At 61.1% G+C, this 55,648-nt stretch carries 57 protein-coding genes and 2 pseudogenes (2 of these 59 cut by a window edge); 28 read left to right on the forward strand and 31 right to left on the reverse strand.

What is annotated here, in order from left to right:
- The 4 genes and pseudogenes from HDC32_RS32105 to HDC32_RS32495 all read right to left on the reverse strand — a co-directional run.
- A protein-coding gene (locus HDC32_RS32105) for a uroporphyrinogen-III synthase (RefSeq protein ID WP_311771977.1) crosses the window boundary here: on the reverse strand, positions 1-354 show its 5' end (the start). The gene continues 405 nt to the left of window position 1, outside the view; only the first 354 of its 759 coding nucleotides appear in the window; the start codon lies at positions 352-354; the stop codon falls past the left edge of the window.
- Positions 351-1,292, reverse strand: coding sequence for a hydroxymethylbilane synthase (gene hemC, locus HDC32_RS19495; RefSeq protein WP_131697614.1), 942 nt, complete (start codon positions 1,290-1,292; stop codon positions 351-353). Before hemC ends, HDC32_RS32105 begins: the two co-directional genes overlap by 4 nt.
- Positions 1,293-1,429: 137 nt before the next feature.
- Positions 1,430-2,176 (reverse strand): LytTR family DNA-binding domain-containing protein, encoded by a 747-nt coding sequence (locus tag HDC32_RS19500; RefSeq protein WP_131697615.1) that lies wholly within the window; start codon positions 2,174-2,176, stop codon positions 1,430-1,432.
- Positions 2,173-2,289, reverse strand: a pseudogene (locus HDC32_RS32495) (sensor histidine kinase); the annotation flags it as partial. The gene HDC32_RS19500 and the pseudogene HDC32_RS32495, both read right to left, overlap by 4 nt.
- Positions 2,290-2,678: 389 nt before the next feature.
- Between HDC32_RS32495 and argH the strand changes: the two are divergent.
- Positions 2,679-4,073 carry an argininosuccinate lyase gene (gene argH, locus HDC32_RS19505; protein WP_131697616.1) on the forward strand — a complete coding sequence of 465 codons (1,395 nt, stop codon included), beginning with the start codon at positions 2,679-2,681 and terminating at the stop codon, positions 4,071-4,073.
- A 40-nt stretch (positions 4,074-4,113) separates the two neighbouring features.
- On the opposite strand, the gene HDC32_RS19510 is transcribed toward argH, so the two are convergent.
- Positions 4,114-4,257: a hypothetical protein gene (locus HDC32_RS19510; protein ID WP_405046452.1), complete on the reverse strand. Its 144-nt coding sequence runs from the start codon at positions 4,255-4,257 to the stop codon at positions 4,114-4,116.
- Positions 4,258-4,348: 91 nt separating this feature from the next.
- On the opposite strand from HDC32_RS19510, the gene HDC32_RS19515 reads away from it, so the two are divergent.
- The 3 genes from HDC32_RS19515 (at position 4,349) to HDC32_RS19525 (ending at position 7,992) form a co-directional block, all read left to right on the forward strand.
- Positions 4,349-4,633 (forward strand): hypothetical protein, encoded by a 285-nt coding sequence (locus HDC32_RS19515; protein ID WP_065926681.1) that lies wholly within the window; start codon positions 4,349-4,351, stop codon positions 4,631-4,633.
- Positions 4,634-4,728: 95 nt separating this feature from the next.
- Positions 4,729-4,983, forward strand: coding sequence for a TIGR02647 family protein (locus tag HDC32_RS19520; protein ID WP_145337429.1), 255 nt, complete (start codon positions 4,729-4,731; stop codon positions 4,981-4,983).
- A gap of 168 nt (positions 4,984-5,151) precedes the next feature.
- The gene (locus HDC32_RS19525; protein ID WP_184745187.1) at positions 5,152-7,992 is read left to right on the forward strand and encodes a class I adenylate cyclase; all 2,841 of its coding nucleotides are present in this window, start codon (positions 5,152-5,154) and stop codon (positions 7,990-7,992) included.
- On the opposite strand, the gene rnk is transcribed toward HDC32_RS19525, so the two are convergent.
- From rnk to cyaY, 3 genes are all read right to left on the reverse strand, one after another.
- Entirely contained in the window at positions 7,989-8,399 is a 411-nt protein-coding gene (gene rnk, locus HDC32_RS19530; RefSeq protein ID WP_131697619.1) for a nucleoside diphosphate kinase regulator, read from the reverse strand. The genes HDC32_RS19525 and rnk overlap by 4 nt on opposite strands.
- A 131-nt stretch (positions 8,400-8,530) precedes the next feature.
- On the reverse strand, positions 8,531-8,749 hold the full coding sequence (locus HDC32_RS19535; RefSeq protein ID WP_131697620.1) for a DUF1289 domain-containing protein: 219 nt from the start codon (positions 8,747-8,749) through the stop codon (positions 8,531-8,533).
- 2 nt (positions 8,750-8,751) lie between these two features.
- Entirely contained in the window at positions 8,752-9,084 is a 333-nt protein-coding gene (cyaY, locus tag HDC32_RS19540; protein ID WP_032884360.1) for an iron donor protein CyaY, read from the reverse strand.
- 238 nt (positions 9,085-9,322) lie between these two features.
- On the opposite strand from cyaY, the gene lptM reads away from it, so the two are divergent.
- Genes lptM through HDC32_RS19570 form a run of 6 tightly spaced genes read left to right on the forward strand, consistent with a single transcriptional unit; the run spans position 9,323 to position 13,908 of the window.
- On the forward strand, positions 9,323-9,493 hold the full coding sequence (lptM, locus tag HDC32_RS19545; protein ID WP_010207449.1) for an LPS translocon maturation chaperone LptM: 171 nt from the start codon (positions 9,323-9,325) through the stop codon (positions 9,491-9,493).
- A gap of 9 nt (positions 9,494-9,502) precedes the next feature.
- Positions 9,503-10,750: a diaminopimelate decarboxylase gene (lysA, locus tag HDC32_RS19550; RefSeq protein WP_145337427.1), complete on the forward strand. Its 1,248-nt coding sequence runs from the start codon at positions 9,503-9,505 to the stop codon at positions 10,748-10,750.
- 3 nt (positions 10,751-10,753) lie between these two features.
- Positions 10,754-11,584 (forward strand): diaminopimelate epimerase, encoded by an 831-nt coding sequence (gene dapF / locus HDC32_RS19555; RefSeq protein ID WP_131697622.1) that lies wholly within the window; start codon positions 10,754-10,756, stop codon positions 11,582-11,584.
- 13 nt (positions 11,585-11,597) lie between these two features.
- On the forward strand, positions 11,598-12,314 hold the full coding sequence (locus tag HDC32_RS19560; RefSeq protein WP_131697623.1) for a DUF484 family protein: 717 nt from the start codon (positions 11,598-11,600) through the stop codon (positions 12,312-12,314).
- A 2-nt stretch (positions 12,315-12,316) separates the two neighbouring features.
- Positions 12,317-13,216 carry a tyrosine recombinase XerC gene (xerC, locus tag HDC32_RS19565; protein WP_131697624.1) on the forward strand — a complete coding sequence of 300 codons (900 nt, stop codon included), beginning with the start codon at positions 12,317-12,319 and terminating at the stop codon, positions 13,214-13,216.
- Complete coding sequence (locus HDC32_RS19570) at positions 13,213-13,908, forward strand: HAD family hydrolase (protein WP_131697625.1); 696 nt, start codon at positions 13,213-13,215, stop codon at positions 13,906-13,908. The genes xerC and HDC32_RS19570 overlap by 4 nt, the downstream gene beginning before the upstream one ends.
- 196 nt (positions 13,909-14,104) lie before the next feature.
- On the opposite strand, the gene sutA is transcribed toward HDC32_RS19570, so the two are convergent.
- The 4 genes from sutA to glnK form a co-directional block, all read right to left on the reverse strand.
- Entirely contained in the window at positions 14,105-14,440 is a 336-nt protein-coding gene (gene sutA, locus HDC32_RS19575) for a transcriptional regulator SutA (protein WP_131697626.1), read from the reverse strand.
- A 102-nt stretch (positions 14,441-14,542) separates the two neighbouring features.
- Positions 14,543-14,968 (reverse strand): secondary thiamine-phosphate synthase enzyme YjbQ, encoded by a 426-nt coding sequence (locus tag HDC32_RS19580; protein ID WP_065938004.1) that lies wholly within the window; start codon positions 14,966-14,968, stop codon positions 14,543-14,545.
- Positions 14,969-15,167: 199 nt separating this feature from the next.
- The gene (locus HDC32_RS19585) at positions 15,168-16,505 is read right to left on the reverse strand and encodes an ammonium transporter (protein WP_131697627.1); all 1,338 of its coding nucleotides are present in this window, start codon (positions 16,503-16,505) and stop codon (positions 15,168-15,170) included.
- 34 nt (positions 16,506-16,539) lie between these two features.
- Entirely contained in the window at positions 16,540-16,878 is a 339-nt protein-coding gene (gene glnK, locus HDC32_RS19590) for a P-II family nitrogen regulator (RefSeq protein ID WP_002555808.1), read from the reverse strand.
- Positions 16,879-17,299: 421 nt separating this feature from the next.
- On the opposite strand from glnK, the gene HDC32_RS19595 reads away from it, so the two are divergent.
- Together HDC32_RS19595 and HDC32_RS19600 are read left to right on the forward strand one after the other, a co-directional pair.
- A complete protein-coding gene (locus tag HDC32_RS19595) occupies positions 17,300-17,560 on the forward strand; it encodes an accessory factor UbiK family protein (RefSeq protein WP_027608312.1) in 261 nt (86 codons plus the stop codon).
- A gap of 216 nt (positions 17,561-17,776) precedes the next feature.
- Entirely contained in the window at positions 17,777-19,273 is a 1,497-nt protein-coding gene (locus HDC32_RS19600) for a YifB family Mg chelatase-like AAA ATPase (protein WP_145337425.1), read from the forward strand.
- 60 nt (positions 19,274-19,333) lie between these two features.
- Here HDC32_RS19600 and HDC32_RS19605 read toward each other — a convergent pair whose 3' ends face one another.
- Both HDC32_RS19605 and HDC32_RS19610 read right to left on the reverse strand, forming a co-directional pair.
- On the reverse strand, positions 19,334-21,310 hold the full coding sequence (locus HDC32_RS19605; protein WP_167655938.1) for a methyl-accepting chemotaxis protein: 1,977 nt from the start codon (positions 21,308-21,310) through the stop codon (positions 19,334-19,336).
- Positions 21,311-21,488: 178 nt separating this feature from the next.
- Positions 21,489-22,409, reverse strand: a complete 921-nt coding sequence (locus HDC32_RS19610; protein WP_131697630.1) for a LysR substrate-binding domain-containing protein — start codon at positions 22,407-22,409, stop codon at positions 21,489-21,491.
- A 152-nt stretch (positions 22,410-22,561) separates the two neighbouring features.
- On the opposite strand from HDC32_RS19610, the gene HDC32_RS19615 reads away from it, so the two are divergent.
- Positions 22,562-23,974, forward strand: coding sequence for a NorM family multidrug efflux MATE transporter (locus HDC32_RS19615; protein ID WP_131697631.1), 1,413 nt, complete (start codon positions 22,562-22,564; stop codon positions 23,972-23,974).
- Here HDC32_RS19615 and HDC32_RS19620 read toward each other — a convergent pair.
- Positions 23,971-25,644: a bifunctional diguanylate cyclase/phosphodiesterase gene (locus HDC32_RS19620; protein ID WP_131697632.1), complete on the reverse strand. Its 1,674-nt coding sequence runs from the start codon at positions 25,642-25,644 to the stop codon at positions 23,971-23,973. The two genes, HDC32_RS19615 and HDC32_RS19620, sit on opposite strands and share 4 nt — an antisense overlap.
- Positions 25,645-25,899: 255 nt before the next feature.
- Here HDC32_RS19620 and rep point away from each other — a divergent pair, with 255 nt between their 5' ends.
- Positions 25,900-27,909: a DNA helicase Rep gene (rep, locus tag HDC32_RS19625; protein WP_027608306.1), complete on the forward strand. Its 2,010-nt coding sequence runs from the start codon at positions 25,900-25,902 to the stop codon at positions 27,907-27,909.
- A gap of 58 nt (positions 27,910-27,967) precedes the next feature.
- The gene (locus HDC32_RS19630) at positions 27,968-28,540 is read left to right on the forward strand and encodes a xanthine phosphoribosyltransferase (protein WP_145337423.1); all 573 of its coding nucleotides are present in this window, start codon (positions 27,968-27,970) and stop codon (positions 28,538-28,540) included.
- Positions 28,541-28,676: 136 nt separating this feature from the next.
- Here the strand turns inward: HDC32_RS19630 and HDC32_RS19635 are convergent, their stop codons facing one another.
- The 6 genes from HDC32_RS19635 to dadA form a co-directional block, all read right to left on the reverse strand.
- Entirely contained in the window at positions 28,677-30,599 is a 1,923-nt protein-coding gene (locus tag HDC32_RS19635; RefSeq protein WP_184745189.1) for an acetyl-CoA hydrolase/transferase family protein, read from the reverse strand.
- Between the two features lie 136 nt (positions 30,600-30,735).
- Entirely contained in the window at positions 30,736-31,149 is a 414-nt protein-coding gene (locus tag HDC32_RS19640) for a cytochrome c5 family protein (protein WP_090401453.1), read from the reverse strand.
- Between the two features lie 181 nt (positions 31,150-31,330).
- On the reverse strand, positions 31,331-31,879 hold the full coding sequence (locus tag HDC32_RS19645; RefSeq protein ID WP_003176893.1) for a cupin domain-containing protein: 549 nt from the start codon (positions 31,877-31,879) through the stop codon (positions 31,331-31,333).
- Positions 31,880-31,995: 116 nt separating this feature from the next.
- Entirely contained in the window at positions 31,996-33,069 is a 1,074-nt protein-coding gene (alr, locus tag HDC32_RS19650; protein ID WP_184745191.1) for an alanine racemase, read from the reverse strand.
- An 80-nt stretch (positions 33,070-33,149) separates the two neighbouring features.
- Positions 33,150-33,503, reverse strand: coding sequence for a RidA family protein (locus tag HDC32_RS19655; RefSeq protein WP_017135862.1), 354 nt, complete (start codon positions 33,501-33,503; stop codon positions 33,150-33,152).
- Positions 33,475-34,776 carry a D-amino acid dehydrogenase gene (gene dadA, locus HDC32_RS19660; protein WP_131697635.1) on the reverse strand — a complete coding sequence of 434 codons (1,302 nt, stop codon included), beginning with the start codon at positions 34,774-34,776 and terminating at the stop codon, positions 33,475-33,477. Before dadA ends, HDC32_RS19655 begins: the two co-directional genes overlap by 29 nt.
- A 156-nt stretch (positions 34,777-34,932) precedes the next feature.
- Here dadA and HDC32_RS19665 point away from each other — a divergent pair, with 156 nt between their 5' ends.
- Positions 34,933-35,421 carry an Lrp/AsnC ligand binding domain-containing protein gene (locus HDC32_RS19665; RefSeq protein ID WP_003206849.1) on the forward strand — a complete coding sequence of 163 codons (489 nt, stop codon included), beginning with the start codon at positions 34,933-34,935 and terminating at the stop codon, positions 35,419-35,421.
- Here the strand turns inward: HDC32_RS19665 and HDC32_RS19670 are convergent.
- Entirely contained in the window at positions 35,418-35,771 is a 354-nt protein-coding gene (locus HDC32_RS19670; protein WP_003176897.1) for a YkgJ family cysteine cluster protein, read from the reverse strand. The two genes, HDC32_RS19665 and HDC32_RS19670, sit on opposite strands and share 4 nt — an antisense overlap.
- 115 nt (positions 35,772-35,886) lie before the next feature.
- Here HDC32_RS19670 and HDC32_RS19675 point away from each other — a divergent pair, with 115 nt between their 5' ends.
- The gene (locus HDC32_RS19675; protein ID WP_184745193.1) at positions 35,887-37,179 is read left to right on the forward strand and encodes an FAD-binding oxidoreductase; all 1,293 of its coding nucleotides are present in this window, start codon (positions 35,887-35,889) and stop codon (positions 37,177-37,179) included.
- Here HDC32_RS19675 and HDC32_RS19680 read toward each other — a convergent pair whose 3' ends face one another.
- On the reverse strand, positions 37,180-37,404 hold the full coding sequence (locus HDC32_RS19680) for a DUF1127 domain-containing protein (RefSeq protein ID WP_184745329.1): 225 nt from the start codon (positions 37,402-37,404) through the stop codon (positions 37,180-37,182).
- Positions 37,405-37,570: 166 nt separating this feature from the next.
- Between HDC32_RS19680 and HDC32_RS19685 the strand changes: the two genes are divergently transcribed.
- Positions 37,571-38,995: a PLP-dependent aminotransferase family protein gene (locus HDC32_RS19685; RefSeq protein ID WP_184745194.1), complete on the forward strand. Its 1,425-nt coding sequence runs from the start codon at positions 37,571-37,573 to the stop codon at positions 38,993-38,995.
- Positions 38,996-39,057: 62 nt separating this feature from the next.
- Positions 39,058-40,626, forward strand: coding sequence for a phospholipase D family protein (locus HDC32_RS19690; RefSeq protein ID WP_184745196.1), 1,569 nt, complete (start codon positions 39,058-39,060; stop codon positions 40,624-40,626).
- A gap of 12 nt (positions 40,627-40,638) precedes the next feature.
- Here HDC32_RS19690 and HDC32_RS19695 read toward each other — a convergent pair whose 3' ends face one another.
- Together HDC32_RS19695 and HDC32_RS19700 are read right to left on the reverse strand one after the other, a co-directional pair.
- Positions 40,639-41,781: an MFS transporter gene (locus tag HDC32_RS19695; RefSeq protein WP_145337418.1), complete on the reverse strand. Its 1,143-nt coding sequence runs from the start codon at positions 41,779-41,781 to the stop codon at positions 40,639-40,641.
- A 148-nt stretch (positions 41,782-41,929) separates the two neighbouring features.
- Positions 41,930-43,423 carry an aldehyde dehydrogenase gene (locus tag HDC32_RS19700; RefSeq protein ID WP_167655932.1) on the reverse strand — a complete coding sequence of 498 codons (1,494 nt, stop codon included), beginning with the start codon at positions 43,421-43,423 and terminating at the stop codon, positions 41,930-41,932.
- Between the two features lie 230 nt (positions 43,424-43,653).
- On the opposite strand from HDC32_RS19700, the gene HDC32_RS19705 reads away from it, so the two are divergent.
- The gene (locus HDC32_RS19705; protein WP_184745198.1) at positions 43,654-44,016 is read left to right on the forward strand and encodes a cupin domain-containing protein; all 363 of its coding nucleotides are present in this window, start codon (positions 43,654-43,656) and stop codon (positions 44,014-44,016) included.
- 69 nt (positions 44,017-44,085) lie between these two features.
- Here HDC32_RS19705 and rpmG read toward each other — a convergent pair whose 3' ends face one another.
- Together rpmG and rpmB are read right to left on the reverse strand one after the other, a co-directional pair.
- A complete protein-coding gene (gene rpmG / locus HDC32_RS19710; protein WP_003176906.1) occupies positions 44,086-44,241 on the reverse strand; it encodes a 50S ribosomal protein L33 in 156 nt (51 codons plus the stop codon).
- A gap of 11 nt (positions 44,242-44,252) precedes the next feature.
- Positions 44,253-44,486 carry a 50S ribosomal protein L28 gene (gene rpmB, locus HDC32_RS19715; protein ID WP_003176907.1) on the reverse strand — a complete coding sequence of 78 codons (234 nt, stop codon included), beginning with the start codon at positions 44,484-44,486 and terminating at the stop codon, positions 44,253-44,255.
- 458 nt (positions 44,487-44,944) lie between these two features.
- Between rpmB and HDC32_RS19720 the strand changes: the two genes are divergently transcribed.
- Positions 44,945-46,537: an ABC transporter substrate-binding protein gene (locus tag HDC32_RS19720; protein WP_131697642.1), complete on the forward strand. Its 1,593-nt coding sequence runs from the start codon at positions 44,945-44,947 to the stop codon at positions 46,535-46,537.
- 29 nt (positions 46,538-46,566) lie between these two features.
- Here HDC32_RS19720 and radC read toward each other — a convergent pair whose 3' ends face one another.
- A complete protein-coding gene (gene radC / locus HDC32_RS19725; protein ID WP_131697643.1) occupies positions 46,567-47,241 on the reverse strand; it encodes a RadC family protein in 675 nt (224 codons plus the stop codon).
- A gap of 143 nt (positions 47,242-47,384) precedes the next feature.
- On the opposite strand from radC, the gene coaBC reads away from it, so the two are divergent.
- The 4 genes and pseudogenes from coaBC (at position 47,385) to argB (ending at position 51,643) form a co-directional block, all read left to right on the forward strand.
- A complete protein-coding gene (coaBC, locus tag HDC32_RS19730) occupies positions 47,385-48,593 on the forward strand; it encodes a bifunctional phosphopantothenoylcysteine decarboxylase/phosphopantothenate--cysteine ligase CoaBC (RefSeq protein WP_027608291.1) in 1,209 nt (402 codons plus the stop codon).
- Positions 48,594-48,598: 5 nt separating this feature from the next.
- On the forward strand, positions 48,599-49,054 hold the full coding sequence (gene dut, locus HDC32_RS19735; protein ID WP_053127661.1) for a dUTP diphosphatase: 456 nt from the start codon (positions 48,599-48,601) through the stop codon (positions 49,052-49,054).
- A 243-nt stretch (positions 49,055-49,297) separates the two neighbouring features.
- A pseudogene (locus HDC32_RS19740) lies at positions 49,298-50,719 on the forward strand (phosphomannomutase/phosphoglucomutase); the annotation flags it as partial.
- An 18-nt stretch (positions 50,720-50,737) separates the two neighbouring features.
- Positions 50,738-51,643: an acetylglutamate kinase gene (gene argB / locus HDC32_RS19745; protein ID WP_017846055.1), complete on the forward strand. Its 906-nt coding sequence runs from the start codon at positions 50,738-50,740 to the stop codon at positions 51,641-51,643.
- Between the two features lie 79 nt (positions 51,644-51,722).
- Here argB and pyrE read toward each other — a convergent pair whose 3' ends face one another.
- Entirely contained in the window at positions 51,723-52,370 is a 648-nt protein-coding gene (gene pyrE / locus HDC32_RS19750; protein WP_027608288.1) for an orotate phosphoribosyltransferase, read from the reverse strand.
- Positions 52,371-52,452: 82 nt separating this feature from the next.
- Here pyrE and HDC32_RS19755 point away from each other — a divergent pair, with 82 nt between their 5' ends.
- On the forward strand, positions 52,453-53,232 hold the full coding sequence (locus HDC32_RS19755; RefSeq protein ID WP_003195493.1) for an exodeoxyribonuclease III: 780 nt from the start codon (positions 52,453-52,455) through the stop codon (positions 53,230-53,232).
- A 58-nt stretch (positions 53,233-53,290) separates the two neighbouring features.
- Here the strand turns inward: HDC32_RS19755 and HDC32_RS19760 are convergent, their stop codons facing one another.
- A complete protein-coding gene (locus tag HDC32_RS19760) occupies positions 53,291-53,659 on the reverse strand; it encodes a DUF4870 domain-containing protein (RefSeq protein ID WP_184745200.1) in 369 nt (122 codons plus the stop codon).
- A gap of 22 nt (positions 53,660-53,681) precedes the next feature.
- Positions 53,682-54,404 carry a ribonuclease PH gene (gene rph / locus HDC32_RS19765; protein WP_124411079.1) on the reverse strand — a complete coding sequence of 241 codons (723 nt, stop codon included), beginning with the start codon at positions 54,402-54,404 and terminating at the stop codon, positions 53,682-53,684.
- A 216-nt stretch (positions 54,405-54,620) separates the two neighbouring features.
- On the opposite strand from rph, the gene HDC32_RS19770 reads away from it, so the two are divergent.
- A complete protein-coding gene (locus tag HDC32_RS19770; protein WP_131697648.1) occupies positions 54,621-55,484 on the forward strand; it encodes a YicC/YloC family endoribonuclease in 864 nt (287 codons plus the stop codon).
- Between the two features lie 10 nt (positions 55,485-55,494).
- Positions 55,495-55,648 carry the start of a guanylate kinase gene (gmk, locus tag HDC32_RS19775; protein ID WP_131697649.1) on the forward strand. Its footprint extends 467 nt past the window's final position, so only the first 154 of its 621 coding nucleotides appear in the window; its start codon is at positions 55,495-55,497; its stop codon lies off the right edge, out of view.

The following is a 55,648-nucleotide window of genomic DNA, read 5'->3' on the forward strand; positions in this document are numbered from 1 at the left end:
CGCAGGCAATTGAAGCAAGGCCTCGCTGTCGTCGCCGGTTTGGGGATAGTGAACGCAGAGGCCGTGATCAGCCAGGACCTGCGCGGTGGCCGCACCGACGCTGAACCACGACAGTTGCGGCCAGGCTTGATCCAACTGTTGTACGGCAAGCCGCGCCGCCGGTTTGCTCACCACGATCACCGCACAATAGCGGCCAAGATCGCCGAAGATGGCCTGTTGTTCGGGGGTAACGGGTAACGGCTCGATGTCCAGCAAAGGCAGGCTGCTGCTGAGGATACCGGCTTCGGACAACGCCGCCGCCAGGGCTGCCGATTCCTCGGCAGGCCGTGTCAGCAGCACTCGCCAGTCGGTCACTGCGGGCCGGCCTCGCCGTAGACCTTTTGCAGAATGGCGCCAGCCCCCTTGTCCAACAGCTCTTCAGCCACCTGGACACCCAAGGCGACGGCATCACGTTGCGGACCACGGACTTCGGCAGTCAGCAGAGTGCCCCCTTCCGGATCCCCAACCAGGCCACGCAGCCACAGGTTTTCACCTTCGAGCACGGCGTAACAGGCGATCGGCACCTGACAGCCACCGTTGAGGTGCTTGTTCAGGGCGCGTTCGGCCGTGACGCGCACTTCAGTATCGTGGTGATCCAGGGGTTTGAGCAGAGCGTGGATTTCACTGTCGGCGGTGCGGCATTCAATGCCCACGGCGCCTTGCCCACCAGCAGGCAGACTGTCTTCGACGCTGATGGCCGAGGTGATGCGGTCTTCGAAGCCCAAACGGATCAGGCCGGCGGCAGCGAGGATGATCGCGTCATACTCACCGGCATCGAGCTTGGCCAGGCGGGTGTTGACGTTGCCACGCAGGAAGCGAATCTGCAGGTCCGGACGACGGGTCAACAATTGTGCCTGGCGACGCAGGCTGGAGGTGCCGACAATGCTGCCCAGAGGCAAGTCATCCAAGGACGCGAAGGTGTTGGAAACGAAGGCATCACGCGGGTCTTCACGTTCACAGATGCAAAACAGGCCCAGGCCTTCGGGGAAGTCCATGGGCACGTCTTTCATTGAATGCACAGCGATGTCGGCTTCGTTTTCCAGCAGCGCTGTTTCCAGTTCCTTGACGAACAGGCCCTTGCCGCCGATCTTCGACAGCGGCGAGTCCAGCAGCTTGTCGCCGCGACTGACCATGGGCACCAGGGTCACCTTGAGGCCGGGATGGGCCTGCTCAAGACGTGCTTTGACGTATTCGGCCTGCCACAAGGCCAGGGCGCTTTTACGGGTGGCGATGCGGATTTCGCGAGAGGACATGGATCAATCCGTACTGAATAGATACGGCAGATAATAACAGCTCAGGCAAATACGCTTTGATTTGAATCAGCAAGTGCGGGGCCTCCCTGGCCACGTCGCACCGGGATAATGAATACAGTCTCGCCAAAACCCCCGGGCTAAAGCTGCTGCATCATCTTGCGCACGCCGGCGACATGGCGTCGGCTGACAATCAACGCATCCCCGTTAAGCCCTTTGAGGAACAACTGAAAGTGCCCGAGGGGCGTGCGCTGCAGGCGCTCGATCCGCTCGCGGGCCACTAGCGCGTTACGGTGAATACGCACGAAGCGGTCACCGAACTCATCCTCAAGGGCCTTGAGCGGCTCATCTAGCAACACTTCACCGGCCTCATGTCGCAAGGTCACGTACTTGTGATCGGCAATGAAGTAGACCACCTGGTTCAAAGGGATCAGCTCGATGCCTTTGCGTGTGCGGGCACTGATATGGCTGCGCGGCCCGTTACCACTTTGGGCGGCCGGCTGGGTCAGGGCAGCAAGCTGGGTGCGGTTGGGGCGTTCAGCTTTCTTCAGGGCCCTGAGCAAGGCTTCGGCAGTCACCGGCTTGACCACGAAGCTGACACCACTGGCCTCCAGTGTCTGCGCGGCAAACTCTTCCTGCGCCGCAAATAACACCACGGCGGGTGGCGATTCGCGCTCACTCAGTCGGGCGGCAACTTGCAGGCCATCAAGGCCCGGCATGCGGATATCGAGCAACACCACGTCCGGCTTGAGGCTGTCGATCAACGTCAACGCCTCCTCTCCGCTGGTGGCACTCGGTTCAAGGACTGTATAACCCTCGAGATCACTGACCAAACGGCTCAGTCGCTCGCGGGCTTGGGGTTCGTCATCAACGATCAGGACATTCATATAGCGCTGGATTCCTGCGTGAGTCTCGCACAAGGATAGCGTAGACAGGTGCGGTGACTTGCGTCACAGCGATCCACGCTAAGACTAGCGCGAGCGGCAAAAAGTGCCCTGACAGCGGCACCCATATTTACCCGGACCTGTTCAATAGCGCCCAAGACCTGCTGCCTTCGGGCATCGTCGTAGGGTTTGCTGATGCACAATCCGAATACCCCCCTTTTAAATGGATAGTCAGGCTCTGACCGCATTACCCGACTTTGGTGCATTCACACACTATCAGTCCAACTGTAGACGCTCGCCGAGACGATATTGCTCAATCGTCAAATATCGTATCAATAAGCAGCTGCCTCCAGTCTCGTCCTGGACGCGGTCGGCGGCAAGGCACTTAGCCATCCTTTGCACAAATAAAAATGCCGACGACCCGCAGCACCGCCTCCAAGGGCAACCCTGTTATTATCGCCGCCACACTTTCATGCCTCTTAATAAGCAGACCACGAGCGAATCCATGAGCACCGACAAGACCAACCAGTCCTGGGGCGGCCGCTTCAGTGAACCCGTCGACGCCTTCGTCGCCCGCTTCACCGCCTCCGTCACCTTTGACCAGCGCCTGTACCGCCACGACATCATGGGCTCCATCGCCCATGCGACGATGCTGGCCAAGGTCGGCGTGCTGACCGACGCCGAGCGCGACAGCATCATCGATGGCCTGACCACCATCCGCGGTGAGATCGAAGCCGGTACGTTCGACTGGCGTGTCGACCTGGAAGACGTGCACATGAACATCGAGGCCCGCCTCACCGACCGTATCGGTGTGACCGGCAAGAAACTGCACACCGGTCGTAGCCGTAACGATCAGGTGGCCACCGACATCCGCCTGTGGCTGCGCGACGAAATCGACCTGATCCTGGCCGAAATCACCCGCTTGCAGAAAGGTTTGCTGGAGCAGGCTGAGCGTGAGGCGGACACCATCATGCCCGGCTTCACCCACCTGCAAACCGCACAACCGGTGACCTTCGGTCACCACCTGCTGGCCTGGTTCGAAATGCTCAGCCGCGACTACGAGCGCCTGGTGGATTGCCGCAAGCGCGCCAATCGCATGCCGCTCGGCAGCGCCGCCCTGGCCGGCACCACGTACCCGATCGACCGTGAGTACACCGCACAACTGCTGGGCTTCGACGCCGTCGGCGGCAACTCTCTGGACGGCGTATCGGACCGCGATTTCGCCATCGAATTCTGCGCCGCCGCCAGCATTGCGATGATGCATCTGTCGCGTTTCTCCGAAGAGCTGGTGCTGTGGACCAGTGCGCAATTCCAGTTCATCGACCTGCCGGACCGCTTCTGCACCGGCAGCTCGATCATGCCGCAAAAGAAAAACCCCGACGTGCCCGAGCTGGTGCGTGGCAAGAGCGGCCGTGTATTCGGCGCACTGATGGGCCTGCTGACCCTGATGAAAGGCCAGCCTTTGGCCTACAACAAGGACAACCAGGAAGACAAGGAACCGCTGTTCGACGCCGCCGACACCCTGCGCGATTCGCTGCGCGCGTTTGCCGACATGATCCCGGCGATCAAGCCCAAGCACGCGATCATGCGTGAAGCGGCCCTGCGCGGTTTCTCCACGGCGACTGACCTGGCGGACTACCTGGTACGCCGTGGCCTGCCGTTCCGCGACTGCCACGAGATCGTTGGCCATGCGGTGAAGTACGGCGTGGACACCGGCAAGGACCTGGCGGAAATGAGCCTGGAAGAACTGCGCCAGTTCAGTGACCAGATCGAACAGGACGTGTTTGCCGTGTTGACCCTGGAAGGCTCGGTGAATGCCCGTAACCACGTGGGCGGTACCGCGCCGGCGCAGGTGAAGGCAGCCGTCTTGCGCGGCCAGGCCCTGCTCGCCAGTCGCTAAAAAAATGTGTGAGGGGGGCAAGCCCCCCTCACACACTTGATCACTTTTTGGCCGCATTCATCGCCATGAACGCCGGCATCGCTGCTTCCCTGTCCGCCGCCACCTTCTGCGCATTGGGCATGGCAGGCAGCCTCTCCAGAAACAGCTTCTCGCCCACCGCACAGGCGAGGTTCACGCTGTACATGAAGCCGCTGCAAGCGTTATAGCCCGCCTGGCCAGCAGCATCACCTGCCTGAATGGGGGTAGACTGGCGCCCTTTCCTTGAGGAGCCTGCCATGAGCGAGCCGACCGATATCGACAGCGACGAAGAAGAGTTCACCGAAAACACCTTGATCGAAGCGATCGAAAACCAGATCGAAAGCGACAACCCACCTGCCGCCAAGGCCACTTTCAACAAACTGACTCTGGTGGGTTATGAGCGTGAGGAGATCCTGAATCTCATGGCTCATGTGTTGGCTTTCGAGATCGACGCGATGCTGGATGATGACCGCGCATTCAATACCGAATGGTATGAAACAGCGCTGCGGGCACTGCCTGAGCTGCCTCCCGAAAAGGAATAATCCCGGCACACCGCAACACGCTGGACAGTTCGGCAAAGTGCGTTCACCTTATGGTCTGCTAGCCTCTAATAAATTTTAGAAAGTCTGGAGTCCTTATGTCGTATACCCCTGAGTTGGTTGCCGAACTGGAAATCCTTGCACTCTTCAACCTGGGTAGCTCCCAGGAAGGTCTGAAAGTCCACCAGACCGCCGCTCCCACTGCCATCGCTGCTGCCCGGCGCCTGTATGACAAAGACTTGATCGACCAGCCAGATGGCGGTTATCTGACCAGCCTTGGCCGGGATGCTGCCGAGCACGCACAAAGCCTGCTGACTATTCTGACGACCGCCGCGACCAAAGAAGCCGCCTGATACTTGATACCGCCCATGGAGTCCGCCCCGTGCGGATTCCGAGGGCGTTGCTGTGGGAACGAGAAAATTCTGACGTCAAAAACCATTTCCCTCTAAACCTCCTGCACTACTGAATGTAAACTCCTACATGGCCGCCCATGTCGGGCCCTGCGAGCCACCGAGTTCGACATGACCCGCACCCATGAAATCCGCCCTGACCTGGACGAAGGCATCGACCGCAAGGTGCTGGCCCAATTGCGCGCGCGCTTCATGGCCCTCAATGAAGGTCGCATGGCTCGTGCCGTCGAAGGGCTGACGCCGCGCCAGCAAAGCGTGCTGACCCTGCTGCCGCTGTTTTTTCACGTCAATCATCCGCTGTTGCCAGGTTACGTATCGGGCAGCACGCCAGCCGGGCTGTCGAACTTCGAGCCCGACGCCCAGGCCCTGACCGAAGCCCAGCGCTTGACCCGCTCGTTCTCTTACAAGCCGCGTACGGTTAATCAACCCAAACCGATCCATGGCCTGTTCCTGATGGGCAGCCTCGGCACCCTGGCCCAGGCCGATCAGAGTGACATGGATGTGTGGGTGTGCCACGCCCCCGACCTGGGTGAAAACGAGCTCGCGGAGCTGCGCAAAAAATGCCAACTGCTGGAAGCCTGGGCCCTCACGATGGGCGCCGAGGCACACTTCTTCCTGATCGAGCCGACGCGCTTCGTACTCGGCGAGCGCGATACGCAGCTGAGCTCCGACGACTGCGGCACGACCCAGCACTACCTGTTGTTGGACGAGTTCTACCGCACAGCCATCTGGCTGGCCGGGCGCACGCCGATCTGGTGGCTGGTGCCGGTGTATGAAGAAACCCGCTATGCGGAATTCACCCACACACTGATCTCAAAACGTTTTATCCGCGCCGATGAAACCCTCGACCTCGGCCACCTGGCGCGCATCCCTCCCGGTGAATTCATTGGTGCCGGGCTGTGGCAACTGTTCAAGGGCATCGAGTCGCCGTACAAATCGGTACTCAAGCTGCTGCTGACCGAGGTCTACGCCAGCGAGCACCCGAACGTGCATTGCCTGAGCCTGCGCTTCAAGCGCGCGGTGTTCGCCAACCAGATGGACCTGGATGAGCTGGACCCGTACATCGTGGTGTACCGCCGTATCGAGGAATACCTCCGGGCACGCAACGAGCCCGAGCGCCTGGAACTGGTGCGCCGCGCCTTGTACCTGAAGGTCAACCGCAAACTCAGCGCCGGTCAGCGCAATGCCAGCTGGCAACGGCTGTTGCTGGAACGCCTGGCCCATGAGTGGGGCTGGGACCAGCGCCAACTGGCGCTGCTGGACAGCCGCAGCCAGTGGAAAGTACGCCAGGTGGCCTCCGAGCGCCGGGCCCTGGTCAGCGAGCTGAACTACAGCTATCGCTTCCTGACCCAATTCGCCCGTACCGAACAGACCGTCAGCCTGATCAACAAGCGTGACCTCAATGTGCTCGGTCGGCGCCTGTACGCAGCCTTTGAACGCAAGGCGGGCAAAGTCGAATTCATCAACCCCGGCATCGCCCCGGACCTGGCCGAAGACACCCTGACCCTGGTGCAATCGCCCAACCGCAAGGAGCCCGGCCAGCACCACTGGGGCCTGTACAACGGCAACCTCACGGCCCTGGAGTGGGAGCACTTCGCGCCGATCAAGCGCAGCCGCGACCTGCTGGAAATGCTCACCTGGTGCCACCGCAACGGCGTCATCGACAGCAGCACCCGCCTGGCGCTGCACCCCGGCACCAGCGACATGACCGAATTCGAGCTGTTCAACCTGCTGGGCAGCCTGCAACAGACGATCGCCCTTCCCCTGGCCAGCGTTGATGAAGCGCGCCTGCTGCGCTCGGCGGTGCCCGAGGAAGTGTTGCTGCTGATCAACGTCGGCGTCGACCCACTCAAGCATCATCGCGACCTGAATATCCTGATGACGACGGAGCGCACCGATTCCCTGAGTTATGCCGGTGTGCGCGACAACCTCGTACTGACCCTGGACCAGGTCACCCTCAACAGTTGGAACGAGGTGATGGTCAGCCGCTACGACGGCCCGCACGCCCTGCTCGATTGCCTGCGCGACTACCTCAATCAACTGCCGTCAGATCACTTGCCACGCCTGCGGGTACGCTGTTTTTGCCATAACCGTGCGCAATTCATTGCCCAGCGCGTGGAAGAAGTCTTCGATACCGCGCAAAACCTGCTGCTGGGTCAAGGCAACCACCGCTACTTGCTCCAAGTGCAGCAGCACTATCACGTGATGGAGTTGATGCCGGGCCAGGCCACCCACGTATCGCTGGCGACCCAGGATGCACTGGTCGCCTATCTCAGCGAGGAGCTGGCCAGCTACAGCCCGCTGCATCTGGATGCCATGGCCCTGGAAGACCACGACCTGGCGCTGTTGCTGCCCATGGGCATGGCCGATTGCGTGCAGGTGTTCTACCGGGTCAACGAAGGCTTCGCCGAGCTGTATGTGCTGGATGAGTTCAACGCGCTCTGGCAGCAGAGCTTGCCGTTTCATGATGAGCAGAGCCTGTTGGCACCGCTGCAGCGCTTTTTGCAGTCGATCATCTATCGCCGGGAAGCGCTGTCGCCTTTGGATACGCAACAACCGTTGGGCGAGGTGCAAACCTTGTACTACCAACTGTTGCCGTCGGGAGGCACGCGCGCGCGCGGCGTCGAGCCGCGGCCGGCCCCGCAAAATCCCGCCAACAAACCGTTTTATGACGTGCAGGCGATTATCGGCAAGGCGGCGCAGGGCCAGGTGGGCATTACCCTGTACTGCAATCAGCGGGAATTTTCAGAACTGGAATTCGGCGACCAGCTCTTTGCCGTGGTCGCCCAGGAGATCGTCGGTCAACGCCGGGAAGCCGAGCGCTACCGCTGCTACATCACCGACCTCGACCTGTCGGGGCTGCTCGGTGATGTGCAAAGCCCAAGCAATTTGTATCTGCGCTACAAGGCCGAGCTGGAGCTCGCGCTGAATGAAGCGCTGAGCCAGATTTAGAGAGGGAAGGCACCGCCATCTTTCGGCTGGCCTTCAACGCTGAGCAGTTCAAGCTTGAGGGTCTTGCCACCCGGTGCCGGCCAATCGATGTGCTGCCCTACCTGCAAGCCAAGCAAGGCACTGCCCACCGGGGCCAGGACCGAAATCTTGCCTGCATCTGCGTTCGCATCTTTCGGGTAGACCAGGGTCAGGTGGTAGTCCTTGCCGCTGCCTTGCTCACGGCAATGCACGCTGGAGTTCATGGTCACGACCGTTGCAGGCACTTCATCGTGGCCAACCACTTCTTCGGCGCGGTCGAGTTCGGCTTGCAGCGCAATAACGCCCGGCTGCGTCTCGTCCATACGGTCGATCAATTGCTCAAGACGCTGCACATCAAGACGGGTGAGGATGATGGAAGGTGCGGTCATGATTCAGGCAGACTCCTTTTTTCTGCACAAAAAAGCAAAACCCCGCCAGGAAAAGGCGGGGTTCTCACGGGCCTCGATGAGTTGAGGCGTACCCGGACACTATCACAGCAGCGCAAATAAACAAGACAGGCTCAAGACGCCGCCTTGCGTTGCTCGGCCTGGGCCACGATCACTCGGCGCCGCTGATCATCGGCGGAGCGCCATTCACGGATGTCTTCCACATGGCGGAAGCAGCCGAGGCAGACTTTTTGCTCGTCCAGGCGACACAAACTGATACAAGGTGACGGCACCGCCGGGCTGACATTACTGAACAGCGGCTTGGGCGGGCGTACGAGTGCAGGCTGGCTCACGATCAGATCTCGTCAAAGTCCAGCTCGGCGCCGGTATATTCGTGGACCAGGCGCGTGAGCATCTCGCCCAACAACTCTTCACTCTTGTCGCACTGCCATTTGCCGCTTTCTTCGTCGTAGTCGAAGTGAACGCCACCGGAGCGCGCCGCCAGCCACAGCTGACGCAGCGGTTCCTGGCGACTGAAGATCAGTTGCTGGCCACTCTCGAACTTGACGGTCAGCACGCCGGCCGAGTTTTCCAGGTCCACATCCAGGCCGCTATCGTCAAAAATATCTTCCAGCGCCTGCTGGGTCGCATCCACCAGGTCGTGAAAACGGGCTTCGGTCAAACTCATTGTGGCAACCTCAAAAGTGTCTGGTTTTGCTCAAGCGCCGCACGATACGGGCGAGCCTCCCCGATTGCAAAGGATACCGATTTCAGCAAGATTGACGGCGTGAAATATCCTCAACCAGCGTAGTCCGCTTCCCGACCATCTCGGCAAACCCCCGCCGGACGGGTATTTCAGCGCATAGGCAAGCTGGCGGGTGGTCGGTATACTCGGGCGCAATTAATGCTTATTCAAGGATTTCGCCATGAAGCGCCTGATCTCTTCCCTTGCTGCGCTCGTCGCGGTCGCTTGCCTCGTTAGTGCCTGTGGTCAAAAAGGCCCGCTGTACCTGCCCGATGACAGCAAAGACCCGAATGAACAGGCGCAATCGTCGCAAAAGCCATCCAAAGCGCATAAGCACGACACCTACGAATAAGGGAACTCCATGGACGCTTTTAACTACCGGGACGGCGAGCTGTTCGCGGAAGGCGTGGCGTTGTCCGCGATTGCCCAGCGCTTTGGTACCCCGACCTACGTGTACTCCCGTGCGCATATCGAAGCCCAATACCGCTCGTTCGCCGACCCTCTCGAGGGCGTACCGCACCTGGTGTGCTACGCAGTCAAGGCCAACTCCAACCTGGGTGTACTGAATGTCCTGGCGCGTCTGGGCGCCGGTTTCGACATCGTCTCCCGTGGCGAGCTGGAACGGGTCCTGGCCGCCGGCGGCCAGCCCGACAAGATCGTGTTCTCCGGCGTCGGCAAGAGCCGCGAGGACATGCGCCGGGCCCTGGAAGTCGGCGTGCATTGCTTCAATGTCGAATCCACCGACGAACTGGAGCGCCTGCAAGTCGTCGCGGCCGAGATGGGCGTTCGTGCGCCGATCTCCCTGCGCGTCAACCCGGACGTCGATGCCGGCACCCACCCGTACATTTCCACCGGTCTCAAAGAGAACAAATTCGGCATCGCCATTGCCGACGCCGAAGACGTGTACATCCGCGCCGCCCAGCTGCCGAACCTGGAGGTGCTGGGTGTCGACTGCCATATCGGCTCGCAACTGACCACACTGCCACCGTTCCTGGATGCCCTCGACCGCCTGCTGGCATTGATCGACCGCCTGGGCGAATGCGGCATCTACCTGCACCACATCGACCTCGGCGGTGGCGTGGGCGTGCGTTATCGCGATGAAGAGCCCCCGGCGATCGCCGACTATATCCAGGCCGTGCGTGAGCGCATCGAAGGCCGCGACCTGACGCTGATGTTCGAGCCGGGCCGCTATATCGTCGCCAACGCCGGCGTGTTGCTGACCCAGGTCGAGTACCTCAAGCACACCGAGCACAAGGACTTTGCCATCGTCGACGCGGCGATGAACGACCTGATCCGCCCTGCGCTGTACCAGGCCTGGATGAATGTCACCGCGGTGACGCCTCGCAACAGCGAAGTGCGCGCCTATGACATCGTCGGCCCGATCTGCGAGACCGGTGACTTCCTGGCGAAGGATCGTCAACTGGCCCTGGAAGAAGGCGACCTGCTGGTCGTGCATTCGGCCGGTGCCTACGGGTTTGTCATGAGTTCCAACTACAACACCCGCGGGCGTACCGCCGAGGTGCTGGTGGACGGTGATCAAGCGTTTGAAGTGCGTCGCCGCGAGACGGTAGCCGAGTTGTATGCTGGCGAAAGCCTGCTGCCGGAGTAAGCCATGCTGCTGCGTTTTACCAAGATGCACGGGCTGGGCAACGATTTCATGGTCCTCGACCTGGTCAGCCAGCACGCGCACATCCTGCCCAAGCACGCTAAACAGTGGGGCGACCGGCATACCGGGATTGGTTTCGACCAATTGTTGATCGTCGAGGCGCCAAGCAACCCGGAGGTGGATTTCCGTTATCGGATCTTCAACTCCGACGGCTCCGAAGTGGAACAGTGCGGCAACGGTGCGCGCTGCTTTGCACGCTTTGTGCTGGACAAGCGCCTGACCGCCAAGCGGCAGATTCGCGTCGAGACCAAGAGCGGTGTGATCGAGCTGGATATCCGCAGCGACGGCCAGATCAGCGTCAACATGGGCGCGCCACGCCTGGTGCCGGCGGATATTCCGTTCCAGGCCAGCGAGCAGGCCACCAGCTATGCAGTGGATGTCGACGGCAAGATCGTCGACCTGGCGGCCGTCTCCATGGGCAACCCCCATGCCGTGCTGCGGGTCAACGACATCAACACTGCGCCCGTGCATGAACTGGGGCCGAAGATCGAACACCACCCGCGCTTTCCGGCGCGGGTCAATGTGGGCTTCCTGCAGGTGATCGACCGTTCCCGCGCGCAATTGCGTGTGTGGGAACGCGGCGCCGGCGAAACCCAGGCCTGCGGTACAGGTGCTTGCGCCGCTGCCGTGGCCGCGATCAGCCAGGGGTGGATGGATTCGCCGCTGTTGATCGACCTGCCCGGTGGACGCTTGTCCATCGAATGGGCAGGCCCTGGCCACCCGGTGATGATGACCGGGCCGGCCTCGCGCGTATACGAAGGACAGGTCCGTCTATGAGTGAGCCAAGCCAATGACCGATAAGCCTCAAGTGCCCGCACAAGCAACCCCGAGCGAAAGTCTGGAGGCCGCTGCCGTCGCGGCGTACCTTGAGGCTAATCCGGACTTCTTCGTCGAACACGAAGAACTGCTGCCGGCCCTGCGCATCCCCCACCAGCGTGGCGATACCGTATCGCTGGTGGAGCGACAGATGAAGATCCTGCGCGAGCGCAATATCGAAATGCGCCACAAGCTCTCGCACCTGATGGATGTCGCCCGCGACAACGACCGTCTGTTCGAGAAAACCCGCCGCCTGATTCTTACCCTGATGGACGCCGGCAGCCTGGAAGAAACGGTGATTGCCGTGGAAGACAGCCTGCGCCAGGACTTCCAGGTGCCTTTTGTCAGCCTGATTCTGTTCAGCGACAACCCGATGCCGGTGGGTCGCTGGGTCAGCGGCAACGACGCACAAACCGCGATCGGCGGCTTGCTTTCCGAAGGCAAGACCATCAGCGGCACCTTGCGCGAGCATGAACTGGACTTCCTGTTCGGCGCCGAACAGCGCAAGCAGATCGGCTCTACCGCCGTAGTCGCCCTCAGCCATCAAGGCCTGCACGGCGTACTGGCCATTGCCAGCCGCGATCCCGCGCACTACAAAAGCTCGGTGGGCACGCTGTTCCTGACCTATATCGCCGAAGTGCTGGGCCGAGTATTGCCGCGCTTCACCACCGCCCTTCGCGCGGTGCGCTAGCCATGGAACGGCAACTGGACGCTTATTGCGCTCACCTGCGCAACGAGCGCCAGGTGTCGCCCCATACGCTGGAAGCTTACCGACGGGACTTGAACAAGGTCCTGGCCTACTGCGAAAAACAGCAGATCGCCAGTTGGAAGGCCCTGGATATCCAGAGCCTGCGCAGCCTGATCGCAAGGTTGCACCAGGCGGGCCAGTCCTCACGCAGCCTGTCGCGCCTGCTGTCGGCGGTGCGTGGCCTCTATCACTACCTCAATCGCGAAGGCCTCTGCGACCACGACCCGGCCAATGGCCTGGCTCCGCCGAAAGGCGAGCGACGCCTGCCCAAGACCCTGGATACCGACCGCGCCTTGCAATTGCTCGATGGCGCCGTGGAGGACGACTTCCTCGCCCACCGCGACCAGGCGATCCTCGAACTGTTCTACTCTTCAGGCCTGCGCCTGTCGGAGCTGACGGGGCTGAACCTCGATCAACTGGACCTGGCCGACGGCCTGGTGCAGGTGCTCGGCAAGGGCAGCAAGACCCGGGTGCTGCCGGTGGGCAGGAAAGCCCGCGAAGCCCTGCAAACCTGGCTGCCGCTGCGCGCCCTGGCCAACCCGGTGGACGACGCGGTGTTTATCAGCCAGCAAGGCCGGCGCCTGGGGCCACGGGCCATCCAGGTTCGGGTCAAGGCCGCGGGCGAGCGCGAGCTGGGGCAGAACCTGCACCCGCATATGCTGCGGCACTCCTTTGCCAGCCATATGCTGGAATCGTCCCAGGATCTGCGCGCCGTGCAGGAACTGCTCGGCCATTCCGACATCAAGACCACGCAGATCTACACCCATCTGGACTTCCAACATCTGGCAACGGTCTACGACAGCGCCCATCCACGGGCCAAACGCATCAAGGGCGGCGACTCATGAGTATCAAGCTGATCACCTTCGACCTGGACGACACGCTCTGGGACAACGTACCCGTCATCATCGGCGCCGAAGCGTCGATGCGCGAATGGCTGGCCACCCACGCCGCCAAAGTTGGCGACCTGCCCCTGGAGCATTTTGCCAGCCTTCGCCAGCAGGTACTGCAACGTCATCCCGAACTCAAACACCGCATCAGCGTCCTGCGCCACCGAGTCTTGATGCATGCGTTTGAAGAGGCCGGTTACCCACAGCCTGAGGCCACGGAAATGGCCGATGTGTGTTTCGAAGCGTTCATTCACGCCCGCCATCAGCTCACGCCATTCCCAGAAGCCGAGCCGATGCTGCAAGCACTGCGCCAGCACTTTCTGCTGGGTGTGATCACCAATGGCAATGCCGATGTGCAGCGTGTTGGCCTGGCGGACTATTTTCACTTTGCGCTGCGCGCTGAAGATATTGGCATCGCCAAGCCGGATGCGCGGCTGTTCCAGGAAGCGCTGCAGCGCGGCGGAGTAGATGCCAGTGCGGCGGTGCATGTTGGCGACCACCCCGGGGACGACATTGCTGGGGCGCAGCAGGCGGGGCTGCGGGCGGTGTGGTTTAACCCGTCGGACAAGGTGTGGGAAGGGGATAAACTCCCGGACGCACAGATTCGCAGCCTGACGGAGTTGCCGGCGTTACTTCGTAGCTGGCAGTAATACGGGTGAGAAAAATGTGGGAGGGGGCTTGCTCCCGATAGCGGTGTATCAGTCTCCCGATGTATTGACTGACCTACTGTAATCGGGAGCAAGCCCCCTCCCACACTTGATTGGGGGGTGACCTGTAGCCGGTTATTACAGGCATGAAAAAACCCGCAGCGACGGCGGGCTTTTTCTTGCAAGCAGGTGGCTGACCTTAGATAGGTCGGCTGCCGTACTTGTTATCCGGCTTCTTGGGCGGGTCTGCAACCACATTGGGCTCGACTTCAACCACTTTGCCGCCTTTGGCAAGAAACTCTTCCATCGCACGGGCCAGCGCATCGCGCTCTTTATTCTTGGCTTCAACGCTCGGCAATTCATCTACCGAAACAGCAGCCTTGGCTTTGCCCTTGGCTTTGGGAGCCGCGTCATCGCCACCACCGTCATCGGCCTCGTCAGCAACGTCGTCAACTGCTGCCGCATCAAGACTATCTTCGGCCTCGTCGTCGTCACCTACTTCGAGGTCGTCGTTTTCCAGATCATCGTCGCTCATGTTCTACCTCATGACTTGCGAAAAGCAGATTAGTTATAGCCCAGCTTCATCCTCTGTCGAGGTCACCGGGGAAAAATCAACATCCACCGGATAACCAGTGGCTTATGCCCCATCACCGTGCAAGGTGGCGAGGACTTTACGAGCACCGCCATGATCACGGTGCTCGCCCAGATAAACACCTTGCCAGGTCCCTATCGCCAAGCGGCCGGCCTTGACCGGCAAACTCAGCTGGCAGCCCAGGAGACTGGCCTTGAAGTGCGCCGGCAGGTCATCCGGACCTTCGTCGTTGTGTTCGAACCCGGCGCGGCCCTGCGGCACCAGCGAGTTGAAAAAACGCTCGAAGTCACGACGAACCGCCGGATCGGCATTCTCGTTGACAGTCAACGAGGCCGAGGTGTGCTGCAGCCACAGGTGCAACAGGCCCACGCGGCAGGCCTTCAGTTCAGGCAAACCGGCAAGCAACTCGTCAGTCACCAGGTGAAAGCCCCGGGGCTTGGCCCGCAGGGTAATCAGGGTCTGTTGCCACATACAGTTCTCCGCCCATCGGCGCGCATTCTAGCGCGCTCTGGGAAAAAACAAAGTGCCGAATACGCCTACATGCCTGTAAGACATTCGCACGGCGGAAAGTGCATGACAAACTCTGCGCAAAAACCGGCACAGCTTGTTATGACTGACAAACGCCAGGCAAAAAAATGCCCGGCAAGCCGGGCATCTTTTTTTCGCGTACTTACAGGTTGTAGCCGCGTTCGTTGTGTTGCGCCAGGTCGAGGCCGACAGCCTCTTCCTCTTCGGTGACACGCAGGCCCATGACCATGTCCAGCACCTTGAGGATGACGTAGGTGACGATGGCCGTGTAGATCACGGTGAAGCCGACACCTTTGCACTGGATCCAGACTTGAGCTGCAATGTCAGTCACGGTGCCGAAGCCGCCCAATGCAGGGGCTGCAAACACACCGGTGAGGATCGCACCGACGATACCGCCGATACCGTGCACGCCGAATGCGTCCAGGGAGTCGTCATAGCCCAGTTTGCGCTTGAGGCTGGTGGCGCAGAAGAAGCAGATCACACCGGCCACCAGGCCGATCACCAGAGCGCCCATCGGGCCAACAGTGCCAGCGGCCGGCGTAACGGCTACCAGACCAGCCACGACACCCGAGGCGATGCCCAGTGCGCTTGGCTTACCGTGAGTGATCCACTCGGCGAACATCCAGCCCAGTGCTGCAGCAGCGGTAGCAATCTGAGTCACCAGCATCGCCATACCGGCGGTGCCGTTGGCCGCAGCCGCAGAGCCGGCGTTGAAGCCGAACCAGCCAACCCACAGCATGGCAGCACCCACCAGGGTGTAGCCCAGGTTGTGAGGCGCCATTGGTGTGGTCGGGAAGCCTTTACGCTTGCCGAGCACGATGCACGCCACCAGGCCAGCAACACCGGCATTGATGTGCACCACGGTGCCGCCGGCGAAGTCCAGCACGCCCCAGTCCCATAGCAGGCCACCGTTGCCGCTCCACACCATGTGGGCGATTGGCGCATAGACCAGAGTGAACCAGATAGCCATGAAGATCAGCATGGCGGAGAACTTCATGCGTTCGGCGAACGCACCGACGATCAGTGCCGGGGTGATGATGGCGAAGGTCATCTGGAAGGTGATGAACACTGCTTCCGGGAACAGCGCAGCCGGCCCGGTGATGCTGGCCGGGGTCACACCCGCCAGGAACGCCTTGCCCATGCCGCCGAAGAAGGAGTTGAAGTTGACCACACCCTGTTCCATACCCGTGGTATCGAACGCGATGCTATAGCCGTAGACGACCCACAGGATACTGATCAGGCCCGTGATGGCGAAGCACTGCATCATTACCGAAAGAATGTTTTTGGAGCGCACCATGCCGCCGTAGAACAGCGCCAGGCCTGGAATGGTCATGAACAGCACCAGCGCAGTGGATGTGAGCATCCAGGCGGTGTCGCCGGAATTGAGGACTGGAGCAGCCACTTCGTCTGCCGCCATGGCCAGGCTTGGCATTACGATGGACAACAGGGCTCCGAGCCCTGCGAATTTACGCAGAGTCATATTGTTTTCTCCTGGGGCGTTGGGGTTTGGCGGCTTAGATTGCGTCGGTATCGGTTTCGCCGGTACGGATGCGAATAGCCTGTTCCAGATTGACCACGAAGATCTTGCCGTCACCGATCTTGCCGGTGTTGGCGGCCTTGGTTATCGCCTCGATAACCCGGTCAAGATCCTTGTCGTCAATAGCGACATCAATCTTCACCTTCGGCAGGAAATCGACTACATATTCCGCGCCGCGATACAGCTCGGTGTGACCCTTCTGCCGACCGAAGCCCTTGACCTCAGTAACGGTAATGCCCTGCACGCCGATCTCGGACAACGACTCGCGTACATCGTCCAACTTGAACGGCTTGATGATGGCAGTGACTAGCTTCATGAAAACTCTCTCCCGAATTGGTGGACTTGCCCCAGGAAAACAAACCCGTCTCAAGTCTAAGCGCAGTGCCTGGCTTTGTAACGCATCGTCGCAGGGCAGTTGCCATTGCGACGCCAGCGAACCACTGGTGACGAAACCTGTACCCCTGATCCGTCGGCGCACTGCATTCGTCACAGCGACTGCATCAGTGCATGGGTCATGATCGTCTAAGCAGAAACCTTGCCAGCTCCGTAAAAATCACTGAAATCAGTCCTTTGCCCACTCAAGCCCACCAGCGGGGCTATCTGGCGACGACAATGCGCACTAAAACAGCGCATAGCCGCCCAGCCTGATGCGCGAAAAGCGTGCGACTCAGGCCGTAAAAAAGACTATAGACGCTGCGTGATACACTGCCCGCCAACAGTTTTCCGGAATATTCCCCATGCTCGCGCCCAAAGACCTCCTCGACGCCCTGAGCGGCCACGCCTCTCGTCTGTTCAGCGGCGACACCCCGCTGCCCCGCAATGAAATCGAAAGCCAGTTCAAGGCCTTGCTGCAAAGCGGTTTCAGCAAGCTCGACCTGGTGAGCCGGGAAGAGTTTGATAGCCAGATGGTGGTTCTTGCCCGCACCCGTGCGCGGTTGGAGAGCCTGGAGGCGAAAGTTGCAGAGCTGGAAGCGCGGTTGACCCCTCCTGCTGAATAAATGCGATCAGTGTGGGAGGGGGCTTGCTCCCGATGGCGGTGTATCAGCCGGTATCAATGCTGACTGAAACATTGCTATCGGGAGCAAGCCCCCTCCCACATTTGCTCAACCTTTTGTTCTGGATACGTTCTGTAAAACCTCCCCGCCTCGCTCTTCCCCACCTCGTCTACCCTTGAAAAACCGCAGGAAGCGGCCTCCCCTTTTCAAGGAACGAGCATGTCCCTCGCCATCGTCCACAGCCGCGCCCAGATCGGCGTCGAAGCCCCTGCCGTCACCGTCGAGGTGCATATGGCCAATGGTCTGCCGTCCCTGACGCTGGTGGGGCTGCCGGAAACCGCGGTCAAGGAAAGCAAGGACCGCGTACGCAGCGCCATTCTCAACTCCGCGTTGCAATACCCTGCCCGCCGGATCACCCTCAATCTAGCGCCCGCCGACCTGCCCAAGGACGGCGGCCGTTTTGACCTGGCGATTGCCCTGGGAATCCTGGCGGCCAGCGTGCAGGTGCCGGCGCTGATGCTCGATGACGTGGAATGCCTGGGGGAACTGGCGCTGTCCGGCGAAGTGCGCGCCGTGAAAGGGGTGTTGCCGGCGGCGTTGGCGGCACGCAAGGCCGGGCGCACCGTGATAGTGCCGCGGGCGAATGCCGAGGAGGCGTGCCTGGCGTCGGGGTTGAAGGTGATTGCGGTGGACCACCTGCTGCAAGTGGTGGCGCACCTGAATGGGCATGTGCCGATCGAGCCATACAAGTCCGATGGTTTGATGTACTTGAACAAGCCCTATCCGGACCTGAGTGAAGTCCAGGGCCAGCTCGCGGCCAAACGAGCGTTGCTGATTGCGGCAGCGGGCGCGCATAACCTTTTGTTCAGTGGGCCGCCCGGCACCGGCAAGACCTTGCTCGCCAGCCGCCTGCCAGGTTTATTACCGCCGTTGAGCGAACAGGAGGCGCTGGAGGTTGCCGCGATTCAATCGGTTGTAAGCCTGGCACCGCTGAGCCACTGGCCTCACCGGCCGTTTCGCCAACCGCACCATTCGGCATCAGGCCCGGCACTGGTGGGCGGCGGCTCAAAACCACAGCCAGGAGAAATTACCCTGGCTCATCATGGGGTGCTGTTTCTCGATGAGCTGCCGGAATTTGATCGAAAGGTGTTGGAAGTGCTGCGTGAACCGCTGGAGTCGGGGCATATCGTGATTTCCCGCGCTCGCGACCGAGTGAGTTTCCCGGCGCGCTTCCAACTGGTCGCGGCGATGAACCCCTGCCCTTGCGGCTATATGGGCGAACCCAGCGGGCGCTGTCGCTGTACGCCGGAGCAGATTCAGCGGTATCGCAACAAGCTCTCAGGACCGCTGCTGGACCGGATTGACTTGCACCTGACCGTGGCGAGGGAAACGACAGCGCTGAACCCGATCCAACAGATGGGCGAGGATACCGCCCATGCCTCAGCGCGGGTCGCCCAGGCTCGCGAGCATCAGCAAAAGCGCCAGGGCTGTGCGAATGCCTTTCTTGATCTGCCGGGGCTGCGCGAGCACTGCAAGCTCGCGAAGGTGGATGAAAGCTGGCTGGAAACGGCCTGTGAACGACTGACCCTATCGCTGCGCGCGGCCCATCGACTGCTCAAGGTGGCACGCACCCTGGCGGATCTGGATCAGGTAGATACCATTACCCGCGACCACCTGAAAGAGGCCCTGCAATACCGCCCGGCGGCGATCACTTAAGCTTGGCGCAGAGCCAAATGTGGGAGGGGGTAAGCCTCCCACATTTTGTACAGCGGTGGCTCAGCGAAACCGATCCACCTCATGGCGCAGGCTCGCCGCCAATGTCTCCAGTTCCTTGGCGGTAATCGCCAGGTTGGACACCACTTCCCGCTGCTCGCTGTTGGCCAGCGCGATGCTCTGCAGGTTGCTGCTGAGCAAGGTCGCGGTGCTGCTCTGCTCTTGGGTGGCGGTGGTAATCGCGGCGAATTGCTGGCCGGCCGAGCGACTTTGCTCGTCGATACGTGCCAGGGCCGAGGCCACGTCGGCGTTGCGCGACAGGCCTTCCTGCATCAGCGCGTTGCCTTGCTCCATGGTGCTGATAGCGTTGCCGGTTTCCTTCTGAATGCTCTGGATCATGCCGGAAATTTCATCGGTGGCTTCACGGGTACGCGACGCCAGGTTACGTACTTCGTCGGCCACCACAGCAAACCCACGGCCTTGCTCCCCTGCGCGGGCGGCTTCAATGGCGGCGTTGAGCGCCAGCAAGTTGGTCTGTTCGGCAATCGAGGTGATCACGCCGACGATCCCGCCGATTTCCTGGGAGCGCTGGCCGAGGGTGTTGATCACCGTGGCCGTGCTGTTCAGGGCGGTGGCGATGTGTTCCAGCGACGACGACGCTTCCTGCATCGAGGTGCGGCCAATGCGGGTCTGCTGGGCGTTTTCCTGGGCCAGGCGTTCGGTATTGCCCATGTTGTCGGCGATATTCAACGACGTGGCGCTGAACTCCTCTACCGCGCCGGCCATGCTGGTGATTTCGCCGGATTGCTGCTCCATGCCCTCATAGGCACCGCCGGACAAACCGGATAAGGCCTGGGCGCGGCTGTTGACCTCTTCGGCTGCGTTACGGATATGCGAGACCATGGTCGACAGCGCTTCGCCCATCTGGTTGAAGCTGCGCGCCAGTTGGCCGATTTCGTCATGGCTGGACACGTTCAAGCGCGCGCTCAGATCGCCCGCCCCCAGGGACTCGGCCTGACGCACCAGGTCACTCAGGGGCTGCAACTTGCTGCGCAGCAGCCAGACCGTGGCGCCCACCGCCAGCAACATCGCCAGCACGCTGCCGATCACCAGGCGAATACCCACGGCCCAGGTCACAGCGCGGATTTCAGCTTTCGGCATGCTCGCGACTACAGCCCACGGACCACCTTCGAACGGTACCGAAACGCTATAGAAATCTTCGTTCTTGTCGCTCCAGAAGCGGCCTTTGCCTGGGGTCTTGGCCAGGTCCAGCATCACCGCCACCGATTGATCCAGCGCCTGCACGCCGGCGGGTGGCACCAGCCAGTGCTTTTGCTCATCCAGCAGCGCAAGGGAACCGGTCTGGCCAATTCGGAAACGCTTGAGGTTTTCGAATTGGGCGTTCTGCGCATCGGTGTAGTCAAAACCGATGAACAGCACGGCGATGACCTTACCGCCGCTGTCACGCACCGGGCTGTACTGGGTCATGTAGGAGCGATCGAACAACACCGCCCTGCCGATGTAGGTCTGCCCACCCACAACGCGCTGATAGGCCGGGCCCTGACGGTCCAGGACGGTGCCGATGGCGCGGTTGCCATCCTGCTTGGTCAGGGACGTGCTGATCCGGATGAAGTCGTCGCCACTGCGCACAAATACGGTGGCCACGCCGCCGGACATTTGCTTGAACTCATCCACTTCATCAAAGTTGTTATTCAGCACCTCGCTGCCCAGGTACAGGCTGGGCGTCTGAACACCGGCTACGGTCACGGGTTGGTCCGCATGCACGCTCAACCCGGCGCCGAAGCGCTTTTCAAACAGCCCGCTCAAACGCTGAGTGCTCTCGCGCAAGGTGCCGTGGAAGGTATTGAGCTGGTCGGCGAGCAGACGCGCCTCACTGGCCAGGTGTTCCTCGCGGGTGTCGAGGTTGGCGGAGTCGAGGGAACGCAAGGCAAACACCGTACTGCCGCTGATAACGACAGCCAGAATCACGGCTAACGCGAGGCCTAACTGGGAGGCAATCCGGGCGCGAGGTTGAGACATGACAGCTCCTGGCCGAGGCCAGGATCATCCTGATCTCATAGCGCTGCTCGGCAAATTATCTGATGGGAAACGTTGGTGCACGATAGTTCCAACACACCTACTTCGGCTGGCCGCAGCAATACTTGAGCGATTCACAGGGGTATGACGCAAACGGTTGCGAACCAACGCTTCCACCCCTTCAGTCGAGGCGCTCTACCGCAGGCAACACCATCGCCTGCACCTCGCCTTGCAGAAAATCCGCCAACCGTCGCAAGCGCTCGCCGCCAGGACGGGTTTTTGGCCACACAAGGTAGTAATTTTCCCCACTGGCCACCGCCGTCGGCCACGGCAGGCTCAATCGTCCCTGGGCGACGTCTTCAGCCACCATCAGCAAATCGCCCATGGACACGCCGTAGCCCCGCGCAGCAGCGATCATGCCCAGCTCCAGGGTGTCGAACACCTGCCCGCCCTTGAGTGACACTTGGGACGACAGCTGCATGCGCTCCAGCCAGTTGCGCCAGTCTCGCCGGTCGGGCGTGGGGTGCAGCAATTCGGCGGTGGCCAGGCGCGCGGCATCCCAAGGTCCATCCTCCAGCAGGTTCGGCGCACCGACAGGAATCAACAGCTCCGGGAACAGGTAACGGGCCTCCCAATCCGCTGGAAAATGCCCATCGCTCAGCAGCACCGCACAGTCGAAAGGCTCCTGATTGAAGTCCACCTCGTCCACGCTCATCCAGGCGCTGGTCAGTTGCACCTCATTGCCCGGCTGCAGCGCCCGGAAGCGGCTGAGCCGCGCGAGCAGCCAGCGCATGGTCAATGTGGAGGGGGCCTTCATGCGCAGGATGTCATCTTCGGCATTCAAGGTATGGCAGGCCCGCTCCAGCGCCGCAAACCCTTCGCGCACGCCGGGCAACAACAGGCGCGCCGCCTCAGTGAGCTGCAAGGCGCGGCCGTTGCGCTGGAACAGGCGGCAGGCGAAATGCTCTTCGAGCGTGCGGATATGTCGGCTCACCGCACTTTGGGTAATCGACAGCTCCTCCGCAGCGCGGGTGAAGGAGCTGTGCCGGGAGGCCGCTTCAAAGGCACGCAACGCATAAAGAGGAGGAAGACGACGAGACATTGGGAAAGCTCCGACAGCACAGTGCTGAAACCCTACCAGAATCAATCAGACATGAGTTTTAATCATGCAAACGATCGCATTTATCCCTTTGTGCAATGGGCTGGAAGCGCCGAGAATCAACCCCTCCCCAACCCTCTGACTTTTTGAGCGTGATGATCATGCAGCATCCGGCACGTACCGAACTCTGGGCCATTCTGCGGCTGTCAGGGCCGTTGATTGCCTCACAGTTGGCACACATGCTGATGGTGTTGACCGACACCCTGATGATGGCGCGCCTGAGCCCCGAAGCCCTGGCCGGTGGCGGCCTGGGCGCGGCGAGTTATTCTTTCGTCGCGATTTTCTGCATCGGCGTGATTGCCGCCGTGGGCACCTTGGTTGCGATCCGCCACGGCGCGGGTGATATCGAAGGCGCCACCCGCCTGACCCAGGCCGGGCTGTGGCTGGCCTGGCTGATGGCCTTGGCGGCGGCCCTGCTGCTGTGGAACCTCAAGCCGGTGCTGCTGATGTTCGGCCAGACCGAAACCAACGTGCACTCGGCAGGGCAATTTCTGACCATGCTGCCGTTCGCCCTGCCTGGCTACCTGAGCTTCATGGCCCTGCGCGGTTTCACCAGCGCCATCGGCAAGGCCACTCCGGTGATGGTGATCAGCCTCGGCGGCACGGTGGTCAACTACCTGCTCAACCACGCGCTGATCGAAGGCATGTTCGGCCTGCCCAAGCTCGGCTTGATGGGCATTGGTTTAGTCACGGCCATTGTCGCCAACAGCATGGCGCTGGCGTTGATGTGGTACATCCGCAGCAACCGGGCTTATGCAGCCTACCCGCTGGGCACCGGGCTGCTGCGCCTCAACACCCAGTACTTGCGCGAGCTGTGGCGCCTGGGCCTGCCGATTGGCGGTACCTATGCGGTGGAGGTCGGGCTGTTTGCCTTTGCTGCACTGTGCATGGGCACCATGGGCAGCACGCAGTTGGCAGCGCACCAGATCGCCCTGCAAATCGTGTCGGTGGCCTTTATGGTGCCCGCGGGGATGTCCTACGCGGTGACCATGCGCATCGGCCAGCACTACGGCGCCGGGCAATTGCTGCATGCGCGCATGGCCGGGCGCGTCGGCATAGGCTTTGGCGCGGCAATAATGCTGGGATTTGCCGCCGTGCTGTGGCTGTTTTCAGACCCGTTGATTGGACTGCTAATCGACCACGACAACCCGGCGTTCCACGATGTGATCGTCCTGGCCGTCAGCCTGCTCGCCGTCGCCGCCTGGTTTGAGCTGTTCGACGGCGTGCAAACCATCGCGATGGGTTGCATTCGCGGGCTCAAAGACGCCAAGACCACCTTCCTGATCGGTGCAGGCTGCTACTGGTTGATTGGCGCGCCTTCAGCCTGGTTGATGGCCTTCACGTTGGGCTGGGGTCCCACCGGCGTGTGGTGGGGCCTGGCGCTGGGCCTGGCCTGCGCCGCGATTAGCCTGACCTGGGCGTTTGAAGCGAAGATGAAGCGGATGATTCGCCGGGAAGGCCAGGAGCCCGAAGCCGACACCGGCTTTCAGGCTGCACAGGTCGACTAGAGCCCCTCGCTCACGCAGGTGCGCTGGCCATTGCCGAAGGTCAGGTATTCCACCAACTCCGGCAACGGCAGCGGCTTGCTGATCAGGTAACCCTGGGCCTGGTCGCAGCCGAACAACCGCAACAGTGCCAGTTGCTCGGGAGTCTCGACACCTTCGGCCACCACTTCCAGATTGAGGTTGTGCGCCAGGTTGATCATGGCGTGCACCAGCTTGCGGTTTTCCTCACGCTCTTCCATGCCGCCGACGAAGCTCTTGTCGATTTTCAACAACGCAATCGGCAGGCTGTTGAGGTGCACGAACGATGAGAAACCGGTGCCGAAGTCATCCAGGGAAAACCGCACGCCCAAACGGCCAAGGGCGTCCATGGTCTGCTTGACCAGGTCACTGCGGCGCATCACGGCGGTTTCGGTCAGTTCGAATTCCAACCATTGCGCTTCCACGCCGCGCTCGCTGATCAGCCGGCTCAGCGTAGAAAGCAGCTGGCTGTCCTGGAACTGGCGAAACGACAGGTTTACCGCCATATGCAGCGGCGGCAGGCCGCGTTCGCGCAGGTCTTGCATGTCACGCAAGGCCCGGGAAATCACCCAGTAACCCAACGGTACAATCAGCCCACTCTGTTCGGCCAGTGGCACGAATTCACTCGGCGGCAACAGGCCACGCTCGCCGTGGCGCCAGCGCACCAGGGCTTCCAGGCCAACGATATGCCCGTCGTCCAGGTCGAGGCGCGGCTGGTAATGCAGCTCCAGCTCATCACGGCGCAAGGCACGGCGCAGCTCGCTTTCCAGGTCGGCCAGGCTGCGCGCGTTGCGGTTGATGCGTTCGTTGAAGATATGAAAGGTACAGCCCTGGGTACTCTTGGCTTGCTGCATGGCGATATGGGCGTGCCACATCAGCGGGTCGGCGCCGGCACGCGCCCGGGCATGGGCCACGCCCAGGCTGCAGCCGATCAGCAGGCTTTCGCCATCCACCCAATAAGGCTCGGCCATGGCTTCGGTGATGCGCTCGGCCATCCACTCCGCACGCTGGGGCGCGCGGCGCGTATCGATCAGCAGGGCGAATTCGTCGCTGCCCAGGCGCGCCAATTGATCGCCGGCTTCGAGCTGGCTCTTAAGCCGCGAGACCACTTGCAGGATCAGGCGGTCGCCGGCCTGGTGGCCGAGGGCATCGTTGGCATGGCGGAAATTATCGAGGTCCAGGTGACCGAGGGCCAGGCCGCGACCTTCGTTCTCGGCCAACCGTGCGGCCAGCAGGGTCTGGAAGCCCTGGCGGTTGGCGATGCCGGTGAGCGGGTCCTGTTCGGCCAGGCGCTGCAGAGTGTTTTCAAGCACACCACGCTCACGCACATGGCGCAGGCAACGACGCAGGGTGTCAGCGTCCAACGCATTGCGGATCAGCCAATCACTGACGCCCAGCGGCGAAACCAGCGGTTCCTGCTCCAGCAACAACACGCACGGCAAGCTGCAACGGCCAGGGCCGGGTTGCAGGCTGGGCGTGGTCAACAGCACGGCGCTGTCGTCGTCGTCGAACAGACGACTCACCGAGTCCCAGTTTGGCGCGCTGATCAGCACAGCCCCATCGCCCATCGGCGCCAGGCACTCGCGCAACAACGCTGCCCACTCAGGCGTATCGGCCAGTAGCAGCAAACGCAAGGGTTCGACAGGCGTAGACAAGCTAGCTCCCTAGACTCTGCAAAAATTCGTTGGCGGCGGGCATTATGACGTGCGGCCTGATAATCACCAATGATAGGGGCTATCAAATACGCAGGCTGTAAGCAATTGTCTTAAAAACCCAGACATCCTGCGGCAAAGTATCAAAAGCGGCAAATTTAGATCGAGTGGTACGTCACACCGTCGATCCAGGGCAGCAGAATCTTGCCAGCCTGTTAAAATGCCCGCCCTTTTGAACAACGACTCCCTGAATTCCGTATGTCCCGACTCAATCCCCGGCAGCAAGAAGCCGTGAACTACGTCGGCGGCCCTCTATTGGTGCTCGCCGGTGCAGGCTCCGGCAAGACCAGCGTGATCACCCGCAAGATCGCGCACCTGATCCAGAACTGTGGCATCCGCGCCCAGTACATCGTCGCCATGACCTTTACCAACAAGGCGGCGCGGGAAATGAAAGAGCGCGTCGGCACCCTGCTCAAGGGGGGCGAAGGCCGTGGCCTCACGGTGTGTACCTTCCACAACCTGGGCCTGAACATCATCCGCAAGGAGCATGTGCGGCTGGGCTACAAGCCGGGCTTCTCGATCTTCGACGAGACCGACGTCAAGGCCCTGATGACCGACATCATGCAGAAGGAATACGCGGGCGACGACGGCGTCGACGAGATCAAGAACATGATCGGCGCCTGGAAAAACGACCTGATCCTGCCGCCCGAAGCCCTGGAAAATGCACGCAACCCCAAGGAACAGACCGCCGCCATCGTTTACACCCACTACCAGCGCACGCTCAAGGCGTTCAACGCGGTGGACTTCGACGACCTGATCCTGCTGCCGGTGAAGCTGTTCCAGGAACACGCCGACATCCTCGAAAAGTGGCAGAACAAGGTGCGCTACCTGCTGGTGGACGAATACCAGGACACCAACGCCAGCCAATATTTGCTGGTGAAGTTGCTGATCGGCACGCGCAACCAGTTCACCGTGGTGGGCGACGACGACCAGTCGATCTACGCCTGGCGCGGCGCCCGCCCGGAAAACCTGATGCTGCTCAAGGACGACTACCCGTCCCTGAAAGTGGTGATGCTGGAGCAGAACTACCGCTCCACCAGCCGCATCCTGCGTTGCGCCAACGTGCTGATCTCGAACAACCCCCACGAGTTTGAAAAACAACTGTGGAGCGAGATGGGCCACGGCGATGAGATCCGCGTGATCCGCTGCCGCAACGAAGACGCCGAAGCCGAGCGCGTGGCCGTGGAAATCCTCAGTCTGCACCTGCGCACCGACCGGCCCTACAGCGATTTCGCGATCCTCTATCGCGGCAACTACCAGGCCAAGCTGATCGAACTGAAGTTGCAGCACCACCAGGTGCCGTATCGCCTGTCAGGCGGCAACAGCTTTTTCGGACGCCAGGAAGTGAAAGACCTGATGGCCTACTTCCGCCTGATCGTGAACCCGGACGACGACAACGCCTTCCTGCGCGTGATCAACGTGCCGCGCCGCGAGATTGGTTCCACCACCCTGGAAAAGCTCGGCAACTACGCCACCGAACGCAAGATCTCGATGTACGCCGCCACCGACGAAATCGGCCTGGGCGAACACCTGGACACGCGCTTCACCGATCGCCTGTCGCGCTTCAAGCGCTTCATGGACAAGGTGCGCGAGCAGTGCGCCGGCGAAGACCCGATCAGCGCCCTGCGCAGCATGGTCATGGACATCGACTATGAAAACTGGCTGCGCACCAACAGTTCCAGCGACAAGGCCGCGGATTACCGCATGGGCAACGTCTGGTTCCTGATCGAAGCGTTGAAGAACACCCTGGAAAAAGACGAAGACGGCGAAATGACCGTCGAAGACGCCATCGGCAAGCTGGTGCTGCGCGACATGCTCGAGCGCCAGCAGGAAGAGGAAGACGGCGCCGAAGGTGTACAGATGATGACCTTGCATGCGTCCAAGGGCCTGGAATTTCCCTATGTGTTCATCATGGGCATGGAAGAGGAAATCCTCCCGCACCGCTCCAGCATCGAAGCCGACACCATCGAGGAAGAACGGCGTCTGGCCTACGTGGGCATTACCCGCGCACGTCAGACACTGGCCTTCACCTTTGCCGCCAAGCGCAAGCAATACGGCGAAATCATCGATTGTGCCCCCAGCCGGTTCCTGGACGAACTGCCGCCGGATGACCTGGCCTGGGAAGGCAATGACGACACCCCGACCGAGGTGAAGGCCGTTCGCGGCAACACCGCCCTGGCGGATATACGCGCGATGTTAAAGCGCTAGAATCGACTACTTTTTAATCTACTTTCGGCGCACAACCCGCCATTAGAGGAAGCTTTCCGTGGAAGCACTGCACAAGAAAATTCGCGAAGAAGGCATCGTGCTTTCCGATCAGGTACTCAAGGTCGACGCCTTTCTGAATCACCAGATCGACCCGGCGCTGATGAAACTGATCGGCGACGAATTCGCCGCGCGGTTCAAGGACGCGGGCATCACCAAGATCGTCACCATCGAAGCGTCGGGCATCGCGCCGGCAATCATGACCGGTCTTAACCTTGGCGTACCGGTGATTTTCGCACGCAAGCAGCAGTCCCTGACCCTGACCGAAAACCTGCTGTCGGCGACGGTGTATTCCTTCACCAAGAAAGTCGAAAGCACCGTGGCGATCTCGCCGCGTCACCTGACCAGCAGCGACCGCGTACTGGTGATCGATGACTTCCTGGCCAACGGCAAGGCATCCCAGGCGCTGATTTCGATCATCAAGCAGGCCGGTGCGACCGTTGCCGGTTTGGGGATTGTGATCGAGAAGTCGTTCCAGGGTGGCCGTGCGGAGTTGGATGCGCAGGGTTATCGGGTTGAGTCGCTGGCGCGGGTGAAGTCGCTGGCCGGTGGCGTCGTCACCTTCATCGAGTAATTTGCTACGAGGTGAACACGGATCAAAATGTGGGAGGGGGCTTGCCCCCGATAACAGTGGTTCGGCCAACACATTTGGGACTGATACGCCGCTATCGGGGGCAAGCCCCCTCCCACATTTGGCTTTGTGTTGGTTTTTAGTGTGCGGTTGCTTGTAAGCCAGCGAGCAATAGGCGCTGATAGAGATCCTCTTTCAGCCCCTCCGGTTTATCCAACCGCATCCGCCTCAAATGCGCTGGAAACGCCTCCGGCTCCGGTGCATCCAGTGCCGCCTTGCCCAACTCCAGAATCTCCGTCAGCTTGAATTTGCTCTTGAGCCAGTTCAAGGCGCGCAACAGATCCCGCTCTTCGTCCGTGAAATCGCTGCCCAGCGGATACTCCGGGAACAGCCGCCGATGCCGCGCCTGGATACCCTGGAGCCGCTCCGGGGTGTTGTCGCTGAAGCGAGGATCGAGCTGGAAATCCTTGGGCAACTTGCCAGCCTTTTGCGCTTGTTCGATCAAGTCGGCCTGGAAGCGTGAATCGGTGATGTTGAGCAACGCCTCGATCACCTTGACATCCGTCTGCCCACGCAGGTCGGCAATGCCGTACTCGGTGATGACGATGTCCCGCAGGTGGCGGGGAATGGTGCAATGCCCATACTCCCAGACGATGTTGGAACTGACCTCCCCCGCCGACTCACGCCAACTGCGCAGGATCAGGATTGAGCGCGCGCCCTCCAGCGCATGCCCCTGAGCCACAAAGTTGTATTGCCCACCTACGCCGCTGAGCACGCGACCGTCCTCCAACTGGTCGGCCACGCCTGCGCCCAGCAACGTCACCGTGATCGCGCTGTTGATAAACCGTGCATCCTGGCGCTGCAGGCGCTTGAGCGCTTCCTGGCCGTACAGCTCGTTGATGTAGCTGATGCGGGTCATGTTGAATTCCAGGCGCTTGGCGTGGGTCATCTCCTGCAAGCGCTGGTAAAAACTGCGCGGCCCCAGGAAGAAACCGCCGTGGATCGAAACGCCGTCGGGCTGCGCCGCATCGTCCAGCAAACCGGCGTTGGCTTGTTCCTGAGTGGCCACATCCGGGTAGACTTTGCGCCGGATAATCCCAGCATCCGCCAGCACCAGCAGGCCGTTGACGAACATTTCGCTGCAACCGTAGAGCCCACGAGCGAAGGGATCGACACCACCTTCACGACTGATCAGCGGGGCCCATTGGTACACATCCAGGTCAGTCAGTAGCAGGCGATAAGCTTCGTTATCGGCCTGGCGCGCCAGCAAAGCGGCGGTCAGTGCGTCGCCCATGGAGCCAATACCGATCTGCAAGGTGCCTCCATCGCGCACCAGGGTGCTGGCGTGCAAGCCGATGAAATGGTCCTGGAACCCCACCGGCATGTTCGGCGTGGAGAACAACGTGCTGCTGTCCTTTGCATCGATCAGGTAGTCGAACGCGTCCATGCCCAACTCGGAGTCGCCCGGCATGTACGGCAACTCGGTGTGGACCTGGCCAACGATCAAAACGGTTTCGCCCGCTTCACGGCGCTTGGCGATCATGGGCAGCAGGTCGAGGGTGATGTCGGGGTTGCAGCTCAGGCTCAGACGGTCCGGGTGTTCCGCGCTGCTCGCAACCAGTTGTGCCACCAGGTTCAGGCCAGCGGCGTTGATGTCGCGGGCGGCGTGGCTGTAGTTGCTGCTGACGTAATCCTGCTGGGCCGACGTGCTGTGCAGCAAACTGCCGGGCTGCATGAAGAACTGCTGCACATGGATATTCTTCGGGAGGCTGTCTGAGTGCAGCGCGGCCAGAAACTCCAACTCTGGGTAATCACCAAACACCCGCTCGATAAAGGGTTCGAGAAAGCGCTTCTGCAAGCCATCGCCCAAGGTCGGGCGGCCCAGGCTCAACGCGGTGTAAATCGTCAGCGCCCGCTCCGGCAGCTTGGCGATACGCCGGTACAACGCATTGGCGAACAGGTTGGGCTTGCCCAGCCCCAGGGGCATGCCCATGTGGATATGCGCCGGTAGCCGCGCGAGTACGTCGTCAACTGCTTGCTCGATTGAACACAACTGCACCATCCGACCCTCCTGAACATTCCATGATTAGGGGTTGGACAGAGAGTGGCGGGTCTTTGCTGCAAAGAACAGCCTCGAAACACAAATTACGGGCACAAAAAAGCCGCTCGTAAGCGGCGTTTTTGGCGAAGATCGACGGTTACAGGCCGGACATCTTCTTGATTGCACCTTTAAGCTCATCATCCGAGCAATCAGCACAGGTGCCTTTTGGCGGCATGGCGTTGATACCGGTGATTGCCTTGGCCAGGATGCCATCGAGGCCGCCCTGGTGGTCGGCGCGCTCTTTCCAGGCCGCGGTGTCGCCAATTTTCGGCGCGTTCAACAGGCCGGTGCCGTGGCACGCGTTGCAGTGTTTGGCGATCACTTCATCTGGCGTTTTCGCTCCGCCGCCGCCGCCCGCTGCCACAGCGACTTCCATCCCCTTGCATTCCTGCCCCTGGACGCACACCTGGCCCACAGGCTCCAGGCGCTTGGCAATGTCGTCATTAGTCGCAGCTTGAGCGCTGACAGCCCATAGGGCCAGTACGGTTGCTGGTGCAGCCAGCATTTTCATAATTAGATTCACGCGTTCACCCTCAATGGTGGCTATTCACGCCTGCGGCCACGGTTTCGCAGGCGGCGAAAGTATAACGGTTAGCCCGTCCGGCCGAAACAACCCTATTAAACAAAGGGAGATTCAGTCTCGCGGAATGCTGCTCGGGTGTCTCTGCAACGCTGGCAGGACGCCTCTTTTGTTAAAAGTTCGCGGGTGTGGCTGCGCTGATTAGTCGCGCCGGCACATCGAACGGATTACGGAAACGATGGGGCTTGGTGCTTTCAAAGTAGTAGCTATCGCCGGCTTCGAGCACAAAAGTTTCAAGACCGACCACCAACTCCAAACGGCCTTCCACCAGAATCCCGGTTTCTTCGCCCTCGTGGGTGAGCATTTCTTCGCCCGTATCGGCGCCCGGCGGGTAGATTTCGTTGAGAAACGCGATCGCCCGGCTCGGGTGAGCACGACCCACCAGTTTCATGGTGACGGCGCCATCAGAGATGTCGATCAGCTCATTGGCTTTATAGACGATCTGCGTCGGTATTTCCTGGAGGATCTCCTCGGAAAAGAACTCGACCATGGACATGGGGATGCCGCCCAGCACCTTGCGCAAGGAACTGATCGAGGGGCTGACACTGTTTTTTTCGATCATCGAAATGGTGCTGTTGGTGACGCCCGCGCGCTTGGCGAGCTCACGCTGGGAAAGACCCTTCAGCTTACGGATGGATTGCAGTCGTTCGCCGACGTCCAATGCGGGAGCCTCCTAGGATTCTGGCTTTGTTGTAATTGAGCGTTATCATGGCGACAGCGTTCAGTATTTACAACACTTGGGCCTAAATCCCAGGGAGCGGTGTTCGTACCTGACGGTCAAGCGCCGGAATAGAGCCTTGGCACACGACGCAGGTTGCAGAAGATCTGGTACGGGATGGTCTCGGCGGCGACGGCGACGTCATTGGCGAGGATGGTTTTGCCCCACAGCTCCACGGTGGAACCAAGACCCGCCTCAGGGACGTCCGTCAGATCGATGCACAGCATGTCCATGGACACGCGACCCAGCAATTGGCTGCGCTGCCCCGCCACCAGCACCGGCGTGCCGGTGGGCGCATGGCGCGGGTAGCCGTCGGCATACCCCATGGCAACCACACCGATACGCATCGGTTTGGGCGTGATGAACCGGGCGCCGTAACCCACTGGCTCGCCGGCTGGCAGTTCACGCACGCAGATCACTTTCGATTCCAGGGTCATCACCGGCTGCAAACGCGCGGCCAAGGCCTGCTCCTCACCAAACGGTGTGGCGCCATAAAGCATGATGCCCGGACGCACCCAGTCGCTGGATACGCTCGGCCAGCCCAGCACCGACGGCGAGTTGCGCAGGCTGACCTCAGCCACCAGCCCTTGGCGCGCCGCATCAAACACCGCCACTTGCTCGTCGCTGCTGACGCAATCGAGCTCATCGGCGCGGGCAAAATGGCTCATCAACACAATCTTTGCGACTTTACCGCTGGCCAGCAGGCGCTGGTAAGCCTCGTGGTAATCCTTGGGGTGCAGGCCAACGCGGTGCATTCCCGAATCCAGCTTGAGCCAGATGGTCAGCGGCTTGAGCAGGCTGGCCTGTTCGATGGCCTCCAGTTGCCACAGCGAATGCACCACGCACCAGAAATCATGCTCGACGATCAGCGGCAACTCGTCGGCTTCGAAAAAACCTTCCAGCAGCAGCACTGGCGCGCGAATACCGGCGGCGCGCAGCTCCAACGCCTCCTCGATACACGCCACGGCAAACCCATCGGCCTCGGCTTCCAGCGCCTGGGCGACGCGCACGGCACCATGGCCGTAGGCGTCGGCCTTGACCACCGCGAGGGCCTTGGCGCCCGTGACTTCACGGGCCAATTGGTAGTTGTGGCGCAGGGCTTGGAGGTCGATCAGGGCACGGGCAGGACGCATGGCGGCAGGCTTCTAGGCGGCAAGGTGAAGAAAAAACCGGCACCGATCAACAACCTCAGCACCGGAAGAGGGATCGTTGTTTAAGGCAGCGCGGCCACGACGGACAGCTCTACCAGAATTTCCGGTTCGCACAGCTTGGCCTCAACCGTGGCGCGGGCCGGGGCGACACCTTTGGGCAGCCACTTGTCCCACACCGCATTCATACCCGCGAAGTCGGCGTCGATGTCCTTCAGGTAGATCGTCACCGACAGCAGCTTGGTTTTGTCGGTGCCGGCCAGGTCCAGCAAACGCTCGATATTGGCCAGGGTTTCACGGGTCTGCTGTTCGATCCCGGCGTTCATGTCGTCACCGACTTGCCCGGCCAGATACACGGTACCGCTGTGAACAACGATCTGGCTCATGCGCTCATTGGTGAGCTGGCGCTGGATTGACATGCTTTGCGGACTCCTGGTGGTTGCCATAACGGGAAATATCGAGGCCTTCGGCGCTGATCTGCGGCGTTTTCTTCGCCATCAGGTCGGCCAGCAAGCGACCAGAGCCACACGCCATGGTCCAGCCGAGGGTGCCGTGACCAGTATTCAGGAACAGATTCTTGAACGGCGTGGCACCGACAATCGGCGTGCCGTCGGGTGTGGTCGGGCGCAGGCCGGTCCAGAAAGTGGCTTCGGTCAGATCGCCGCCCTGAGGATAAAGGTCGTTGACGATCATCTCCAGGGTTTCACGTCGCCGCGGGTTAAGCGACAGGTCAAAACCGGCTATTTCGGCCATGCCGCCGACGCGGATGCGGTTGTCGAAACGGGTGATCGCGACCTTGTAGGTCTCATCCAGAATGGTCGAGGTCGGGGCCATTGCCGGATTGGTGATGGGCACCGTCAGCGAGTAACCCTTGAGCGGGTACACCGGCGCCTTGATCCCCAGCGGCTTGAGCAGCTTCGGCGAATAACTGCCGAGGGCCAGTACGTAGCGGTCGGCGGTTTCCAGCTTGCCGTCGATCCACACACCGTTGACGCGCTCGCCCGCGTAGTCGAGGCGCTGGATATCCTGTTCGAAGCGGAATTCCACGCCCAGTTGCTTGCACATTTCTGCCAGGCGGGTGGTGAACATCTGGCAATCGCCGGTCTGGTCATTCGGCAGACGTAAAGCACCGGCAAGGATATCGGTGACGCTGGCCAGGGCAGGCTCAACGCGGGCGATACCGGCGCGATCGAGCAGTTCGAACGGCACGCCGGACTCTTTCAAAACGGCAATGTCTTTAGCGGCGCCATCAAGCTGGGCCTGGGTGCGGAACAGCTGCGTAGTCCCCAGGCTGCGGCCTTCGTACCCAATACCGGTTTCCGCACGCAGTTCGTCGAGGCAGTCACGACTGTACTCGGACAGGCGGACCATGCGCTCTTTGTTCACCGCATAACGGCTGGCGGTACAGTTGCGCAGCATCTGCGCCATCCACAGGTATTGGTCGATATCGGCGGTGGCCTTGATCGCCAGCGGCGCGTGGCGTTGCAACAACCACTTGATGGCCTTGAGCGGCACGCCCGGCGCGGCCCATGGCGAAGCGTAGCCTGGGGACACCTGGCCGGCGTTGGCGAAACTGGTTTCCATGGCAGCGGCGGGCTGACGGTCGACTACGACGACTTCAAAGCCGGCCCGCGCCAAATAGTAGGCACTGGTCACACCAATGACGCCGCTACCCAAGACCAGAACGCGCATTTTTATATCCTCATCGCGGGCTTGGCCGCTGACGTGTGTTATTCGAGCAATGATGGGCGCAGTATAAAAAGCAATCGCCAGTGCATTTCACTATATAAATGCCTATATTTGGCGACAATTCTCGGCAATAACCCTTTTCACAGAGGCGTATCCCCTATGCGTACCAACACCCAGACCAAGCGGGAGCTGGACAAGATCGACCGCAACATCCTGCGCATCCTGCAAGCCGACGGGCGAATTTCGTTCACGGAACTGGGGGAAAAGGTCGGGCTGTCCACCACGCCGTGCACCGAGCGGGTGCGGCGGCTGGAGCGCGAGGGGATCATCATGGGTTATAACGCGCGGCTCAATCCGCAGCATTTGAAGGGGAGTTTGCTGGTATTTGTCGAGATCAGCCTCGATTACAAATCCGGTGACACCTTTGAAGAGTTCCGCCGCGCCGTGCTGAAACTGCCCCATGTGCTGGAGTGCCACCTGGTCTCGGGTGACTTCGACTACCTGGTGAAAGCGCGCATTTCCGAGATGGCCTCGTACCGCAAATTACTCGGCGACATCCTGCTCAAGTTGCCCCATGTGCGGGAATCGAAGAGCTATATCGTGATGGAAGAGGTGAAAGAGAGCCTTAACCTGCCTATTCCTGATTAAACCAGCACCTGCCGGGTACTCGCCATGTACTCATGGATCTGCTTCTCCACCCGAGGGTGAATCAGCTCCACCGGCCCGCGCCCATTGGGGCATGGCAAGGTCTTCGTGGTACCGAACAGCCGACAGATCAGCGGCCGTTCGTCATACACGGTGCAGCCGTTGGGGCCCAGGTGCACGCAGTTCAGTTCATCCATCGCCGCGTCCTGCTCGGCGGCGGTCTTGCGTGGCAGGCGCGACATTTCCTCCGGCGAAGTGGTGACCGGCCCACAGCAGTCGTGGCAGCCGGGGACGCACTCGAACGAAGGAATCTGACGGCGCAGCGCGCTGATTTTCTGACTGTTGCAACTCATCGAAACACGTACCGAACGGCGAATAGAGGTGGATTCTGAAGCAAAACGCCCTGCGCAGACAGCTTCGTCCGACCGCTGTATCCTGCGTCAAATTTTCCAAACAGGGATGCTCCCCATGACTGCCAGCGCCCGGCACACCGCTTCCTACTACGCCGCCAGCAGCGTACCGCAACCCGATTACCCAGCGTTGACGGGCGAAGTGAGCGCCGATGTGTGCGTGATCGGCGGCGGTTTCTCCGGGCTCAACACGGCCCTGGAGCTGGCGGAGCGCGGCTTCAGCGTGGCGCTGCTGGAGGCGCGCAAGATCGCCTGGGGCGCCAGCGGGCGCAATGGCGGCCAGTTGATTCGCGGTGTCGGTCATGGCCTGGAGCAGTTCACCAACGTGATCGGCACCGATGGCGTGCGCCAGATGAAGCTCATGGGTCTGGAGGCCGTGGAAATCGTGCGTGAACGCGTCGAACGCTACCAGATCCCCTGCGACCTGACCTGGGGCTACTGCGACCTGGCCAACAAGCCTCGCGACCTGCAAGGCCTGGCCGAAGACGCCGAAGAACTGCGCAGCCTGGGCTATCGCCACGAAGTACGTCTGTTACAAGCGAGCGACATGGGCAGCGTCATCGGCTCCGACAGCTATGTGGGTGGCATGATCGACATGGGTTCCGGCCACCTGCACCCGTTGAACCTGGCTCTCGGCGAAGCCGCCGCCGCGCAGCAATGGGGTGTGCAGTTGTTCGAACAGTCGGAAGTCACGCGTATCGACTACGGCCCCGAGGTCAAGGTGCACACCACCCAAGGCACTGTGCGCGCCAAGACCCTGGTACTGGCTTGCAATGCCTATCTCAATGGACTGAATCCGCAATTGAGCGGCAAGGTGCTGCCCGCCGGCAGCTACATCATCGCCACCGAGCCCTTGAGCCAGGCACAAGCCGCCAACCTGCTACCGCAGAACATGGCGGTGTGTGACCAGCGCGTGACGGTAGATTACTTCCGGCTGTCCGCCGACCGCCGTCTGTTATTCGGCGGCGCCTGCCACTACTCCGGACGCGACCCCAAGGACATCGGCGCCTACATGCGGCCAAAGATGCTGCAGGTGTTCCCACAGCTGGCCGACGTGAACATCGACTACCAATGGGGCGGCATGATCGGCATCGGCGCCAACCGCCTGCCGCAAATCGGCCGCTTGGCGGACCAGCCCAACGTGTATTACGCCCAGGCCTACGCAGGCCATGGCCTCAACGCCACGCACCTGGCGGGCAAGCTGCTGGCCGAAGCCATCAGTGGCCAGCAGCAGGGACGTTTCGACCTGTTCGCCCAGGTGCCGCACATCACCTTCCCCGGCGGCAAGCACCTGCGCTCGCCGCTGCTGGCCTTGGGAATGCTCTGGCACCGCCTCAAAGAGCTGGTCTGATCAATCACGCCAGAAAGGCTTCAGGCCTTCCTGGCGGGCTTGCTCTGGGGTCAACCCGACATCGCGCAATTGCTCGCGAGTCAAGTGCAGCAAGGCCTTGCGCGTATGGCGGCGGTGCCAGAACAGACCCCAGCGGCTGATCTCGCGCGGCGACGTCGCCCGCTCTTGCCCAGCCTGCAATTCCTGACTGTGTAACATCAGCCGCACATCGCTCATGCCGTTCATTTTGCTGCCCCTCATTTGCTTGTTGCCATGAGTGACTAGAATGGGCGAGCAGGCAAAACCATTACAGATTCAACCAACCTTTATTAAATCCATACAGACACTGCCTGTACGCGGCTGAATCCTGTATTTTCCCCTTATCTGTACTGGTCCCCCGGGAGCGACCGCCATGACGCTTTACGTCAACCTCGCCGAATTGCTGAGCACGCGCATCGAACAGGGGTTCTATCGCCCCGGTGATCGACTGCCGTCCGTACGCGCCTTGAGCGTCGAGCACGGGGTCAGCTTGAGCACCGTGCAGCAGGCGTATCGATTGCTGGAAGACAATGGCCTGGCGATGCCCAAGCCCAAGTCCGGCTACTTTGTACCGGTTGGTCGGGAGTTGCCGGCGCTGCCCGAGGTCGGCCGCCCGGCCCAGCGCCCGGTGGAAATCTCACAGTGGGACCTGGTGCTGGAACTGATTCGCGCCGTTCCGCGCAAGGACGTCATACAGCTGGGTCGCGGCATGCCGGATGTATTGTCACCCACCCTCAAGCCCTTGCTGCGCAGCCTGGCTCGCGTCAGCCGGCGCCAGGATCTGCCGGGACTGTATTACGACAATATTCTCGGCTGTATGGAACTGCGCGAGCAAATCGCCCGACTGTCACTGGATTCCGGCTGCCAGCTGACTGCCGAGGACATCGTGATTACCACCGGCTGTCACGAGGCGCTATCCGCCAGCATCCACGCCATCTGCGAGCCTGGCGATATCGTCGCGGTGGACTCGCCCAGCTTCCACGGCGCCATGCAGACCCTCAAGGGCCTGGGCATGAAAGCCTTGGAAATCCCCACCGACCCGATCACCGGCATCAGCCTCGAAGCCTTGGAACTGGCGCTGGAACAGTGGCCGATCAAGGTCATCCAGTTGACCCCCAACTGCAATAACCCGCTGGGCTACATCATGCCGGAAGCGCGCAAACGCGCGTTGCTGACCCTGGCCCAGCGCTTTGACGTAGCGATCATCGAAGACGATGTGTATGGCGAACTGGCCTACAGCTACCCGCGCCCGCGCACCATCAAATCCTTCGACGAAGACGGTCGCGTGCTGTTGTGCAGCTCATTCTCCAAGACCCTGGCGCCGGGCCTGCGCATTGGCTGGGTCGCGCCCGGCCGGTACCTGGAGCGGGTACTGCACATGAAGTACATCAGCACCGGCTCCACCGCCACGCAGCCGCAGATCGCCATTGCCGAGTTTCTCAAAGGGGGCCATTTCGAACCCCATTTGCGACGGATGCGCACACAATACCAGCGTAATCGCGACCTGATGCTCGACTGGGTCAACCGCTACTTCCCTGCCGGCACACGCGCCAGCCGCCCACAAGGCAGCTTCATGCTGTGGATAGAACTGCCGGAAGGTTTCGACACCCTCAAGCTCAACCGCGTGCTGGTGGAACAAGGCGTACAGGTGGCGGTGGGAAGCATCTTTTCCGCGTCGGGCAAGTACCGTAACTGCCTGCGCATGAACTACGCTGCCAAGCCAACCGGCCAGATGGAAGAGGCCGTGCGCAAAGTCGGTGCTGCCGCGATCAAGATGCTGGCCGAAGTGGTGGACTGACCTTTCGCGAGAAATCGCCGTCATATGTCGACTACCGCCCTGACCTGGAAGCGACTCCCTTGATGATTCGACGGCTTTTACCGTTTTTCCTGTTGGGAGCCCTGGCCTTGAGCGGCTGCGCCACGGTGAGTACGCCGCGCATACCCAGCGATGCCCTGCCGGCCGCCCAGTCGTCGTTCGGCCGCTCGATCCAGGCCCAGGCCGCGCCGTATCAAGGACGCTCGGGCTTTCGCCTGCTACCCAACAGCAGCGAAGCCTTTATGGCCCGCGCCGAGTTGATCCGCAACGCCCAGACCAGCCTCGACCTGCAGTACTACATCGTGCACGACGGCATCAGCACACGGATGCTGGTGGATGAACTGCTCAAGGCCGCCGACCGAGGCGTGCGCGTGCGCATCCTGCTGGACGACACCACCAGCGACGGCCTTGACCAGATCATCGCCACCCTCGCCGCCCACCCCAAGATCGAGATTCGCCTGTTCAACCCTCTGCATCTGGGGCGCAGCAACGGTGTGACACGGTCAATGGGCCGTCTTTTCAATCTGTCGCTGCAACACCGGCGCATGCACAACAAGCTGTGGCTGGCGGACAACAGCGTGGCCATCGTCGGCGGGCGCAACCTGGGGGATGAGTATTTCGACGCCGAGCCCAACCTGAACTTCACCGATATCGACATGCTCAGCGTCGGGCCGGTGGCCGAGCAACTCGGGCACAGTTTCGATCAGTACTGGAACAGCGCCCTGAGCAAACCCATTGATGACTTTGTCTCCAATATGCCCTCCAAAGGTGACCTGGCCGCCGCGCGCCTGGGCCTGGAAGCATCGCTGGCCGAGTCGCGCCAGCAGAAGCACGCGCTGTATGCACGCTTGCGCACCTACCAGACCCAGCCACGCATGGACACCTGGCGCCGCGAACTGATCTGGGCCTGGAACCAGGCACTGTGGGACGCGCCGAGCAAGGTCCTGTCCAAGGCCGACCCGGACCCGCACCTGCTGCTGACCACCCAACTGGCCCCGGAGCTGGAAGGCGTCAACCATGAACTGATCATGATCTCGGCGTACTTTGTGCCAGGGCAACCTGGGCTGGTGTACCTCACCGGCCGCGCCGATGCGGGTGTGTCGGTAAGCTTGTTGACCAACTCCCTTGAGGCTACCGACGTTCCGGCGGTACATGGCGGCTATGCACCGTACCGCAAGGCTTTGCTGGAGCACGGCGTGAAACTCTACGAATTGCGCCGCCAACCGGGCGATCCGAGCGCAGGCAGCGGGCCGCACCTGTTTCGTCGCGGCACGTTCCGTGGCTCGGACTCGAGCCTGCACAGCAAGGCGATGATCTTTGATCGGACGAAGTCGTTTGTGGGCTCTTTCAATTTCGACCCTCGCTCCGTGCTGTGGAACACCGAAGTCGGCGTGCTGGTGGACAGCCCGGAGCTGGCGGAACACGTGCGCAACCTGGCGCTGCAAGGCATGGCGCCGGCCTTGAGCTACGAGGCGAAGTTGCAGGACGGCAACGTGGTGTGGGTGACCGAGGACAACGGCCAACTGCATACCCTGACCCGTGAGCCGGGCAGTTGGTGGCGGCGGTTCAATGCCTGGTTCGCCACCTCGGTCGGCCTGGAGCGCATGCTCTAGGAACAGCGAGGATCAAGCCGGCTGAGCGGCACCAAATGCACCTTGGCGCAGCAACAGCACCACCAAACCCAAGGCCCCGACCGCCATCAGCAACGGCAGCGCGTGCCCGCTGATCCATTGGCTGCCGGCGCCGGCCACCAGCGGACCGATCAGGCAGCCGATTCCCCATAACTGCGCGATGTGGGCATTGGCACGCACCAGCGCATCGTCACGATAACGCTCGCCGATCAGAATCAGCGACAACGTGAACAACCCGCCAGCACTGGCGCCGAACAGCACCCATAGTGGCCAGATGAGCAGCGTGTGCATCAGCAATGGAATCGCCAGGCTCGATGCCAGCAACAGCAGTGCGCAACTCAAAAACAGCGTGCGTCGTGGCAGATAATCCGCCAGCGCACCGATGGGCAGTTGCAGCAGGGCGTCACCGACCACCACCGTGCTGACCATCGCCAAGGCAATTTCGGCAGTGAACCCCTGTTGCAGGCAATACACCGGCAGCAGCGTCAGGATCATCGCCTCAAACGCGGCGAACAGCGCCACCGCCCAGGCAATCGCCGGCAGGCTCAGGCAGAAGCGCCACAAATCCGCGAAGGTCACGCTGAACGATTCGGCACTGGGCGCACCGGAGCGACCCAGCAATGCCAGCGGAGCCACCACCAGCAGGCCAACGCCGACCCAGAAACCATAGTCATGGCCGGTACCGATCACGCCCAGCAGCAACGGCCCCGAGAGCTGGCTCAAGGCATAACTGCAGCCATACAGCGCCACCAGCCGGCCACGCCACTGCTCCACCACCAACTGGTTGATCCAGCTTTCACCAAGGATAAACACGATGGTCAGGATCACCCCGATCATCAGGCGCAGCACCAGCCATATCGGGTAGCTGGGCAGAATGGCCAGCAAACCGATGGACACCGCACCGGCCCAAAGGCACAGACGCATGAGGTTCGCGGTGCCGAGCCAGGCGGCCAGGCGGCTGGAGACCTTGGCGCCAAGCAATACGCCAAAGGCCGGCATGGCGGCCATTACGCCAATAGCGAAACTGCCGTAACCCCAGCCCTCAAGGCGCAGGGAGACCAGAGGCATGCTGACACCCAGGGCCAGGCCGACACTGAGCACCGAGGCCAGGACGGCGAAATAGGTCGCCCAACGCATTGCCACGCTCCTGTGGATAATCATGGGTTCACACAAAACAGTGTGGGAGGGGGCTTGCTCCCGATTGCGGTGGATCATTGAGCACTGTTAGTGCCTGACACACTGCTATCGGGGGCAAGCCCCCTCCCACATTTGCCTGCGGTGTTGCTTACAGCTTGATCCAGGTCGCCTTCAGCTCGGTGTACTTGTCGAACGCATGCAGCGACTTGTCGCGACCATTACCCGACTGCTTGAAGCCGCCAAACGGTGCGGTCATGTCGCCGCCATCGTATTGGTTGACCCACACGCTACCGGCGCGCAGGGCCTTGGCGGTGAGGTGCGCCTTGGAAATGTCCGATGTCCACACCGCAGCGGCGAGGCCGTATTGGGTGTCGTTGGCGATCTTGATCGCTTCTTCGGCACCGTCAAAGGTGATCACCGACAGCACCGGGCCGAAGATCTCTTCCTGGGCGATTCTCATGGCGTTGGTCACACCGTCGAAAATCGTCGGCTCGACGTAGGTGCCGCCCGTCTCTTCCAGGATGCGCTTGCCACCCGCCACCAACTTGGCGCCGTCGGCGTGACCCGCTTCGATATACGAGAGCACGGTGTTCATCTGCTGGGTGTCCACCAGCGCACCAACGGTGGTCGCCGGATCCAGCGGGTTGCCGGGTTTCCAGCCCTTGAGGGCCTCAATCACCAGCGGCAGGAAGGTGTCCTTGATCGAACGCTCCACCAGCAGGCGCGAGCCGGCCGTGCAGACTTCGCCCTGGTTGAAGGCGATGGCGCTGGCAGCGGATTTGGCGGCAGCCTGCAGGTTCGGAGCATCGGCGAACACGATGTTTGGGCTCTTGCCGCCGGCTTCCAGCCAGACGCGCTTCATGTTCGATTCGCCGGAGCGGATCAACAGTTGCTTGGCGATCTTGGTCGAACCGGTGAACACCAGGGTGTCGACGTCCATGTGCAACGCCAGCGCATTGCCGACGGTGTGGCCGTAGCCCGGCAGCACGTTGAACACGCCTTTCGGAATACCGGCTTCAACGGCCAGGGCCGCGATGCGGATGGCGGTGAGTGGGGATTTTTCGGACGGTTTGAGGATCACCGAGTTACCGGTGGACAGCGCCGGGCCGAGCTTCCAGCAGGCCATCATCAGCGGGAAGTTCCACGGCACGATGGCCCCCACAACGCCGACCGGCTCGCGGGTCACCAGACCCAACTGATCATGCGGGGTGGCAGCGACTTCGTCGTAGATCTTGTCGATTGCCTCACCGCTCCAGCTCAGGGCATTTGCCGCGCCGGGTACGTCAATGTTCAGGGAATCGCTGATCGGCTTGCCCATGTCCAGGGTTTCTAGCAGCGCCAGCTCTTCGGCATTGGCCTTGAGCAGCGCGGCGAAACGGATCATGGTGGCTTTGCGTTTGGCCGGCGCCAGGCGCGACCACACACCGGAATTGAAGGTGGCGCGGGCGTTTTCTACGGCGCGCTGGGCATCGGCGGCGTCACAACTGGCCACGCTGGCCAGCAGGCGACCATCGACCGGGCTGATGCATTCGAAGGTGTCACCGGAAACAGCAGCGGTGTATTCGCCATTGATGTAGGCGCGGCCTTCGATTTTCAGATCCTTGGCACGTTGTTCCCAGTCGGCACGGGTCAGGGTGGTCATGCGAGTGTCCTCCTCTTATTGAATATAAGGGCCAGGCGATGTCCCCCGGCAGCCTCAAAGAATGCTTGCCCGCCAGCCAGCTGTTCGGCTCAAAGGCAGCTGCCACCCTAAACCAGCGGCCGGGGATGTTTCAATATATTTGACATAACGCCGGTAAACGCCCTTGCGATGTTCATTTTAATAAACATAGACTTTGGGCTCTCCAACCCCAGGCCAGACGGGACACGCACATGAGCATCCAGGACATCGTCGACTTCAGCCAAGCCAACACCGCCCCAGACCGCTACCGCCCTGCCGCCGAAAAAATCCTCAAGGGCGATCCCGAACAAACGGTGTACAACCATTACAACAGCCCGTGCGGCCAGATGAACGCCGGGGTCTGGGAAGGTGAAGTTGGGCAATGGAAGGTCAACTATACCGAGCATGAGTATTGCGAGATCGTGCAGGGCGTCTCTGTATTGCGCGACACCGAGGGCAATGCGAAGACCTTGCGTGCTGGCGACCGTTTTGTAATCCCCGCCAGCTTCAGCGGCACCTGGGAAGTGCTGGAGCCGTGCCGTAAGATCTACGTGGTGTTCGAGCAGAAAGCCTGATCAGTAAATCCGACGCAAAAAAAAGCCCGTATCGTGAGATACGGGCTTTTTCACAAGGAGGAAAATCAATTACTTGATTTTGCCTTCTTTGTAGATCACGTGCTTGCGAACGCGCGGGTCGAACATTTTCTTTTCGAGCTTGTCCGGGGTAGTACGCTTGTTCTTGTCGGTAGTGTAGAAGTGACCAGTACCGGCGCTAGAGATCATTCGAATCAATTCACGCATGATAGAGCTCCTTAGATCTTGCCAGCGGCGCGGATTTCGGCCAGCACGACAGTGATGCCACGCTTGTCGATAATACGCATGCCTTTGGCAGATACACGCAGGCGAACAAAACGTTTCTCTTCTTCAACCCAGAAGCGGTGATGCTGCAGGTTCGGCAGGAAACGACGACGGGTTTTGTTATTTGCGTGGGAAATGTTATTCCCAGTCACCGGACCCTTACCGGTAACTTGACAGACTCTCGACATGCCTCAGCCCTCTAAAACCACATGCCCAACCCGGCATGGGTTGGCCGCTTAATCTCTCAGTCATTTGGCGCCAGGCGCCGCGTTTCTTTAGGGTCTTACCGGCTACACCTACAAGCGAAGGAACCGGGCCCCTAGAAAAGAGCGCTGCTTTATACCAGAAAGACCCATGTGCAACAACAGCCCGTGTATTTTTACCGGCGTAAATCTCGGCGACAGACGTCCGAACCGTTGCCAGGAGGGGCCGCTGTAACAGCCGACCGCTCGTCGCACAGATTGATTTACAGCGCTCGCGCACGCAGTTAAGCGCACGGCGAAACGCGCTGAGGCGCCATCAAAACAGCATTTAGGGCAAAAGCACAGGCAAAAATGGGCTAGTCATTTATCAATCAGACCACTACGGTAGGACTTTTCCAGACTGCACTCGCAGATGGGCCTTCGATCTGCAAAGGAAACCGAACATGCGCCTCGCTGCCCTACCGCTATTGCTAGCCCCTCTATTTATCGCGCCGCTGGCCTCTGCCGCCAGCAACTTGAGCGTCTGCACCGAGGCCAGCCCCGAAGGGTTCGATGTGGTGCAATACAACTCGCTGACCACCACCAACGCCTCGGCAGACGTGCTGATGAACCGCCTGGTGGACTACGACGCGGCCAGCGGCAAACTGGTGCCAAGCCTGGCGGACAGTTGGGACGTCTCGCCGGATGGCCTGACCTATACCTTCAAACTGCACCCGGACGTGAAATTCCATCGCACCGAGTATTTCACCCCAAGCCGCACCCTGACCGCCGAAGACGTGCGCTTCAGCTTTGAACGCATGCTCGACCCGGCCAACCCTTGGCACAAGATCGCTCAGAGCGGCTTCCCCCACGCCCAGTCCCTGCAATTGCCAATACTGGTCAAGAAGATCGATGCCCTCGACCCGCTGACCGTGCGCTTTACCCTCGATCACGCCGACTCCACCTTCCTTGCGGCCCTGAGCATGGGCTTCGCCTCGATCTACCCGGCGGAATACGCCGACAAACTGCTCAAGGCCGGCACGCCGGAGAAGCTCAACAGCCAGCCGATCGGCACCGGGCCGTTCATCTTCAGCCGTTTCCAGAAAGATGCCGTGGTGCGCTACAAGGCCAACCCGGACTACTTCGCCGGCAAACCGGCTGTGGATAACTTGATCTTCGCCATTACCCCGGACGCGAACGTGCGCCTGCAGAAACTGCACCGCAACGAATGCCAGATCGCCCTGTCGCCCAAGCCCCTGGATGTGGGCGAGGCTGAAAAGGACCCCGCACTCAAGGTAGAAAAAACCGCAGCATTCATGACCGCATTCGTGGCCATCAACAGCCAGCACCCTCCACTGGACAAGCCCGAGGTGCGCCAGGCCATTAACCTCGCCTTCGACAAGGGCAGCTACCTCAAGGCCGTGTTCGAAGGCACCGCCGAAGCGGCCAACGGCCCTTACCCGCCCAATACCTGGAGCTACGCCAAGGACTTGCCGGGTTATCCACAGGACCTCGCCAAGGCCAAGGCCTTGCTGGACCGCGCCGGCCTCAAGGACGGCTTCAAGACCACCCTCTGGACGCGCCCCACCGGCAGTCTGCTGAACCCTAACCCGAACCTCGGCGCACAACTGCTGCAGGCGGACCTGGCCAAGATTGGCATCCAGGCCGAGATCCGCGTGATCGAATGGGGCGAGCTGATTCGCCGGGCGAAAGCGGGTGAACACGACCTGCTGTTCATGGGCTGGGCCGGCGACAACGGCGACCCGGATAACTTCCTGACCCCGCAGTTTTCCTGTGCGGCGGTTAAATCCGGCACCAACTTCGCCCGCTACTGTGATCCGGCGCTGGACAAGCTGATCAGCGCCGGCAAGACCACCAGCGAACAAGGCGTACGCAGCAAGCTGTATCAGCAGGCCCAGGCGCAGATCCAACAGCAGGCGCTGTGGTTGCCGCTGGCGCACCCGACGGCGTTCGCCCTGGCGCGCAAGAACGTCGAGGGCTATCAGGTGAGCCCGTTCGGGCGCCAGGACTTCTCGAAGGTCAGCGTCAAGCCCTGAGAACCAGTCCCGCCCCCCAGGGGGCGGGCTTACATCCAGCCATACTCCGCCATCGACAACGGATCACCGTCCCCCACGATGATGTGATCCAGTACCCGCACATCCACCACTTCCAGGGCCTTTTGCAGCAGCTTGGTCAATTTTCGATCAGCCGCGCTGGGCTCCGCGATCCCTGAAGGATGGTTGTGACACAAAATCAACGCCGCTGCGTTATAGGCCAGGGCGCGCTTGACCACTTGCCGGGGGTAGACCACGGCTGTGTCGATGGTCCCTTCGGACAACGCCTCGAACCCCAGCACACGGTGCTTTGAATCAAGAAACAGACAGCCGAAGATCTCGTGAGGCTCATGACGCAACAACGCCTTGAGGTAGTCGCGCACCGCCACCGGGTTTTCCAGCACCGAATCGCTGCGCAGGCGTTCGGCCAGATGGCGCCTGGACATTTCCAGCACCGCCTGCAACTGCGCGAACTTCGCCGGCCCCAAGCCCAATTGCTGGCTGAAAAGCGCTTGGCTGGCTTCCAGCAGCGGGCGCAAACCGCCAAATTGCGCCAGCAGATGGCGCGCCAGGTCCACCGCGCTCCTGCCGGTTACCCCGGTGCGTAGGAAGATCGCCAGCAATTCAGCATCGGACAGACTCGCCGCGCCCCACTCCAAAAGCTTCTCTCGCGGCCGCTCTGCCGCCGGCCAATCACGAATACTCATCCCACCTCCCTGTGCATGTGCGCCGCTGTTGCGGGGCGGACGCTGTGTTATCGTAGGCCCTCTTTTTTGCGTGCGATTTCACCTGGGGAGGGGGCATCGCAGGCGTCACTGAACTGGCTTCACTGAACTGGAAAGGCAAACCAATGCAGCGTCTGTATCGGAAACGCATCGTTCTCGGCGTCGGCGGCGGCATTGCCGCCTACAAGAGCGCAGAGCTGGTCCGCAGGCTTCTCGACCAGGGCGCCGAAGTGCGCGTGGTCATGACCCGCGGCGGCAGTGAGTTCATCACCCCGCTGACCATGCAGGCCTTGTCCGGACACCCGGTTCACCTGGACCTGCTGGACCCGGCAGCCGAAGCCGCCATGGGCCATATCGAACTGGCCAAGTGGGCCGACCTGGTGCTGATCGCTCCTGCCACCGCCGACCTGATCGCGCGCCTGGCGCAGGGCATTGCCGATGACCTGCTGACCACCTTGGTACTGGCCACCGACGCCACCGTCGCCATCGCCCCGGCCATGAACCAGGCCATGTGGCGTGACCCTGCGACCCAGGCCAACACCCAACTCCTGCAAAGCCGTGGCCTCAAGGTGTTCGGCCCGGCCTCCGGCAGCCAGGCCTGCGGTGACGTCGGCATGGGCCGCATGCTCGAAGCCACCGACCTGGCACTGTGCGCCGCCGAGTGCTTCCAGCACCTGGCCCTGACCGGCAGGCACGTGCTGATTACGGCAGGCCCGACCCAGGAAAACATCGACCCGGTGCGCTACATCACCAACCATAGTTCAGGAAAAATGGGCTTTGCCTTGGCCGAAGCAGCGGTCGAGGCAGGCGCACGCGTGACCCTGATCACCGGTCCGGTGCACTTGCCGACCCCCGATCGCGTCACGCGAATCGACGTAGTCAGCGCTCGGGACATGCTGGCCGCCTGTGAGGCCGCCATCCCCTGTGACCTGTTTATCGCTTCGGCAGCGGTTGCAGACTACCGCCCGGAAGTCGTCGCCCCGCAAAAGCTCAAGAAAGACCCCACAAGCGGTGACGGCCTGCTCCTGCAAATGGTGCGCAACCCGGATATCCTGGCCACCATCGCCACGCGTCCGGACCGCCCGTTCAGTGTCGGCTTTGCCGCCGAGACCGAGCACCTGCTGGACTACGCCGCACGCAAACTGAAAGACAAAAACCTCGACCTGATCGTTGCCAATGATGTCGCCAACCCGAGCATCGGCTTCAACAGCGAGGAAAACGCCTGCAGCGTGATCGACCGCGAGCTGCACGCCACTCTTTTCGCCCAGACCAGCAAAGGCAAGATTGCCCGCCAACTGATCTCTTTTATCGCCCAACGGCTGAACCAGGTTTAATTTCCATGCACGCTTTGCAAGCCAAGATCCTCGACCCCCGCATCGGCACCGAATTCCCGCTGCCGGCCTACGCCACCCCAGGCTCCGCCGGCCTGGACCTGCGTGCGATGCTCAAGCAAGACACCGTCCTTGAACCGGGCCAGACCCTCCTGATCCCCACCGGACTGTCGATCTACGTCGGCGACCCAGGCCTGGCGGCGCTGATCCTGCCGCGCTCCGGCCTGGGCCACAAACACGGCATCGTGCTGGGCAACCTGGTGGGCCTGATCGATTCGGACTACCAAGGCGAGTTGATGGTGTCGTGCTGGAACCGTGGCCAGACGGCGTTCAACATCGTTGTCGGCGAGCGCATTGCCCAGCTTGTACTGGTGCCGGTGGTGCAGGCGCACTTCGAACTGGTGCAGGATTTCGACGAAACCCAACGCGGCGCAGGCGGTTTTGGGCATTCCGGCAGTCACTGACTAAGCTGAGCCTGGCCGGGCGCTTTTGTCCGGCTCGACGCCCCCCCGCAAGGCTTTTCAGGATGAAGAATGCGCGGACTTTATCAGCGAGATTTCCCCATTGAAATCAACGTATTACGCAGACAAAAAGACAGGAGCCAAGCTCCGATGGCACTTTTGCACCACGAACTCTCTGCCGAAAACACCGTCATACCCTTCAGTTTGAGCCTGCCGGTCAGCCACATTAAGGCCAGCCTTGCCCCCCTTGAGATGGAGTTTCCCCCCGCGATGAGTACCGCAGCCCGAGTAGCCCCGACATTCCCCGACAGCATCTTTCGCGCCTATGACATTCGTGGCGTAGTACCCAAGACCCTGACCGCCGAAACCGCCTACTGGATTGGCCGCGCCATTGGTTCCCAGAGCCTGGCCCAGGACGAACCGAACGTTTCGGTCGGTCGTGACGGTCGCCTGTCCGGTCCGGAACTGGTGGAACAACTGATCCAGGGCCTGGCCGACAGCGGCTGCCATGTCAGCGATGTGGGCCTGGTGCCCACCCCAGCGCTGTACTACGCCGCCAATGTACTGGCCGGCAAATCCGGGGTGATGCTGACCGGCAGCCATAACCCGTCGGACTATAACGGCTTCAAAATCGTCATCGCCGGCGACACCCTGGCCAACGAGCAGATCCAGGCCCTGCACACACGCCTGAAGACCAACGACCTGACGAGCGGCAAAGGCAGCATCACCAAAGTTGACATCCTGCAGCGCTACTCTGACGAAATCACCCGCGACATCAAACTCGCACGCCGCCTCAAAGTGGTGGTGGACTGCGGCAACGGCGCGGCCGGCGTGATCGCCCCGCAGCTGCTCGAAGCCCTGAACTGCGAAGTGATCCCGCTGTTCTGCGAGGTCGACGGCAACTTCCCCAACCACCACCCGGACCCGGGCAAGCCAGAAAACCTGGTGGACCTGATCGCCAAGGTCAAGGAAACCGGCGCTGACGTCGGCCTGGCCTTCGACGGTGACGGCGACCGTGTGGGCGTGGTGACCGAAACCGGCGAAATCGTATTCCCGGACCGCCTGCTGATGCTGTTTGCCCGCGATGTGGTGGCGCGCAACCCGGGTGCCGAGATCATTTTCGACGTGAAGTGCACCCGCCGCCTCACCCCGCTGATCAAGGAATATGGCGGCCGTCCGCTAATGTGGAAGACCGGTCACTCGTTGATCAAAAAGAAAATGAAGGAAACCGGCGCGCTGTTGGCCGGCGAAATGAGCGGCCACGTGTTCTTCAAGGAGCGCTGGTTCGGATTTGACGACGGTATTTACAGCGCCGCCCGTCTGCTGGAAATCCTCAGCAAGGAAAAATCCACCGCGGAAGAGCTGTTTCAGACCTTCCCGAATGATATTTCTACGCCAGAGATCAATATCCATGTGACCGAAGAGAGCAAATTCAGCATCATTGACGCACTGCACGATGCGCAATGGGGTGAAGGCGCCAACCTGACCTCCATTGATGGTGTGCGAGTCGATTACGCCAAAGGCTGGGGCCTGGTTCGCGCGTCCAACACCACACCGGTGCTGGTGCTGCGTTTCGAGGCGGATACCGAGGCTGAGTTGCAGCGCATCAAGGACGTGTTCCACGCCCAGTTGAAACGTGTTGCCCCTGATCTCCAATTACCGTTCTGATTTTAACCGGAGCCCTGAATGACCCTCGAACGCGAAGCCGCTGCCAACACCGCCAAGGTCCTGTCCGAAGCGTTGCCTTACATTCGACGCTACGTCGGCAAGACGCTGGTGATCAAGTACGGCGGCAATGCCATGGAAAGCGACGAGCTGAAAACCGGCTTTGCCCGCGACATCGTGTTGATGAAAGCCGTGGGGATCAACCCCGTGGTGGTCCACGGCGGCGGCCCGCAAATCGGCGACCTGCTCAAGCGCTTGTCGATCGAGAGTCACTTCATCGATGGCATGCGCGTCACTGACGCGCAGACCATGGACGTGGTGGAGATGGTCCTCGGCGGCCAGGTGAACAAAGACATCGTCAACCTGATCAACCGTCACGGCGGCAGCGCCATTGGCCTGACCGGCAAGGACGCCGAGCTGATCCGTGCGAAAAAACTGACCGTTACCCGTCAGACGCCGGAAATGACCCAACCGGAAATCATCGACATCGGCCAGGTGGGCGAAGTGATCGGCATCAACACTGACCTGCTGAACCTGCTGGTCAAGGGTGACTTCATCCCAGTGATCGCGCCGATCGGCGTGGGTGCCAACGGCGAGTCCTACAACATCAACGCCGATCTGGTGGCGGGTAAAGTGGCCGAAGCGCTGAAAGCTGAAAAGCTGATGCTGCTGACCAACATTGCTGGCCTGATGGACAAGCAAGGCAAGGTGCTGACCGGCTTGACCACTCAACAAGTGGACGAGCTGATCGCCGACGGCACCATCTACGGTGGCATGCTGCCGAAGATCCGTTGCGCACTGGAAGCAGTGCAAGGCGGCGTCGGCAGCTCGCTGATCCTGGATGGCCGTGTGCCGAATGCGATCCTGCTGGAAATTTTCACCGATACCGGTGTGGGCACGCTGATCAGTAATCGCAAGCGCCCTTAAAGCACTAAAAAGCCCCACCCCTTGTAGGAGCGAGCTTGCTCGCTCCTACAAGGGGTGGGGCTTTTTTATGGTTCAGCGGTTACTGAACGCCGAACTGCTCGCGATACGCCTTAACTGCCGGCAAGTGCTGCTTGAGCTGCGGATCATCCTCCAGGAACTGCAACACCTGGTTCAACGACACGATGCTTACCACTGGAATACCGAAATCACGCTCCACTTCCTGGATCGCCGACAACTCACCGTTGCCTCGCTCCTGGCGGTTCAGTGCGATCAATACACCGGCGGCCTTGGCGCCGTCCTGGGACGCAATGATCTGCATCACTTCACGGATAGCCGTACCGGCCGTGATCACGTCATCGATGATCAATACATCGCCGGTAAGCGGCGCGCCCACCAGGCTACCGCCTTCGCCATGAGCCTTGGCTTCCTTGCGGTTGAAGCACCATGGCAGATCGCGCCCATGATGTTCCGCCAGGGCCACGGCTGTTGCAGCTGCCAGGGGGATACCCTTGTAGGCCGGGCCAAACAGCACGTCGAAGGAAATACCGCTTTCAACAATGGCTGCCGCGTAGAAACGACCCAACTGAGCCAGGGCCGAACCCGAGTTGAACAAGCCTGCATTGAAGAAGTACGGGCTGGTGCGCCCGGACTTGAGGGTGAACTCACCGAAGCGCAAAACCCCGCGATCGATGGCAAAACGAATGAAATCGCGTTGATACGCCTGCATGAAAAAAGCCTCAGATACCACGGATTTAGCTAATTAGGTAGACGGCGTGTATCATACACGCACGCGATTTTTGGGGCCATTTATGCGGATCATCAGTGTGAACGTTAATGGTATTCAGGCTGCAGTCGAGCGTGGTTTGCTCAGTTGGCTGCAAGCTCAGAATGCCGACGTCATCTGCCTGCAGGACACCCGCGCCTCCGCCTTTGAACTGGACGACCCAGCCTTCCAACTGGATGGCTACTTCCTTTATGCCTGCGATGCCGAAGTGCCCACCCAAGGTGGCGTGGCTTTGTACTCGCGGTTGCAACCCAAGGCGGTCATCAGCGGCCTCGGCTTCGAGACAGCCGACCGCTACGGGCGCTACCTGCAAGCCGATTTCGACAAGGTCAGCATCGCGACCTTGCTGCTTCCTTCGGGGCAGAACGGCGATGAAGACTTGAACCAGAAGTTCAAGCTAATGGACGATTTCGCCCGTTACCTGGATAAACAGCGACGCAAACGTCGCGAGTACATTTATTGTGGCTCGCTGTACGTGGCGCAACAGAAGCTGGATATCAAGAACTGGCGCGACAGCCAGCAATCCCCAGGTTTCCTGGCGCCGGAACGGGCCTGGATGGACGAGATTGTCGGCAACATGGGCTATGTGGATGCCCTGCGCGAAGTCAGCCGCGAAGGCGACCAGTACAGCTGGTGGCCAGACAATGAACAGGCTGAGATGCTCAACCTGGGCTGGCGCTTCGACTACCAGTTGCTGACCCCTGGTCTGCGCCGGTTCGTACGCAGTGCACGTTTGCCGCGCCAGCCGCGCTTCTCGCAGCACGCGCCGCTGATCGTGGACTACGACTGGACACTGACCATCTAAGGTCTTTATCCAGGCACAAAAAAACCGACATCGCTGTCGGTTTTTTTGTGGGTGTTCATTATTTGACCAGGCGCCAGGTCCACGGGTAGCGATAGGCAGTGCCGTTGTTGGCCTTGATGCCACCGATGATCGTCAGCACCAGCGCTGCCACCACCAGGATCAACATCAGCAGAAAGCCGATCACCACGAACCCCAGCACCATGCAGACCAGCCAGGCGATGGCCACCGTGATCTGGAAATTCAGGGATTCCTTGCCCTGATCATCGATAAGCGGGTCCATATCCTTCTTGATCTGCCACACGATCAGCGGCCCCAACAGGCTGCCGAAGGGGAATACCAACCCCAGGAACGCCGCGAAGTGACACAACATCGCCCACTGGCGAACTTCCTTGGTCGGTGCCGGAACCGGCAATTGACTGTCACTCATGGCGCTTCTCCTTGAAGCCGGCTTAGTCAGCCAGTGCGGCGTTCTGCAGTTCGAAGATCTCAGTCATGCCTTTCTGGGCGAGGGCCAGCATGGCGTTCAGCTCGGCCGGCTGGAATGGCGCACCTTCGGCGGTGCCCTGCACTTCGATGAAACCACCGGTGCTGGTCATCACTACGTTCAGATCTGTCTCGGCAGCCGAGTCTTCCAGGTAATCCAGGTCCAGCACCGGCTCGCCCTGGTACATGCCCACCGATACGGCGGCGATCATCTGCTTCAGCGGGTCGCCGCCTTTCAGGCCGCCACGCTTCTTGATGACTTTAAGCGCGTCAACCAGCGCCACCATGGCGCCGGTGATGGACGCAGTACGCGTACCGCCATCGGCCTGGATCACGTCGCAGTCGACGTAGAGGGTCACGTCGCCCAGCTTGGTCATATCCAGGGCCGCGCGCAGGGAACGTCCGATCAGGCGCTGGATTTCCAGGGTGCGGCCGCCTTGCTTGCCACGGCTGGCTTCACGCTGGTTACGTTCGCCGGTGGCGCGCGGCAGCATGCCGTATTCGGCGGTCAACCAACCCTGGCCCTGGCCTTTAAGGAAACGCGGCACGCCATTTTCAACGCTGACGGTGCAGATAACCTTGGTATCGCCAAACTCGACCAGTACGGATCCCTCGGCGTGTTTGGTGTAGTTGCGGGTGATGCGGATCGAGCGGAGCTGATCGGCAGCGCGACCACTTGGACGTTTCATAGGGGATACCTGTACAGAGGACGAAAAACTGCCGAGCATTATAGAGCCGCGAGTCGATTCGGGGCACTGCTAAAAATCTGGTTACGAATGGTCAGCCTATCGCCCATTGCTTGGGCGCACTCGCCCCACTGCGCTACAATCCCGCGCCTTCGCAGCCTGTCGGCTTCAATTTACCCATCAGCCCGCTTTCGCGGGACTGCATCGCGAGGTACCTCCATGGTGCACAGCATGACCGCCTTCGCCCGCGTCGAAAAAGCCGGCGCCCAAGGCACCCTGAGCTGGGAGCTGCGCTCGGTCAACAGCCGCTACCTGGAGCCGCACCTGCGCCTGCCGGAATCCTTCCGTGACCTCGAAGGCGCCGTGCGTGAGGCACTGCGCCAGGGTATCTCCCGCGGCAAGCTGGAATGCACCCTGCGTTTTACCGAAGAAACCACCGGCAAGCCGCTGCAGGTGGATCGCGAACGCGCTGCGCAACTGGTCGCTGCCGCCGAAACCATCGCCGGCCTGATCAAGCAACCCGCTGCGCTGAACCCTCTGGAAGTGCTGGCCTGGCCCGGCGTTCTGGTGGCTGACGCCACCGATCCGCAAGCCCTCAATGCCGAAGCCCTCGCCCTGTTCACCCAGGGCCTGAAGGAACTTAAGGCCGGCCGCGAGCGCGAAGGCGCCGAACTGGCCCGCCTGATCAACGAGCGCCTGACCTCGATCGAGGAAGACGTGGTGATCCTGCGCGAGCTGGTGCCGCAGATGCTTGCAACCCAGCGCCAGAAGGTCCTCGACCGCTTCACCGACATGAAGGCCGACCTCGACCCTGTGCGCCTGGAACAGGAAATGGTCCTGCTGGCACAAAAGAGCGACGTCGCCGAAGAGCTCGACCGCCTGAGCACCCACATTCTTGAAGTGCGCCGCGTACTCAAGTCCGGCGGCGCCGCCGGTCGGCGCCTGGACTTCCTGATGCAGGAACTCAACCGCGAAGCCAATACACTGGGCTCCAAGGCTTTCGATCCGCGCAGCACCACGGCTGCGGTCAACCTCAAGGTGTTGATCGAGCAGATGCGCGAACAAGTACAGAATATTGAGTAAGGCAACCTCCATGACCCACAGCACCGGTACCCTTTACATCATTTCCGCCCCTTCGGGCGCGGGCAAAAGCAGCCTGGTCAAGGCGCTGACCGACACCAACGATCAGATCCGTATTTCGGTGTCCCACACCACCCGCGCCATGCGCCCGGGCGAGGTGAACGGCG

It is taken from the genome of Pseudomonas sp. JAI120 (assembly GCF_014207255.1).
GTDB lineage: Bacteria > Pseudomonadota > Gammaproteobacteria > Pseudomonadales > Pseudomonadaceae > Aquipseudomonas.

Bases quoted from the DNA above. Each gene is read 5' to 3' on its own strand.
- hemC (WP_131697614.1), bottom strand. From the start codon at position 1,292: ATGTCCTCTCGCGAAATCCGCATCGCCACCCGTAAAAGCGCCCTGGCC.
- HDC32_RS19500 (WP_131697615.1), bottom strand. From the start codon at position 2,176: ATGAATGTCCTGATCGTTGATGACGAACCCCAAGCCCGCGAGCGACTG.
- argH (WP_131697616.1), top strand. From the start codon at position 2,679: ATGAGCACCGACAAGACCAACCAGTCCTGGGGCGGCCGCTTCAGTGAA.
- HDC32_RS19510 (WP_405046452.1), bottom strand. From the start codon at position 4,257: ATGTACAGCGTGAACCTCGCCTGTGCGGTGGGCGAGAAGCTGTTTCTG.
- HDC32_RS19515 (WP_065926681.1), top strand. From the start codon at position 4,349: ATGAGCGAGCCGACCGATATCGACAGCGACGAAGAAGAGTTCACCGAA.
- HDC32_RS19520 (WP_145337429.1), top strand. From the start codon at position 4,729: ATGTCGTATACCCCTGAGTTGGTTGCCGAACTGGAAATCCTTGCACTC.
- HDC32_RS19525 (WP_184745187.1), top strand. From the start codon at position 5,152: ATGACCCGCACCCATGAAATCCGCCCTGACCTGGACGAAGGCATCGAC.
- rnk (WP_131697619.1), bottom strand. From the start codon at position 8,399: ATGACCGCACCTTCCATCATCCTCACCCGTCTTGATGTGCAGCGTCTT.
- cyaY (WP_032884360.1), bottom strand. From the start codon at position 9,084: ATGAGTTTGACCGAAGCCCGTTTTCACGACCTGGTGGATGCGACCCAG.
- lptM (WP_010207449.1), top strand. From the start codon at position 9,323: ATGAAGCGCCTGATCTCTTCCCTTGCTGCGCTCGTCGCGGTCGCTTGC.
- lysA (WP_145337427.1), top strand. From the start codon at position 9,503: ATGGACGCTTTTAACTACCGGGACGGCGAGCTGTTCGCGGAAGGCGTG.
- dapF (WP_131697622.1), top strand. From the start codon at position 10,754: ATGCTGCTGCGTTTTACCAAGATGCACGGGCTGGGCAACGATTTCATG.
- HDC32_RS19560 (WP_131697623.1), top strand. From the start codon at position 11,598: ATGACCGATAAGCCTCAAGTGCCCGCACAAGCAACCCCGAGCGAAAGT.
- xerC (WP_131697624.1), top strand. From the start codon at position 12,317: ATGGAACGGCAACTGGACGCTTATTGCGCTCACCTGCGCAACGAGCGC.
- HDC32_RS19570 (WP_131697625.1), top strand. From the start codon at position 13,213: ATGAGTATCAAGCTGATCACCTTCGACCTGGACGACACGCTCTGGGAC.
- sutA (WP_131697626.1), bottom strand. From the start codon at position 14,440: ATGAGCGACGATGATCTGGAAAACGACGACCTCGAAGTAGGTGACGAC.
- HDC32_RS19580 (WP_065938004.1), bottom strand. From the start codon at position 14,968: ATGTGGCAACAGACCCTGATTACCCTGCGGGCCAAGCCCCGGGGCTTT.
- HDC32_RS19585 (WP_131697627.1), bottom strand. From the start codon at position 16,505: ATGACTCTGCGTAAATTCGCAGGGCTCGGAGCCCTGTTGTCCATCGTA.
- glnK (WP_002555808.1), bottom strand. From the start codon at position 16,878: ATGAAGCTAGTCACTGCCATCATCAAGCCGTTCAAGTTGGACGATGTA.
- HDC32_RS19595 (WP_027608312.1), top strand. From the start codon at position 17,300: ATGCTCGCGCCCAAAGACCTCCTCGACGCCCTGAGCGGCCACGCCTCT.
- HDC32_RS19600 (WP_145337425.1), top strand. From the start codon at position 17,777: ATGTCCCTCGCCATCGTCCACAGCCGCGCCCAGATCGGCGTCGAAGCC.
- HDC32_RS19605 (WP_167655938.1), bottom strand. From the start codon at position 21,310: ATGTCTCAACCTCGCGCCCGGATTGCCTCCCAGTTAGGCCTCGCGTTA.
- HDC32_RS19610 (WP_131697630.1), bottom strand. From the start codon at position 22,409: ATGTCTCGTCGTCTTCCTCCTCTTTATGCGTTGCGTGCCTTTGAAGCG.
- HDC32_RS19615 (WP_131697631.1), top strand. From the start codon at position 22,562: ATGATCATGCAGCATCCGGCACGTACCGAACTCTGGGCCATTCTGCGG.
- rep (WP_027608306.1), top strand. From the start codon at position 25,900: ATGTCCCGACTCAATCCCCGGCAGCAAGAAGCCGTGAACTACGTCGGC.
- HDC32_RS19635 (WP_184745189.1), bottom strand. From the start codon at position 30,599: ATGGTGCAGTTGTGTTCAATCGAGCAAGCAGTTGACGACGTACTCGCG.
- HDC32_RS19640 (WP_090401453.1), bottom strand. From the start codon at position 31,149: ATGAAAATGCTGGCTGCACCAGCAACCGTACTGGCCCTATGGGCTGTC.
- alr (WP_184745191.1), bottom strand. From the start codon at position 33,069: ATGCGTCCTGCCCGTGCCCTGATCGACCTCCAAGCCCTGCGCCACAAC.
- HDC32_RS19655 (WP_017135862.1), bottom strand. From the start codon at position 33,503: ATGTCAATCCAGCGCCAGCTCACCAATGAGCGCATGAGCCAGATCGTT.
- dadA (WP_131697635.1), bottom strand. From the start codon at position 34,776: ATGCGCGTTCTGGTCTTGGGTAGCGGCGTCATTGGTGTGACCAGTGCC.
- HDC32_RS19665 (WP_003206849.1), top strand. From the start codon at position 34,933: ATGCGTACCAACACCCAGACCAAGCGGGAGCTGGACAAGATCGACCGC.
- HDC32_RS19670 (WP_003176897.1), bottom strand. From the start codon at position 35,771: ATGAGTTGCAACAGTCAGAAAATCAGCGCGCTGCGCCGTCAGATTCCT.
- HDC32_RS19675 (WP_184745193.1), top strand. From the start codon at position 35,887: ATGACTGCCAGCGCCCGGCACACCGCTTCCTACTACGCCGCCAGCAGC.
- HDC32_RS19680 (WP_184745329.1), bottom strand. From the start codon at position 37,404: ATGAACGGCATGAGCGATGTGCGGCTGATGTTACACAGTCAGGAATTG.
- HDC32_RS19685 (WP_184745194.1), top strand. From the start codon at position 37,571: ATGACGCTTTACGTCAACCTCGCCGAATTGCTGAGCACGCGCATCGAA.
- HDC32_RS19690 (WP_184745196.1), top strand. From the start codon at position 39,058: ATGATTCGACGGCTTTTACCGTTTTTCCTGTTGGGAGCCCTGGCCTTG.
- HDC32_RS19695 (WP_145337418.1), bottom strand. From the start codon at position 41,781: ATGCGTTGGGCGACCTATTTCGCCGTCCTGGCCTCGGTGCTCAGTGTC.
- HDC32_RS19700 (WP_167655932.1), bottom strand. From the start codon at position 43,423: ATGACCACCCTGACCCGTGCCGACTGGGAACAACGTGCCAAGGATCTG.
- HDC32_RS19705 (WP_184745198.1), top strand. From the start codon at position 43,654: ATGAGCATCCAGGACATCGTCGACTTCAGCCAAGCCAACACCGCCCCA.
- rpmG (WP_003176906.1), bottom strand. From the start codon at position 44,241: ATGCGTGAATTGATTCGAATGATCTCTAGCGCCGGTACTGGTCACTTC.
- rpmB (WP_003176907.1), bottom strand. From the start codon at position 44,486: ATGTCGAGAGTCTGTCAAGTTACCGGTAAGGGTCCGGTGACTGGGAAT.
- HDC32_RS19720 (WP_131697642.1), top strand. From the start codon at position 44,945: ATGCGCCTCGCTGCCCTACCGCTATTGCTAGCCCCTCTATTTATCGCG.
- radC (WP_131697643.1), bottom strand. From the start codon at position 47,241: ATGAGTATTCGTGATTGGCCGGCGGCAGAGCGGCCGCGAGAGAAGCTT.
- coaBC (WP_027608291.1), top strand. From the start codon at position 47,385: ATGCAGCGTCTGTATCGGAAACGCATCGTTCTCGGCGTCGGCGGCGGC.
- dut (WP_053127661.1), top strand. From the start codon at position 48,599: ATGCACGCTTTGCAAGCCAAGATCCTCGACCCCCGCATCGGCACCGAA.
- argB (WP_017846055.1), top strand. From the start codon at position 50,738: ATGACCCTCGAACGCGAAGCCGCTGCCAACACCGCCAAGGTCCTGTCC.
- pyrE (WP_027608288.1), bottom strand. From the start codon at position 52,370: ATGCAGGCGTATCAACGCGATTTCATTCGTTTTGCCATCGATCGCGGG.
- HDC32_RS19755 (WP_003195493.1), top strand. From the start codon at position 52,453: ATGCGGATCATCAGTGTGAACGTTAATGGTATTCAGGCTGCAGTCGAG.
- HDC32_RS19760 (WP_184745200.1), bottom strand. From the start codon at position 53,659: ATGAGTGACAGTCAATTGCCGGTTCCGGCACCGACCAAGGAAGTTCGC.
- rph (WP_124411079.1), bottom strand. From the start codon at position 54,404: ATGAAACGTCCAAGTGGTCGCGCTGCCGATCAGCTCCGCTCGATCCGC.
- HDC32_RS19770 (WP_131697648.1), top strand. From the start codon at position 54,621: ATGGTGCACAGCATGACCGCCTTCGCCCGCGTCGAAAAAGCCGGCGCC.